The organism is Streptomyces vietnamensis (genome assembly GCF_000830005.1).
In the GTDB taxonomy this organism is placed as follows: Bacteria; Actinomycetota; Actinomycetes; order Streptomycetales; family Streptomycetaceae; genus Streptomyces; species Streptomyces vietnamensis.
Genome location: NZ_CP010407.1, coordinates 5,651,194 through 5,708,864, shown reverse-complemented (window position 1 = coordinate 5,708,864; position 57,671 = coordinate 5,651,194). Strand labels below are relative to the sequence as shown.

The 57,671-nt window shown below is 72.9% G+C and carries 42 protein-coding genes, 1 tRNA gene and 2 pseudogenes (2 of these 45 only partly in view); 24 read left to right on the top strand and 21 right to left on the bottom strand.

Annotation, left to right across the window (positions count from 1 at the left end; translation table 11 throughout):
• From lysA to SVTN_RS25790, 3 genes and pseudogenes are all read right to left on the bottom strand, one after another.
• Positions 1-143 carry the 5' end (the start) of a diaminopimelate decarboxylase gene (lysA, locus tag SVTN_RS25800; RefSeq protein WP_041131240.1) on the bottom strand. The gene continues 1,249 nt to the left of window position 1, outside the view, so the window shows 143 of its 1,392 coding nt (coding positions 1-143); its start codon is at positions 141-143; its stop codon lies beyond the left edge, outside the window.
• Between the two features lie 12 nt (positions 144-155).
• The gene (nrtL, locus tag SVTN_RS25795) at positions 156-1,118 is read right to left on the bottom strand and encodes an ArgS-related anticodon-binding protein NrtL (protein WP_041131239.1); all 963 of its coding nucleotides are present in this window, start codon (positions 1,116-1,118) and stop codon (positions 156-158) included.
• A gap of 161 nt (positions 1,119-1,279) precedes the next feature.
• A pseudogene (locus SVTN_RS25790) lies at positions 1,280-1,778 on the bottom strand (response regulator transcription factor).
• A 181-nt stretch (positions 1,779-1,959) separates the two neighbouring features.
• Here SVTN_RS25790 and SVTN_RS25785 point away from each other — a divergent pair.
• From SVTN_RS25785 to SVTN_RS25770, 3 genes are all read left to right on the top strand, one after another.
• Positions 1,960-2,031 (top strand) — tRNA-Arg (locus SVTN_RS25785).
• Positions 2,032-3,245: 1,214 nt separating this feature from the next.
• The gene (locus SVTN_RS25775; RefSeq protein ID WP_245727634.1) at positions 3,246-3,860 is read left to right on the top strand and encodes a hypothetical protein; all 615 of its coding nucleotides are present in this window, start codon (positions 3,246-3,248) and stop codon (positions 3,858-3,860) included.
• A 625-nt stretch (positions 3,861-4,485) separates the two neighbouring features.
• The gene (locus tag SVTN_RS25770) at positions 4,486-5,100 is read left to right on the top strand and encodes a hypothetical protein (protein WP_159026501.1); all 615 of its coding nucleotides are present in this window, start codon (positions 4,486-4,488) and stop codon (positions 5,098-5,100) included.
• 393 nt (positions 5,101-5,493) lie between these two features.
• Here the strand turns inward: SVTN_RS25770 and SVTN_RS25765 are convergent, their stop codons facing one another.
• The gene (locus tag SVTN_RS25765; protein WP_245727952.1) at positions 5,494-7,035 is read right to left on the bottom strand and encodes a M4 family metallopeptidase; all 1,542 of its coding nucleotides are present in this window, start codon (positions 7,033-7,035) and stop codon (positions 5,494-5,496) included.
• A 963-nt stretch (positions 7,036-7,998) separates the two neighbouring features.
• On the opposite strand from SVTN_RS25765, the gene SVTN_RS25760 reads away from it, so the two are divergent.
• From SVTN_RS25760 to SVTN_RS25740, 5 genes are all read left to right on the top strand, one after another.
• The gene (locus SVTN_RS25760) at positions 7,999-10,197 is read left to right on the top strand and encodes a hypothetical protein (RefSeq protein WP_041131236.1); all 2,199 of its coding nucleotides are present in this window, start codon (positions 7,999-8,001) and stop codon (positions 10,195-10,197) included.
• A 99-nt stretch (positions 10,198-10,296) separates the two neighbouring features.
• Positions 10,297-11,070: an NADH-quinone oxidoreductase subunit E gene (locus tag SVTN_RS25755; protein WP_041131235.1), complete on the top strand. Its 774-nt coding sequence runs from the start codon at positions 10,297-10,299 to the stop codon at positions 11,068-11,070.
• A gap of 25 nt (positions 11,071-11,095) precedes the next feature.
• Positions 11,096-12,547 carry a sensor histidine kinase gene (locus SVTN_RS41475; protein WP_041131234.1) on the top strand — a complete coding sequence of 484 codons (1,452 nt, stop codon included), beginning with the start codon at positions 11,096-11,098 and terminating at the stop codon, positions 12,545-12,547.
• A 91-nt stretch (positions 12,548-12,638) separates the two neighbouring features.
• Positions 12,639-14,018 (top strand): FtsW/RodA/SpoVE family cell cycle protein, encoded by a 1,380-nt coding sequence (locus tag SVTN_RS25745; protein WP_041131233.1) that lies wholly within the window; start codon positions 12,639-12,641, stop codon positions 14,016-14,018.
• A 31-nt stretch (positions 14,019-14,049) separates the two neighbouring features.
• Entirely contained in the window at positions 14,050-15,525 is a 1,476-nt protein-coding gene (locus SVTN_RS25740; RefSeq protein WP_041131232.1) for a penicillin-binding transpeptidase domain-containing protein, read from the top strand.
• A 5-nt stretch (positions 15,526-15,530) separates the two neighbouring features.
• Here SVTN_RS25740 and SVTN_RS25735 read toward each other — a convergent pair whose 3' ends face one another.
• Entirely contained in the window at positions 15,531-16,637 is a 1,107-nt protein-coding gene (locus tag SVTN_RS25735; protein WP_041131231.1) for a ferritin-like domain-containing protein, read from the bottom strand.
• Positions 16,638-16,815: 178 nt separating this feature from the next.
• On the opposite strand from SVTN_RS25735, the gene SVTN_RS25730 reads away from it, so the two are divergent.
• The 4 genes and pseudogenes from SVTN_RS25730 to SVTN_RS25715 all read left to right on the top strand — a co-directional run.
• Positions 16,816-17,538, top strand: a complete 723-nt coding sequence (locus SVTN_RS25730; RefSeq protein ID WP_041131230.1) for a TetR/AcrR family transcriptional regulator — start codon at positions 16,816-16,818, stop codon at positions 17,536-17,538.
• A gap of 27 nt (positions 17,539-17,565) precedes the next feature.
• A complete protein-coding gene (locus tag SVTN_RS25725) occupies positions 17,566-17,847 on the top strand; it encodes a hypothetical protein (RefSeq protein ID WP_041131229.1) in 282 nt (93 codons plus the stop codon).
• A 74-nt stretch (positions 17,848-17,921) separates the two neighbouring features.
• Positions 17,922-19,268 carry a C40 family peptidase gene (locus SVTN_RS25720; RefSeq protein WP_041131228.1) on the top strand — a complete coding sequence of 449 codons (1,347 nt, stop codon included), beginning with the start codon at positions 17,922-17,924 and terminating at the stop codon, positions 19,266-19,268.
• Between the two features lie 102 nt (positions 19,269-19,370).
• A pseudogene (locus SVTN_RS25715) lies at positions 19,371-20,297 on the top strand (MFS transporter); the annotation flags it as partial.
• A gap of 426 nt (positions 20,298-20,723) precedes the next feature.
• Here the strand turns inward: SVTN_RS25715 and SVTN_RS25710 are convergent.
• From SVTN_RS25710 to SVTN_RS25690, 5 genes are read right to left on the bottom strand one after another with little or no spacing between them, the layout of a single operon-like run.
• Positions 20,724-21,959, bottom strand: a complete 1,236-nt coding sequence (locus tag SVTN_RS25710; RefSeq protein WP_041131227.1) for a styrene monooxygenase/indole monooxygenase family protein — start codon at positions 21,957-21,959, stop codon at positions 20,724-20,726.
• A gap of 48 nt (positions 21,960-22,007) precedes the next feature.
• Positions 22,008-22,691: a GTP-binding protein gene (locus SVTN_RS25705; protein WP_041131226.1), complete on the bottom strand. Its 684-nt coding sequence runs from the start codon at positions 22,689-22,691 to the stop codon at positions 22,008-22,010.
• Positions 22,672-23,085, bottom strand: coding sequence for a DUF742 domain-containing protein (locus tag SVTN_RS25700; RefSeq protein WP_041134250.1), 414 nt, complete (start codon positions 23,083-23,085; stop codon positions 22,672-22,674). Before SVTN_RS25700 ends, SVTN_RS25705 begins: the two co-directional genes overlap by 20 nt.
• 5 nt (positions 23,086-23,090) lie before the next feature.
• Positions 23,091-23,582 carry a roadblock/LC7 domain-containing protein gene (locus SVTN_RS25695; RefSeq protein ID WP_041131225.1) on the bottom strand — a complete coding sequence of 164 codons (492 nt, stop codon included), beginning with the start codon at positions 23,580-23,582 and terminating at the stop codon, positions 23,091-23,093.
• On the bottom strand, positions 23,579-26,479 hold the full coding sequence (locus SVTN_RS25690; RefSeq protein WP_245727631.1) for a sensor histidine kinase: 2,901 nt from the start codon (positions 26,477-26,479) through the stop codon (positions 23,579-23,581). The genes SVTN_RS25695 and SVTN_RS25690 overlap by 4 nt, the downstream gene beginning before the upstream one ends.
• Positions 26,480-26,851: 372 nt before the next feature.
• Between SVTN_RS25690 and SVTN_RS25685 the strand changes: the two genes are divergently transcribed.
• Entirely contained in the window at positions 26,852-27,643 is a 792-nt protein-coding gene (locus SVTN_RS25685) for a protein phosphatase 2C domain-containing protein (protein WP_041134249.1), read from the top strand.
• Positions 27,644-27,657: 14 nt separating this feature from the next.
• On the opposite strand, the gene SVTN_RS25680 is transcribed toward SVTN_RS25685, so the two are convergent.
• Positions 27,658-28,089 carry a MarR family winged helix-turn-helix transcriptional regulator gene (locus SVTN_RS25680; protein ID WP_425429018.1) on the bottom strand — a complete coding sequence of 144 codons (432 nt, stop codon included), beginning with the start codon at positions 28,087-28,089 and terminating at the stop codon, positions 27,658-27,660.
• Positions 28,090-28,376: 287 nt separating this feature from the next.
• Here SVTN_RS25680 and SVTN_RS25675 point away from each other — a divergent pair, with 287 nt between their 5' ends.
• Both SVTN_RS25675 and SVTN_RS25670 read left to right on the top strand, forming a co-directional pair.
• A complete protein-coding gene (locus SVTN_RS25675) occupies positions 28,377-29,216 on the top strand; it encodes a lysozyme (RefSeq protein ID WP_041131222.1) in 840 nt (279 codons plus the stop codon).
• 193 nt (positions 29,217-29,409) lie between these two features.
• Positions 29,410-30,285 (top strand): lytic polysaccharide monooxygenase auxiliary activity family 9 protein, encoded by an 876-nt coding sequence (locus SVTN_RS25670; RefSeq protein ID WP_041131221.1) that lies wholly within the window; start codon positions 29,410-29,412, stop codon positions 30,283-30,285.
• A 57-nt stretch (positions 30,286-30,342) separates the two neighbouring features.
• Here the strand turns inward: SVTN_RS25670 and SVTN_RS25665 are convergent, their stop codons facing one another.
• Together SVTN_RS25665 and lon are read right to left on the bottom strand one after the other, a co-directional pair.
• Positions 30,343-30,936, bottom strand: a complete 594-nt coding sequence (locus tag SVTN_RS25665; RefSeq protein WP_041134248.1) for a DUF4240 domain-containing protein — start codon at positions 30,934-30,936, stop codon at positions 30,343-30,345.
• Between the two features lie 101 nt (positions 30,937-31,037).
• Positions 31,038-33,449 carry an endopeptidase La gene (gene lon / locus SVTN_RS25660; protein WP_041131220.1) on the bottom strand — a complete coding sequence of 804 codons (2,412 nt, stop codon included), beginning with the start codon at positions 33,447-33,449 and terminating at the stop codon, positions 31,038-31,040.
• Between the two features lie 131 nt (positions 33,450-33,580).
• Here lon and SVTN_RS25655 point away from each other — a divergent pair, with 131 nt between their 5' ends.
• The 6 genes from SVTN_RS25655 (at position 33,581) to SVTN_RS25630 (ending at position 42,142) form a co-directional block, all read left to right on the top strand.
• Positions 33,581-34,228 (top strand): GNAT family N-acetyltransferase, encoded by a 648-nt coding sequence (locus SVTN_RS25655; RefSeq protein ID WP_041131219.1) that lies wholly within the window; start codon positions 33,581-33,583, stop codon positions 34,226-34,228.
• Positions 34,229-34,296: 68 nt separating this feature from the next.
• Positions 34,297-34,830: a hypothetical protein gene (locus SVTN_RS25650; RefSeq protein ID WP_041131218.1), complete on the top strand. Its 534-nt coding sequence runs from the start codon at positions 34,297-34,299 to the stop codon at positions 34,828-34,830.
• A 580-nt stretch (positions 34,831-35,410) separates the two neighbouring features.
• Positions 35,411-36,082 (top strand): spermidine synthase family protein, encoded by a 672-nt coding sequence (locus tag SVTN_RS25645; RefSeq protein ID WP_041131217.1) that lies wholly within the window; start codon positions 35,411-35,413, stop codon positions 36,080-36,082.
• Between the two features lie 71 nt (positions 36,083-36,153).
• Complete coding sequence (locus SVTN_RS25640; RefSeq protein WP_030688813.1) at positions 36,154-36,891, top strand: response regulator transcription factor; 738 nt, start codon at positions 36,154-36,156, stop codon at positions 36,889-36,891.
• Complete coding sequence (locus SVTN_RS25635; RefSeq protein ID WP_425429017.1) at positions 36,888-38,000, top strand: sensor histidine kinase; 1,113 nt, start codon at positions 36,888-36,890, stop codon at positions 37,998-38,000. Before SVTN_RS25640 ends, SVTN_RS25635 begins: the two co-directional genes overlap by 4 nt.
• 332 nt (positions 38,001-38,332) lie before the next feature.
• Positions 38,333-42,142, top strand: a complete 3,810-nt coding sequence (locus SVTN_RS25630) for a multifunctional oxoglutarate decarboxylase/oxoglutarate dehydrogenase thiamine pyrophosphate-binding subunit/dihydrolipoyllysine-residue succinyltransferase subunit (protein WP_041131216.1) — start codon at positions 38,333-38,335, stop codon at positions 42,140-42,142.
• 67 nt (positions 42,143-42,209) lie between these two features.
• Here SVTN_RS25630 and fxsT read toward each other — a convergent pair whose 3' ends face one another.
• The 6 genes from fxsT to SVTN_RS25595 all read right to left on the bottom strand — a co-directional run bounded on the left by fxsT (position 42,210) and on the right by SVTN_RS25595 (position 53,875).
• Positions 42,210-45,233, bottom strand: a complete 3,024-nt coding sequence (gene fxsT, locus SVTN_RS25625; protein ID WP_041131215.1) for an FxSxx-COOH system tetratricopeptide repeat protein — start codon at positions 45,231-45,233, stop codon at positions 42,210-42,212.
• A gap of 58 nt (positions 45,234-45,291) precedes the next feature.
• Positions 45,292-46,590: an HEXXH motif domain-containing protein gene (locus SVTN_RS25620; RefSeq protein ID WP_052499300.1), complete on the bottom strand. Its 1,299-nt coding sequence runs from the start codon at positions 46,588-46,590 to the stop codon at positions 45,292-45,294.
• 492 nt (positions 46,591-47,082) lie between these two features.
• Entirely contained in the window at positions 47,083-50,199 is a 3,117-nt protein-coding gene (locus tag SVTN_RS25610; protein WP_052499299.1) for an SAV_2336 N-terminal domain-related protein, read from the bottom strand.
• Between the two features lie 7 nt (positions 50,200-50,206).
• Positions 50,207-51,217, bottom strand: coding sequence for an AAA family ATPase (locus SVTN_RS25605; RefSeq protein WP_041131213.1), 1,011 nt, complete (start codon positions 51,215-51,217; stop codon positions 50,207-50,209).
• Between the two features lie 121 nt (positions 51,218-51,338).
• The gene (locus tag SVTN_RS25600) at positions 51,339-53,390 is read right to left on the bottom strand and encodes a VMAP-C domain-containing protein (protein ID WP_041131212.1); all 2,052 of its coding nucleotides are present in this window, start codon (positions 53,388-53,390) and stop codon (positions 51,339-51,341) included.
• Positions 53,387-53,875, bottom strand: coding sequence for a CU044_2847 family protein (locus tag SVTN_RS25595; protein WP_063782280.1), 489 nt, complete (start codon positions 53,873-53,875; stop codon positions 53,387-53,389). The genes SVTN_RS25600 and SVTN_RS25595 overlap by 4 nt, the downstream gene beginning before the upstream one ends.
• 100 nt (positions 53,876-53,975) lie before the next feature.
• On the opposite strand from SVTN_RS25595, the gene SVTN_RS25590 reads away from it, so the two are divergent.
• Positions 53,976-54,161, top strand: coding sequence for a DUF6104 family protein (locus SVTN_RS25590; RefSeq protein ID WP_030207192.1), 186 nt, complete (start codon positions 53,976-53,978; stop codon positions 54,159-54,161).
• Between the two features lie 21 nt (positions 54,162-54,182).
• Here the strand turns inward: SVTN_RS25590 and SVTN_RS25585 are convergent, their stop codons facing one another.
• Complete coding sequence (locus tag SVTN_RS25585) at positions 54,183-54,998, bottom strand: hypothetical protein (protein ID WP_041131211.1); 816 nt, start codon at positions 54,996-54,998, stop codon at positions 54,183-54,185.
• A 160-nt stretch (positions 54,999-55,158) separates the two neighbouring features.
• Here SVTN_RS25585 and SVTN_RS25580 point away from each other — a divergent pair, with 160 nt between their 5' ends.
• Positions 55,159-56,067 (top strand): DUF4097 family beta strand repeat-containing protein, encoded by a 909-nt coding sequence (locus tag SVTN_RS25580; protein ID WP_041131210.1) that lies wholly within the window; start codon positions 55,159-55,161, stop codon positions 56,065-56,067.
• Between the two features lies 1 nt (position 56,068).
• Complete coding sequence (locus SVTN_RS25575) at positions 56,069-56,956, top strand: PadR family transcriptional regulator (RefSeq protein WP_041131209.1); 888 nt, start codon at positions 56,069-56,071, stop codon at positions 56,954-56,956.
• Between the two features lie 355 nt (positions 56,957-57,311).
• Here SVTN_RS25575 and SVTN_RS25570 read toward each other — a convergent pair whose 3' ends face one another.
• Positions 57,312-57,671, bottom strand: partial view of a cellulase family glycosylhydrolase gene (locus tag SVTN_RS25570; RefSeq protein ID WP_041131208.1) — the end only. 1,062 nt of this gene lie beyond the right edge of the window; the window shows 360 of its 1,422 coding nt (coding positions 1,063-1,422); its start codon lies beyond the right edge, outside the window — the gene reads right to left on this strand; the stop codon is at positions 57,312-57,314.

Genomic DNA, 57,671 nt, shown 5'->3' with positions numbered 1-57,671 from the left:
ACGACCCCGCGCTCGTCGCGCCCGACGGTCCGGGCCCACACCTTCGGATCGAGGGTGTTGAGGTCGGCGGGCGGAGCGGAGTAGTGCCCCTCGGGAAGAACATCGGCGTGGCGGGGCCCGGCGGGGTGGGCGGAACGGCTCATGGTCTGCGTCTTTCAGATCTGGTCGGGTGCGCTGATGCCGAGCAGGGAGAGGCCACCGGCGAGCACCGTCCCGGCGGCTTCGGCGAGCGCGAGCCGGGAACGGTGGGCGGCCGAGGGTTTCTCGTCGCCGAGCGGCAGAACGGTGTGCTGGAACGCGAGCAGCGCGTCGGCGGTGGCTTCCAGGTGCCGGGCGACCCGGTCGGGGGCGCGGTGGCGGGCGGCGGCGAGGAGGACGAGGGGGTGGTCGCCGAGGACGCCGAGAAGCTCGGGAGCGTGGAGGTCGGTCTCGTACGAGGGGCTGAAGCCGAGCTGCGCCGCGTTGACGAGCAGCCTGCGCACCCGCGCGTGGGCGTACCGGACACGGAAGAGGGAGTTGCGCTCGTGCTGGACGAGGAGGGGCGCCCCGTCGAGGGCCCGGTCCTGGGGCGCGGCGCGCAGGAGGGACCAGCGGGCGGCGTCGACGCCGAGGAGGTGGGGCGCGTACGGGGCGGGCCGTACGTGGATCCGCTCGTCCCCACCGAACCCGGCATCGGCCCCTTGCGTGCGCAGCAACCGGAGAACGACATCGGTGACGACGACGGCACGGGACTCCGTCACCTCGCCGAACCGGACGACGGTCCCGGCGAGGGCGGTGCCGTGCCCGTACGCGGATCCGGCGGCACGGATCGCCCGTACGAGATCACCGCCGGCGTCGCGGCGGAGGGTGAAGTTCAGGAACCCGGGCCCGGTGATGTCGACGGCGAGGATCCCGGGGGCTCCCTGGAGCCGCTCCTTCAGAACCCCGGCGACGTCGAGGGCGCTGCGGCCGGCGGGCCGGGCGAGACTGAGCGCGACGCTGCTGGCGTACTCCCCGGTGCCCCCGGGCCGGGCCCGCTCGACCTTGACGCACGGGGGGACGTCGACCCGCAGCGCACCGTCGTCGACCGCACGGCGCACGGCGTGCTGCACGGTGAGGGAGAGGTCCGCGGGGGTCACGGGACAAGCCTAGGGGAGGAGGGGGGTCAGAACGCGAACCGGTTTCGCCATGCGGGCACCTTGGCGTGCGGGCACTTTGCCGTGCGGGCACCTTTGCGGCGACGCCGAACGCACCGACGCACCGACGCACCGACGCACCGACGCACCGACCTCACATCACCTCACCCCGCACACACTCCCGGCACGCCGGGCGTCCTGCTGCCGGGCGGATCCTGCTGCCGGGCGTCCTGCTCGCGCCGTCCGGGTCCGTCGACTGCGGCCGGCTCCTCTCCCCCGTCCTGCCCGCCCGCGTCCGGACGCTCCCGCCGCTCGCGGTGCATCAACTGCCGGACCACACGCACGAGCTCCGAGGGCTCGAAGGGCTTGGCGAGGAAGGCGTCGACACCGGAGGAGACCCCACCGACCTCGTGCTCACCGCAGGCGCTGATGATCGCCACCGGCAGATGACTGGTCCGCGGGTCGGATCGCAACCGCTCGGCCGTCTTGTATCCCGTCCAAGCGGGGCATGACGACGTCCAGGGTGACGACATCAGGACAGACCTGATGTACGACATCCAGACACTCGGCACCATCGGCCGCGGTCACGACCTCGAACCCCTCGAGTTCGAGATTGACCCTGATCAACTGCCGGATCACCTTGTTGTCATCGACAACGAGCACCCGACCGGACACGCCTGACACACGAACGAGAGTAGGCCGCCCAGAACGGCCGCGTCCGGGTTTTGCCCACTTCTGACCCGTGCGGGGGACCCGCCCCTTGGTGACGCCCCGGAAATACCTGTTCACAGGCACCCCCGGAGAGCTGGTAGGGTTCTACCCGTCGCCGCAGAACGCGGCGGACGCCCCCGTAGCTCAGGGGATAGAGCAACGGCCTCCGGAGCCGTGTGCGCAGGTTCGAATCCTGCCGGGGGCACTTCGCAGAAGTGCCACACAGACCCCGTGATCAGCAGAAACGCTGAGGACGGGGTCTTGTTGTATGTGCAGGCGCGCGCGGCGCCGAGCGGCCGTATGACAGGGTCTGTGGACTATTCATGGACAGGCTCTCGGGGCATCGGCGCAGGTCAGCTTGGGGAACGACGAGGCCTCCTGGGGCGAGCGTCAGTGCCGGCAGATAGCGTCCCTCGCGGATCTCGGCTGGGGAGTGCCATGAGCTGGGACGTTCTTCTGCTGCCGCTACCTGCGGACATCGCGTCGATCGAGGACCTTCCCGCCGATCACGAACCGCCTCCCATCGGCAGCCGGTCCAACATCCACAAGGCACTCAGGTCAGCCGCAGGCGATGTCGACCTGACCGATCCCACATGGGGCGAGTTGCTCGGTCCGACCTGGGTGATCGAAGTCGGTATAGGGGAGCGCGACCCCGTCGAGTCGGTCATGCTCCACGTCCGGGGCGGGGAGACGAGGTGCTCCCCGTAATCTTCCACATTTCCCGAGCCCTTGGCTGCCGCCCCTTCGACTGCTCGGCCGGCGAACTACTCACGGACGGCGCCTCCGCCAACTGGTCCGCCTTCCAAGGCTTTCGGGACAGGGCGATCGCGGCTGACCCGCTGAACGGTCCTAACTAGGCACTCGCCGCACACGGCGCGGTGGGTGCGGCCCGTCGCCCGGGCCTGCGCTCCTGTCTACGCCCCGCTCCAGCCGGCCGCCGGCCGCACGCCTGACAGCTCGGGTTGATGGGCAACCAAAGCAGACCTCCAAGCACGGCAACCGTCACATGGCATGCGTAGCCACGAACGCTGCCGACTGCGGCCGGACGGGCGTCCAAAAAATCGGCTAACAGCGAGGAGAGGGATGGCCTCTTGCCCAGCGTCGGCTGACTGCCGGGCCCGAGTAGGGCCGGGCGACGTACCCCCGCCGCCACGGATGGCAGGAGCGCAAGGCGGCCGCACCACCGGGAATGGGCGGGCGGGGAGCAGCTGCTGCCGCGATGTGGCGAGGGTCTGTGTGGTCGCTCCGCCTCGGTACCGCTATAGAAGTCTGGTCTAGGTTGGGCCTGTGAACCACAACCGTTCCAATGCCGGGGTGCCCCACGAGGCTGACTTGCCGCCTCACCAGGTAGTCCTGGCGGAGACTGATTGGGGTTCGCTCCAGACAGCTTTCGGGAACGGTGAGGATCTTCCCAGGGTCTTGGCGCGGCTGTTGGAGCCCGATCCCAAGGTTCAGGTCACCGCTTTGTCGGAGCTGGGTGAGCTGGTCGGCCACCAGAACACCGTCTACGAAGCCACCGCCCCCGTCGCCATGTATGTCGCCGGCATCCTCACCCACCCGGCGGCCATGACCCTACGGCCCTATCGCAACGTCCCCATCCGCGCGACGCTGCTGAACTGGCTGGCTTACACGGCCTACGACGCCTCCGACGAGATTGCTGGCCGCATCGAGCAGTATTTTCCCGGCTTCCTCACCCACGGCACCGCCGTGGCGGCCTTCCGGGACCTGCGCACCATGCTTTATCGGGCCGTCGCGCCCTTCCTGCAGGACAGCCACGAGGATGTGCGCGAAGCCGCCGTCGTCGCCGCGCTCATCCTCGCCGAGCACCCCGCGCTCACCGAGCACCGCGATCATCTCGCCGTGCACGCGCGCCACATCCTGGACACCAGCAGTAACCGCCGCAACCGGCGCGTTGCCCGGAAGGCACTCAAAGCATGGGGCCACGACGTCCCCGACCCTGAACCTTTCCGGGAGGAGCCCTGGGACTGGGGGCCACACAGCGATGGCCGCGGCGATCTCGAAGCTCCCTTCTGACCGATACGCGCACGGCCCACTGGCGGGCCACTGACCTCGCAAGGGGTGGATGCGCGGCCGGCGCTGGCAGGTGATCTCCTGGCCATCGACGAAGCCCGACCGTCGGTTAGGTCCCGGACGAGTCTCCGGGCCGCCCCCAGACAGGCCGGGGATGCAACCATTCCCTTCAGAGCTGGAACCCCCGGAAGCCGACCGCGCGCTTGCGACCATAGAGGTCGGCACTGACAACGGCCCCACCCGTGAGGGGTCGTTGAGCGGTGAGTGTCTGACCGCGTGACAACGCCGACGAACAGCGGCGGACGAGCGCGAACGTCTGCGCCCCATCAGCGCAGGTGAGAGGCGTAGCAGCCCGAGGGAGCACCTTCACCCGAGTTACTTCGGGACGAAGAAGGCATTACCCAAGGGCATACCACCACGCATCCGCCATCGCGACCCGCTCTGGTCGACGGCACCGGCAGAATGGTTGGGCCATGGGGTGCAATGAGATACAGGGGCATTCAGTCAGTTGGCGAAAACGAGCTCTCTACAGCACCGAAGTGGCTCCGTACCATGCGATCCGCACACATGGGACCGTAGGGCAACTGGAGCAAGAGCTGTGACAGCCGTTCAACTTGCATCTGAAGGCATGAACGTGGCTTTCATCGCTGCCCTTGCTGCTCTGGGTGGCGCCGTTGTGGGAGGCATAGCCACCGTTGCCGCCGCTCGTCTCTCCAGCCGAGGAACCGTGGGTGCTGCCGCGAAATCGGGTGCTGACGCCTACGGCATGTCCGTTCGGCAGACGCGGATGGACGCGTACCAGGAATTCGCCAAAGCGGCTCGCCTGGCGGTGAGTCAGATACAGGACGCTGCCAATTCGGTGGGGATGTACAGCTCAAGCATCGGGGAGGATGAACGGCGTGGCGAGATTCCGTCCCTGCAGGACCTGCTCACTCGGCTCGACCCGCTGGGCGATGCCGCGATTCGTGTCAGGCTCGCCGGCCCGAAGGTCGTGGCCGAGGAAGCGTACGCCGTTCTTGAAACATGCAGTGATGCGCTGGGGAACCTGGAGAGCTACATCGGATTGGTCAGAAGCAGCCCTTTCATGTCGGTAGACAGTGAAGATCTAACGATCATTACGGAGGGACCGCTGATTCGATACCGAGAGGTAGCAGCCACCATCGGAAGTGCGTCAAACACGGTCGCAAAGTTCCTTGATGTGGCACGTGATCATCTCGACGACTGGAACGGAAGTCCCGCGTAGTGCGCTACAGCGTCCGCGAGATCCTTCCGCCGGCAGTAAGCCTCGACTACCTGAGGGATGGGGCATCCGTCTAGGCGGCCAGCAGCCCAGGCGTCACACGGTTGTGGCCCATTCGTGGACAGCGAGGCCCGCCATGGCGGTCAATAACAGGCTGACCTGGTGAAACGCGTGAGACTCACGGGGCCTCCGGGGCCGTGTGCGCAGGTTCGAATCCTGCCGGGGGCACTTCGCAGGAAGTGCCGAAAGACCCCGTGATCAGCGGAAACGCTGAGCGCGGGGTCTTGTTGTTTGTGCGGCCGCCGGGCGGCGGTGTCGTGGGGAACGCGGGAGACCCCGCCCGCAGTGGGAGCACTGTGGGCGGGGTCTTCCTTTTGCTTGCGTGGGCCTGGGGGGTTACTTGACGTTGATCGCCGTCCAGGCCGCGGCGACCGCGTTGTACTGGGTGCTGCCGGTGCCGTAGAGGTCCGCGGCGGCCGAGAGGGTGGCCGTGCGGGCGCCCGAGTAGCCGGTGGTGGAGGTCATGTAGGTGGTGAGGGCCTTGTACCAGATCTTGTACGCGGCCTGGCGGCCGATGCCGGTGACCGTGGAGCCGTTGTAGGTCGGCGAGTTGTAGGTGACGCCGTTGATGGTCTTCGTGCCGCTGCCCTCGGACAGCAGGTAGAAGAAGTGGTTGGCCGGGCCCGAGGAGTAGTGGACGTTCAGGCGGCCGACCGTCTTCGACCAGTAGTCGGCCGAGCTGCCGTCCTTGCTGGGCTTGTCCATGTAACGGAGCGGCGTGCCGTTGCCGTTGATGTCGATCTTCTCGCCGATGAGGTAGTCACCGGTGTCGGAGGCGTTGTTGGCGTACCACTCGACCGAGGTGCCGAGGATGTCGGACGTCGCCTCGTTCAGGCCGCCGGACTCGCCGCTGTAGCGGAGGTTCGCGGTGGAGGCGGTCAGGCCGTGGGACATCTCGTGGCCGGCCACGTCGAGGGACGTGAGCGGGTGGGTGTTGCCGATGCCGTCGCCGTACGTCATGCAGAAGCAGGAGTCGTCCCAGAAGGCGTTGACGTACGCGCTGCCGTAGTGGACGCGGGAGTAGGCGGCGACGCCGTCGCCGCGGATGCCGCTGCGGCCCAGCTCGTTCTTGTAGAAGTCCCACGTCACCGCCGCGCCGTAGTGGGCGTCGGCCGCGGCCGTCTCGCGGTTCGAGGCGAGGCCGTTGCCCCACGTGTCCGTGGAGTTGGTGAAGAGCGTGCCCTGGCCGGACGTGCCGCCGTTCAGGTCGTACGTCTTGTGGCCGCCGCGGGCGGTGTCCGTGAGGCTGTACGAGGGGGCCGTGCCGAGGGTGACCTGGCCGCTGTACATGGTGTTGCCGACGCCGGTCTCGATCGTCTCGACGGAGGAGAGCTCCTTGCCGGTGGTGGCGTCGGTGACGACCTGGCGGCGGCTCGGGGTGCCGTCCTTCTGGACGCCGGTGACGTAGGTCTCCCAGGCGAGGACCGGCTTGCCGGTGGCCGCCCAGATCACCTTGCGGGCGGAGGCGACCTTCTCGTCCGCGTTGGCGGCGGAGGCGAGGGCGGACTTGCCCGCGGCGGCGGAGGAGACGGCGGGCGTCGTGGTGGCCACGGATATACGGGCCGAGGTCGCCTTGGTGGTGGAGCGGGCGCCCGACTTCTTCTGGTGGACGACCAGGTCGCCGCCGATGACCGGAAGGCCCTCGTAGGTGCGCTCGTAGCGCGTGTGGACGGTGCCGTCCGCGTCCTTGACGACGTCCCGGACGACCAGCTTCTCCTGGGCCGGCAGACCGATGGCCTGGGCGGTGGCGGCGGCCTCGCCCTGGGCCTCGTGGATGGCGGCGGCGCGCTGGGTGCCGGTCAGCTTGATCGCCGTGGCACCGGCCTCGCGCTGGGCGTCGGCGTTGGCGGATCCGGTCTGGACGCCGACGACGACCATGGCGGCCGAGGCGATCAGGGCGGCGGCGCGGGCGGTGGTGCGGCGGTGCGAGGACTGCTGGCGGGTCACGCGGGCTCCTTCGCTGAAAAGCGTGGGGATTGTGGGGGTGGGTGTTGCGGGTGTGAGCGTGCCAGCGAAGTCGCCCGTTTGACAGGTCTGCAACAAGGATTTGACCATGTGTTGTCCGAAGGACAGATAACTGTGTTCGCTATGCGGGGAGTTCGGACTGCACCGCGACCCTCTCTGCCCAGATTCGGGCAGCATCAAGCCTCCTGGAGGGATCACCGAGGGGCTTGTCGCGTTTGGGAGATTTGGTGCGCTTTTAGGGGAGTTGGGGCTTCGGGGTGTGCGCTTGCGGGTGATCCCGGACAGCCCCTCCTCCTTATGGGCGACATCGCGCCACGTCTGGAGCGGTACGGAGAGCTCCTGGCGCCGCTCTACGCGGCCGGGCGGGCGGGGGCCGTACCGGGAGCTTCCGTACCCCCTCGAACCGGACCCCCTCGAGCCGGTCGCGTTCCGCGCCCCGGCCTTCTTCCTCGACGGCGGGAAGGTCGCCCTCCGGTCCCGCTCCCGCCGGGGCGGGCGGCCGGGCCTCTCGGGCCTGCTCCGTCCGCATGGCGACCGGGTACGGGTCGGGGTGTCCGTCTTGTACGGCTCCCCGACCGCCTCACCCCGGCCGCCTAGCCGAGGGGGCGGAGTGCGGGCCGTGCGGCGGGTACATCCGCCGCCCCCCGTCGAACCGCGCCGGGTCGCCGGGCGGCCCGGGACGACCGCCTTCGGCCCCGTCGGCGTGTCGCCCGCTCCGACACCGAGCGCAACTGCCTTGCTCCGCACCGTACATGGCGGAAAGAGACCGCAACAGGCGCTCCGCGCGCGGTAGGTGTCGCCGGTTCGGCCTTGTTGTCCGTCATGTGGTGCACACTTGCTGCCTGGCACAGCGCTCACGGGGAAGGCGGCCTGGCAATGCTGACGGGGATCGAGGAGGTCGACTGGGCCTCGCTGGGGCACGCGTACGGCCCCGCGGACGACGTGCCGGAGCTGCTCCGCGGACTCGCCTCCGCCGACCCCGCGGAGCGCGAGACCGCCCTCGACGGCATGTACGGCGCCGTGCACCACCAGGGCGACGTCTACGACTCGACGCTCGCCTGCATCCCCTTCCTCCTCGAACTCGTCGCCGACCCCGACGTCCAGGACCGGGGCTGCATCGTCGAGCTGCTCACCAGCATCGGCGGGATCGAACTCGACGACGACGACGAGGAACTGGACGAACTCGGCTCCGACGACGAGGAGTTCATCCCCGCCGCCAACTACGCGATGGCCGCCGCCGCCATCGCCGCCGGGGCCGACGTCTTCCTCGGGCTCGTCTCGGACCCCGACCCCGAGGTGCGGCTCGCCGCGCCGTGCGCACTCGCCTCGCTGCACCCCGAGCCCGCCCGGGTGCTGAGCCTGCTGCGGGAGCGGCTCACCGTCGAACGGGACACCGAGGTGCGGCTCGCCCTGGTGGCCTCCGTCGGGCGGATCGCCCTGCGGCACGCCTCGCTGCGCACCGAGACCGTCGACTGGCTCGGCTGGCTCGCCCGCGCCGCCCACGACCCCGGGCTCCGGCTCGCGGCGCTCGCCCAGCGGGCGCGCTGCGCGCCCGCCGACATCCCGGACGACGTGGTGCCGTGGGTGACGGGGCTCCTGGAGGAGATCAGGACCTCGGCGAACCGGCCGGCCGCCCCCGGCGCGGAGCGGGCCGCGACGCCGACCCTCATCGGGCAGGTCCGCGAGCTCCTGGAGGAGCACGCCGCCGGCCGGCCCGCCCCGTGGACCGAGGAGCTGCTGCGGACCCTGCACGCCGCGCTCGACGACCGCGTCGACGACCGGATCGCGCTGATCGTCGCGCAGCTGCGCAGCCCGGACTGGGGGCAGCGTTCGGACGCGATCTGGTTGTGCGGCGGTTTGATACGGGTCTGGCGCGGGCGGTACGAGGAGGTCGTCCGGCTCGTCGGCGCGCAGCTCCAGGACCCCGAGCCCCGGCTCCGCGAGGCGGCCACGTCCTTCCTGGAGCGGCTCTTCGAGCTGGGCGCGCCCGCCGCCGACGCGCTCGCGTCCCGGCTCTCCGGGGGGCCGGGTGCCGGGACCCCGGGCATCACCGCAGGACCGGGCGCCGTGGGGCCGGGAGCCGGGTCGGGGCCGGGCGTCGGGTCGGGGCCCGCCTCCGGATCAGACCCCGCAGCCCCGAACCCCGGGCACGCGTTCGTCGGGCGGTCCGGGCGGGACGGGGCGCTGCTCGCGCTCGCCCGCGCCGGGGACACCCGCGCCGTCCCGCTGCTCGCCCGCGCCCTGGAGGAGCCCGAGGTGCGGCGCGAGCTGCTGTACGCCATGGACGGGCTCGGGCCCTCCGCGGCGATGCTCGCCCCGCTGCTCCGGCGCCGGCTCGCCGAGGTCGAGCTCGACGAGTGGCTGTACGACCGGGCGGCGCCGCTGCTGTACGCCCTGGCGGCCGTACGGGGCGGCCAGGCGCTGCCGGAGGTGCTGCGGGTGCTGCGCGGGGCGCCGGCGAACCGGCGCGACTGGGTGCGGGAGGCCGCCCTGCGGACCCTGGCGGCCTTCGGGCCCGCCGCCCGGGAGGCCGTACCGGACATGCGAAGACTCCTGGCCGCCGAGTCGGCCGCCGTCGCCACGACGGCGGCGAAGGCCCTGTGGGCGGCCGAGGGCGACCGGGGGGACGTGCTGCCGGCCCTGGAGCGGTGGCTGCGGCCGGGCGCGTCGGGTTCGGACTGGTGCGCCGCCGCGCAGGCCCTCGGTGAGATCGGCCCGGCGGCGGCCGGGGCGGCCCCGGCCCTCCGGCCCGGTCTGGTCTCGCGGGACCTGTGGGTGCGGGTCCGCAGCGCCGCCGCGCTGTGGCGGGTGTCCGGCGAGGCCTCGGCGTCGCTCCCGGTGCTGCTCGCGGCCTGGGAGGAGAACCGGCACGCGCGCGTGGACATCGCGGAGTGCCTGGCGGAGATGGGTCCCGCGGCCTCGGGCGCACAGCTGGTCATCCTCACGGAGCTGACCCGCAGGCGCCGTCACAACGCCCGCGAGGACGGCTCCGGCAGCCATGACATCCACCTCGACGAGAAGCTGCTGACCCTGTGCCGGGCGGCGCTGGCCCGGATGGAACGGGGGGCGTTCTAGATCCCCCGCTGGAGGGTGACAACCCGATGATGAGACAAAAAGGACTTCACTCCGCATAAGGTCTACAGGGAGCCCGCCCCCTACCGACCGAGGAGCCCTGTGAGACCGCGCGGAGTGCGCAGCGCCGCCGGCGTCGCCCTGTGCGCCCTCGGTCTCGCCCTCGTGCTCACCGGCTGCCACGGCCGCGAGGGCGGGCTCAAGAGTGCCGGACCCACGCCCACCGCCGTGGGACCCGTACGGCTCTGGCCCGATCTGCCGCCCGCCACGAACCCGCCGATCGACTACGGCGAGTCCGACACCCAGCGCGTCCCCGGCATCGAGGCCCCCGACAACGACGTCCACGCCGTCGACGCGGTGGCGGTCGTCCAGGCCGAGGTGCGCGCCCACCCCGACACGCACACCGGCACGGACGGCCTGTACGAGCAGACCGCCCGGGCGATCGAGGCCTGCGGCACGGCGCCGGCCGCCTGTCCGATCCTGCGGCCGTACTACCACGACCTCACCGGCAACGGCCGGGACGAGCTGATCGTCGGGATCCGGATGCCCGACCAGCAGGTCGGCGTGCGGGTCTACCTCGCCGAGAACGGCGGCCTGACCCGGATCATGTCCACCGTCGACCAGGTCATCAGCGTCGAGCTGGCGGGCCGGGACCTGATCCTGCGGGTCGGTTCGGCCGGCATCCCCGGGTACGAGTACCGGACCGCCTGGACCTGGGACGAGCAGCAGGGCAGCATGCTGCCCACCCGCGACGAGATCGTCCGGGTGAAGCCGCCCGGCACCGGCCCCTCGACGGTGCCCGCGCCCCACCTGGTGAGCCCCACGCCGACACCGACCGACGGGCCCGCGCCCGTACCCCCGGAGGCGACACCGTGAGGACCGCACCCCCGGAGGCGACCCCGTGAGGGCGCCGCGGCTGCCCGCCTGGACGGCGACCCTCACCTGGAAGGCCGCCGTCTTCATCGCGGTGATGTGCTGCGCCCTCGCCGCGCTGCTCGGCGTCCTCGTCCACGTCTCGGTGGCCGGGCAGACCGTGAGCGACGCCCGCGACAAGGCCCTGACGCAGCTCACCGAGGTCAGCGTGCTGTACGAGGCGGGCGAGCCGCTCCCCCGGTTCGCCGGTGTGGATCCGCCCGGACTCCCCGCCTCGCTGCGGGCGCTCGCCGCGCGCGGGGAGCGCGGCACGATGGTCGCGGAGTACAAGGGCCGACCGACGATGTGGGCGGCGGGCCCGGCGAACAGTCCTGCGGCCGGCCCGACGGACGGCTCGACCAACGGCCCGACAGACGGCCTGGCAGGCGGCCTGGCAGGCGGCCTGGCAGGCGGCTCGGCCAATGGCCCGACGGACAGCTCGACCAACGGCCCGGCAGACAGCCCGGCCAGCGGCTCGACCGACAGCCCGACCGCCCGCCCCGCCGGCGGCCGTGCCCTCGCCGTACGCCTCGACTACACCCAGAGCGCCGAGACCATCGACGCGCTCGACCGCTCGATCCTCGGCTCCTCCGTGCTCGCCATCGGGGCGACCCTGCTGGTGGGCGTCTTCGCCGTCACCCGGGTCACCCGCCGGCTGCACCTCACCGCGCAGGTGGCCCGCCGGATCAGCGCCGGCGACCTCGACGCGCGCGTGGACGATCCCCGTACGAAGGACCCCTCGCGCCCGCAGGACGAGGTGGCCACGGTCTCCGGGGCGCTCGACACGATGGCCTCCTCGCTCCAGCGCAAGCTGCAGACCGAGCAGCGGTTCACCGCCGATGTGGCGCACGAGCTGCGGACGCCGCTGACGGGCCTCTCGGCCGCGGCCGAACTGCTGCCGGAGGGGCGGCCCGCGGAGCTCGTACGCGATCGCGTGCGGGCGATGCGCGGGCTCACCGAGGACCTCCTGGAGATCTCGCGGCTCGACGCCCGCACCGAGACCGTGGACCTGGCGGTGCACGAGCTCGGGCCGCTCGCCGAGCGGGTGGTGCGCGCCTCGGGCACGGCCACGGAGGTGCGGATCGTCCGGGACGCGACGGTGGAGACGGACCGGCGGCGCGTGGAGCGGGTCCTGGGCAATCTGGTGGCCAACGCGCACAAGCACGGGGCGCCGCCGGTGGTGGTGACGGTGGACGGTCCCGTGGTGTCCGTGCGGGACCACGGGCCGGGCTATCCCGCGTACCTCCTGGAGTCGGGGCCGCAGCGGTTCCGTACCGAGAGCGGGGGCAAGGGGCACGGCCTCGGGCTGACGATCGCGGTGGGGCAGGCGGAGGTGATCGGCGCCGAACTGGTCTTCGCCGCCGCCCCGGACGGGGGCGCCGAGGCCCGGCTGCGGCTGCCGGAGTACGTGCGGTTCGCCTCTTCCGACGCGGAGGAGTGACGGCCCTCCGAATCCCCCTCCGAATCCGAGGACTCACGGCACACCGTCACACAAAAGGGACATAGGGCATACCGCTTGCTACGTTGCGGCCATGACCGCACCACGGCGCCCGGACGCACCCCCGCCCGGCATCCGTGTCCCGAAGCGGCGCGGCGTGGAACTGTCGCTCCTGATCGGCGCGGTCCTGATCTCCGTCCTCGGGTACGCGGAGGTCGGCCTCGCCCGCAGCGGCGCCGTGCCGCCCGACGCCGCCCGCTACGGGGCCGGACTCGGGGGGCTCGCGCTCGTCGCCCACCTCGCGGTCCGCTTCCGCGCCCCGTACGCCGATCCCCTGCTGCTGCCGATCGCGGTCCTGCTCAACGGCCTCGGCCTGGTGCTGATCTACCGCCTCGACCTGGAGACGCCGAAGGACCAGGCGGCGGCGACGCAGTTGGTCTGGTCGACGCTCGGGGTGGCCCTGTTCATCGTGGTCGTCCTGCTCCTGCGCGACCACCGGGCGCTCCAGGGGTACGCGTACGTGTCGGTGGCCGCCGCCCTCGGCCTGATGATCCTGCCGATCTTCTTCCCGGCGGTGAACGGCGCCAAGATCTGGATCAGGATCGGCGGTCTCTCCTTCCAGCCGGGCGAGTTCGCCAAGATCCTGCTCGCGGTCTTCTTCGCGGCGTACCTCGCCGCCAACCGCAACGCGCTCGCGTACACCGGCCGCCGCATCTGGAAGTTCCAGTTCCCGACGGGCCGGGTCCTCGGGCCGATCGTCGCGATCTGGCTGCTGAGCGTCGGCGTCCTCGTCCTGGAACGGGACCTGGGCACCTCGCTGCTCTTCTTCGGCCTCTTCGTGATCATGCTGTACGTGGCGACCGGCCGGACCGGCTGGATCGCGGTCGGTCTCGTCCTGGCCTCCGCGGGCGCCTTCCTCGTCGGCTCGCTCGAACCCCACGTCCACAGCCGGGTGCAGGACTGGCTCGACCCCTTCGCCTCGATCCGCGCGGGCGAGGGGCCGGGGCAGCTCGCCCAGTCGCTGTTCGCCTTCGCCGCCGGCGGGATGCTCGGCACCGGGCTCGGTCTCGGCCATTCCGTCCTCATCGGCTTCGCCACCAAGTCCGACTTCATCCTGGCGACGGCCGGCGAGGAGCTGGGACTCGTCGGCCTCACCGCGCTCTTCCTGCTGTACGCGCTGCTCGTCGCCCGCGGCTACCGCGCCGGCCTCTCGCTGCGCGACCCCTTCGGGCGGCTGCTCGCGATCGGCCTCGCCTCGATCGTGGCCCTCCAGGTCTTCGTGATCGCGGGCGGGGTGATGGGGCTCATCCCGCTGACCGGCATGGCGATGCCGTTCCTCGCGCAGGGAGGTTCGTCCGTGGTGACCAACTGGGTGATCGTCGCGCTCCTCATCCGGGTCAGCGACTCGGCCCGCGCGCCCCAGCCGGACGGCGCGGACACCGGGGAGCTCGCGAAGGTCGGGGGGACGCGGTGACGGGGTCCGACGGCGGGGCGGGAGGCGCACGGTGATCCGGTACATCCGGAGGGCCGCCGCCCTCTGTCTGATCCTTCTCGTCGCGCTGCTCGTCAACGCCGCCCGCGTGATGGTCCTCGAGGCCGAGTCCCTCGACGACAACCCGGCCAACCGGCGGATCGCGATCGACCGGTACGCGAAGCCGCGCGGCGAGATCGTCGTCGACGGGAAGCCGGTGACCGGCTCCCGGGACAGCGGGCAGCAGCTGCGCTGGGAACGGACCTACCGGCAGGGGCCGTTGTACGCGCCGGTGACCGGCTACGCCTCCCAGACGTACGGCACGACGCTCGTCGAGCACGCCGAGGACGACGTCCTCGCCGGCACCGACCCGATGCTGGCGCCGCTGCCCCTCTGGAACGACCTCACCCGGGGCCGGCAGCCCGGCGGCGACGTGGTGACCACCATCCGCGCCTCCATGCAGGAGGCGGCCTTCCGGGGGCTCGACGGGAAGCGGGGCGCGGTCGTGGCGATCGAGCCGTCCAGCGGCCGGATCCTGGCGCTCGTCAGCTCGCCCTCGTACGACCCGGGGGTCCTCTCCGGGACGGGACAGGAGGTCAAGGACGCGTGGCGGCGCCTCAACGCCTCACCGAACCAGCCGATGCTGAACCGGGCGCTGCGGCAGACGTACCCGCCGGGCTCCACCTTCAAGATCGTGACGGCCGCGGCGGCCCTGGACGCGGGGGCGGTGCGGGACGTGGAGGAGCCGACGGACACCCCGGACCCGTACGTGCTGCCCGGCACCCGGCAGGTGCTGCCGAACGAGGCGAGGGGCTGCGGCGGCGCCTCCCTCGCGGCCGCGATCCAGTGGTCCTGCAACACGGTGATGGCCGCACTCGGGGTGAAGGTGGGCCTCACGGGGATGGTCGACGCGGCGGAACGGTTCGGCTTCAACGACACGAGGCTCCGGGTGCCGTCCTGGGTGGCGAAGTCCAACTTCGACCGGCGGATGAGCCCGGACCAGCTGGCCCTTTCGTCGATCGGTCAGTTCGACACGACGGCGACCCCGCTCCAGATGGCGATGGTGGCGGCGGCCGTCGCCAACAACGGGGAGATCGCCCACCCGTACCTCGTCGACCGCACCACCACCTCCGGCGGCACGACCGTGGACCGCACCGGCCGCCGCAGCTACCGGCAGGCGATGAACCCCGCGACGGCGATGCAGCTCCAGCGACTGATGGTGCGGGCCGTGGAGGAGGGCACGGGGACGAACGCGGCGATCCCCGGGGCCCAGGTCGGCGGCAAGACGGGCACCGCCCAGCACGGCTTCGGCAACACGGGCACCCCGTACGCCTGGTTCATCGCCTGGGCCCAGGCCGACGACGCCGCCCAGCCCGCGGTCGCGGTGGCGGTCGTCGTCGAGGACGCGGAGGCCTCCCGTACGGACATCAGCGGGGGCGGCAGCGCGGCGCCGATCGCCAGGGCGGTGATGGAGGAGGCGCTGCGCCTGGAGGCGGAGGCGCGGGGGTAGACGCCCTACCGCTGCGCGCCGTCCGCGATCGCGGACTCCACCTCCGCGACCCGCTCGGCCTCCTCCGCCGCGAAGCGCTCGCGGTCCAGCGCCTCCGCGATCTCCTCGTCCTGGGTCATCAGCAGGTCCAGGTTGGAGTCGCCGAGGTCGAAGACGCCCATGTCGAGGTAGGCCTTCTGGAGGCGTTCGCCCCAGAGGCCGATGTCCTTGACGCAGGGGACGATCCGGCTGAAGAGGAGCTTGCGGAAGAGGTGCAGGAACTCGCTCTGCTCGCTGAGCTCCTCGGCCTCCTTCTTCGGGATGCCGAAGTTCTCCAGGACCTCGACCCCGCGCAGCCGGTCGCGCATCAGATAGCAGCCTTCGATGACGAACTCCTCGCGCTCGCGGAGTTCGGCGTCGGAGAGCTGCTTGTAGTAGTCGCGCAGCGCCATGCGGCCGAAGGCGACGTGCCGGGCCTCGTCCTGCATGACGTACGCGAGGATCTGCTTGGGCAGCGGCTTGTCGGTGGTGTCGCGGATCATGCCGAAGGCGGCGAGGGCGAGGCCTTCGATGAGGACCTGCATGCCGAGGTAGGGCATGTCCCAGCGGGAGTCGCGCAGGGTGTCGTCGAGGAGGCCCTTGAGGTTGTCGTTGATCGGGTAGAGCATGCCGATCTTCTCGTGGAGGAAGCGGCCGTAGATCTCGGCGTGCCGGGCCTCGTCCATGGTCTGGGTGGCCGAGTAGAACTTGGCGTCCAGGTCGGGGACGGACTCGACGATCCGGGCGGCGCAGATCATCGCGCCCTGCTCGCCGTGGAGGAACTGGCTGAACTGCCAGGAGGCGTAGTGCCGGCGCAGCTCGCCCTTGTCCTTCTCGGTCATCTTCGCCCAGTGGCGGGTGCCGTGGAGGGTGAGGACCTCGTCGGGGGTGCCGAGCGGGTCGTACGGGTCGACCTCGATGCCCCAGTCGATGCGGGTGGCGCCGTCCCACTGCTTGTCCTTGCCCTTCTGGTAGAGGGCGAGGAGGCGCTCGCGGCCGTCGTCGTAGTCCCAGGAGAAGCGGGCGGCGCCGGTGGCGGGCACCTGCCAGCCGCGCGCGGCGGGGGCGTTCACGTACAGGTCGTGCGTCGACACCGACGACTCCTTCCGTCCGTTTCCAGCAGGCTCACACGGTGGTAGACGGATCGTCAACAAGTCGTACGGGAGAGATTGGCGGCATCGCCGAAGGGGGCGCCCCGGAGTCGACCCGGCGGGGTCACGTCCTCCGGGACCGTTCACCCGACGGCCCCGCTCCGCGGCTACGCTGCGGTCCATGACGAGCGCCGCCACCCCCGCGTACCGCAGGCTCAGCGTCGAGGAGCGGCGCGGGCAGCTGCTCGGCGTCGCCCTGGAGCTCTTCGCCCACCGGGCGCCCGAGGACGTCTCGCTCGACGACGTCGCCGAGGCGGCCGGCGTCTCGCGGCCCCTCGTCTACCGCTACTTCCCCGGCGGCAAGCAGCAGTTGTACGAGGCCGCCCTGCGCTCCAACGCCGACGCCCTGAACCGCTGCTTCACCGAGCCGCCGGCCGGACCGCCCACCGAGCGGCTCGGCCGGGTGCTCGACCGCTACCTGGCCTTCGTCGACAAGCACGACGCCGGGTTCAGCGCCCTGCTGCGGGGCGGCAGCGTCGCCGAGACCTCCCGGACCTCCGCGATCGTGGACGAGGTGCGGCGGGCCGCCGCCGAGCAGATCCTCGTCCACCTCGGGGTGGAGCGGCCGGGCCCCCGGTTCGGCATGCTCGTCCGGACGTGGATCGCCGCCGTCGAGGCGGCCTCGCTCATCTGGCTCGACGAGGGGAAGCAGCCGCCCGCGCGGGAGCTGCGGGACTGGCTCGTCGACCATCTCGTCGCCCTGCTCGCGGCGACCGCGGCGAGCGACGAGGAGACGGCGGAGGTCGTGAAGCGGCTCCTCGCGCAGGAGACCCCCGAGGGGCCGGTGGCGTCACTGGTCCGCCGGGTGATCCCGGTGGCGGGCGAGGCGGCGCACCTGCTGTGAGGCGGCGGGCCGGGAGAGACTGTGGGGGTGAGAAGCGAGAACACCCCCTTCCGCGGCGGCCCCCTCGACGGACGGGCCCTGCCGATCCTCGTCGGTCCGACCGGCCACCCTCCGAAGTGGTACGAGATCCCGGTCCCGGCGCACGACGGGCACCCGCCGACCCTGCACACGTACCGGCGCGAGCCCTCGGGCTACACGAAGCGGCTCGGGCTCCAGCGCGGCTGGGTGTACGTGTACGCCCCCGAGGGGCGGGAGCGGCGCGAGCTGAAGTGGCCGTGGTCGAAGCCGACACAGAAGCCGAACGGGTGACATGGTGAGGCTCGCCCCGATTCATGCATTAATCAGATGAACTGACCCGTCATCATCCCCTTGGAGGTGGTGACGTGTCGCGAAGGCTGCTGCGCACGGTCTGCACGGGGGCCCTCGCCGCGGCGACGGCGCTCGCGGGGGTGGTCCCGGCGGCGGGCGCCGCCCCGGACCCGCCCGCGGACCCTCCGGCGAAGGCCCCGATCGCCCGGGCGGACCCGGCGGCGGAACCGGTGGACCCGGTGGACCCGGTGGACCCGACCACCGGACCGGGCGATCCGGCGGCCCCGCCGGCAACCCCGTCGGCGGCCGCCGGCCCGGCCGACCCCGCCCTCCCGAAAGCTCCGTCCGCTCCCCCCGTCGAGGACGACGCCGCCGCGCTCCCGCCCCCCGGCGGGGACTCCGTCGGCGCGCTGCTCACCCGGCTGCGGACGCTCTACCAGCAGGCCGAGGAGGCGACCGAGCGGTACAACGCCGCCGAGGAGAAGCTGAAGCTCCAGGCCGCCGACACCAAGAAGGTCACCGCCCGGCTCACCGCCGCCCGGACCGCCCTGGCGCAGGGCCGTGCCGCGGCCGGCCGGATCGCCCGGGACCAGTACCAGGGCAGGGCCGAGCTCTCCCCGTTCCCCTCGTACCTGCGGCTGCTCTTCGCGCCGGACCCCCAGTCGGCCCTGGACGAGGGGCACCTGATGGAACGCGCGGCCCGCGAACGGGCCGACGCCGTCTCCCGGCTCGCGAAGGCCGAGCGGCAGGCCGGCGGTCTCGCGAGCGCCTCCCGCAAGGCCCTGGACCGGCAGCAGGGGCTCGCCGCCGCGCAGCGCAAGCGGCGCGACGAGGTGCGGGCCAAGCTGGCCGAGGTCGAGAAGCTGCTCGCCGCGCTGTCGCCGGACCAGTTGTCCCGGCTGACCGCGCTCGAGCACGTCCAGACCGCCGGCGCGCAGCGCGAGCTGCTCGACTCCGGCACCCTGGCCGGCACGCGCACCCCCTCCCGGGCGGGCGCGGAGGCCCTGCGCTTCGCGGTGGACCAGATCGGCAAGCCGTACGAGTGGGGGGCGGAGGGCCCGGAGGCCTACGACTGCTCGGGGCTCACGCAGCAGGCGTGGGCGGCGGCCGGCCGGGAGCTGCCGAGGACCAGCCAGGAGCAGTGGGCGACCCTGCCCCGGGTGTCGCTCGCCGAGCTCCGCCCCGGCGACCTGGTGGTCTACTTCCCGGGCGCGACCCACGTGGCCCTCTACCTCGGGGACGGCCTGGTGGTGCAGGCCCCGCGCCCCGGCGGGAAGGTGAAGGTCTCGCCGCTCGCGGCGAACCCGCTGCTCGGTGCCGTACGGCCCGATCCGGGAGGGACGGCCCTGAAGGCGTACACCCCGCCCGTGCTGCCGGCGGGGGCGAAGGACGGCTCGGACGAGGGCTACGACAAGAGCTGAACTCCCGCTCCCCGTCTACCCCTTGCCCTCCCGCGTAATATCCCACAAGCTTGAGGGGTCCTTACCGATGGCCGACCGCCGATCCCGGACACGGAGCCCGTCATGCCCAGCCCCGTCATGCCCAGACTCTTACCGGACACCCGCCCCCGGCGCGCGCTCGCCGCCTCGAACTTCGTCAACGCCGTCGGCAGCGGGCTCTTCCTGACCGCCGGCGTCCTGTACTTCACCCAGGCCGTGCGCCTCCCGGCCGCCACCGTGGGACTCGGCCTCGGCATCGCCGGGCTCCTCTCGCTCGCCGTGGGCATCGCCGTCGGCCACCTCGCGGACCGGCGCGGGGCGCGCGGGGTCTACGTGACCACCCTGGCCGTGCAGGCGCTCGCCACGGCGGCCTTCGTGTTCGCCGACAGCTTCTGGCCGTTCGTCCTCGCCGTCTCCACGGCCACCGGCGCCAAGGCGGCCGGTCTCGCCGCCCGGGCGCCGCTCATCCGGCACCACGGAGGGGACAGGCCGCAGGAGTTCCGCGCCTATCTGCGGGCCGTGACCAACGTCGGCATCTCCCTCGGCGCGCTCCTCGCGGGGTGGGCCGTCCAGGTCGGCACCCTCGGCGCGTACCAGGTCCTCGTCGCCGGGAACGCGTGCGCGTTCGCGGCCTCGGCCGCCGTCCTGTTCCTGCTGCCGCCCACCGCCCCCGCGCCCGCCGCCCGCGGCCCCCGGTGGATCGCGCTGCGGGACCGGCCGTACCTGGCGCTCACCGCGCTCGACGGCGTGATGGCGATCCAGTTCAAGGTGCTCACCGTCGCGATCCCGCTCTGGCTCGTGGGATCCACCACCGCCCCGCACTGGCTCGTCTCCGGCACCATGCTCGCCAACACCGTCCTGGTCGTCGGCCTCCAGGTGCGGGCGAGCCGCGGCGTCGACTCGCCCCGGGCCGGCGGCCGCGCCTACCGGCGCGCCGGGGCGGCCTTCCTCGTCTCCTGCGCCCTCGTGTCGCTCTCCGCCGGGACGCCCGTCGTGGTGGCGGTCGTGCTGCTCCTGACCGCCGTGGTCGTCCACACGGTCGGCGAACTGTGGCACGCGGCGGGCGGCTTCGAGGTGTCGTACGCGCTCGCGCCGCCCCACGCCACCGGCCAGTACCTGGGCGTCTTCGGCCTGGGCGCGGGTCTCTCCGAGGCCCTGGGCCCCGGCCTCCTCATCGCGCTCTGCATCGGCTGGGGCCGCCCCGGCTGGTTCGCCGTGGGCGCCCTCTTCGCCCTGACGGGCCTCCTGACCCCGCTCGCCGTCCGACGCGCGGAGGAGGGCCGTCAGTCACTGAAGAGGGAGACGACCCCGAGCACCCGGACGTGTCCGAACACGGCCGGCGGCCAGGTCCGCGTCCACGCGGGCGAGGGTCTGTGACAGGGGCATGCCCCCATGATCGAGCACGGGGGCATGCCACATCGACCGGATTCGGCCTGGTCAGCCGCCCGTGACCTCGGCCAGGTAGGCCGACGTCCTCTCCGGGTCGAAGAAGAAGTTCTCGAAGTCGGCCGGGTCGTCGAAGCCGTTGGCGAAGCGGTCGGCGACGGGCTGGAGCCGGCCGGCCGCGCCGAGCAGGTTCAGGACGTGCTCCGGCGGGGGCGCCAGCATCGCGTTCGTCCACTTGGTGACGTGCTGGGCCGTCTTCCAGTAGCGGTCGAAGGCGCCCTGCATCCACTCCTCGTCGAAGGGCTTGTCGCCCTGCTCGACGATGGCGGCGAGGTACGCGGCGGCGCACTTGGACGCCGAGTTGGAACCCTGGCCGGTGATCGGGTCGTTGGCGACGACGACGTCGGCGACGCCGAGGACCAGGCCGCCGCCGGGGAGCCGGCCGATGGGGTTGCGGACGGTCGGCGCGTACCGGCCGGCGAGGGTGCCGCCCGCGTCGGTCAGCTCGACCTTGGTGGCGCGCGCGTACTCCCAGGGCAGGAACTTCTCCATGAGCTCCAGCGTCAGCGCCAGGTGCTCGGAGGGGTCCTTGACGCCCTGGAAGGCGTCGACGGGACCGCCGGGGACGCCCTCCCAGAAGAGGATGTCGGCGCGGCCGCCGGTGGTGAGGGTCGGCATGACGAAGAGCTCGCCGACGCCGGGCACGATGTTGCAGCGGACCGCGTCGAACTCGGGGTGCTCGGGGCGCGGGCCGAGGCCGTGGACGTACGCGACGGCCAGGGCGCGCTGCGGCTCGCTGTACGGGGAACGGGCGGCGTCCCGGCCGAACATGGAGACCAGCTCGCCCTTTCCGGCCGCGACGAGCACCAGGTCGTAGCTGCGGGAGAAGTAGTCCAGGTCGCCGACGGCCGCGCCGTGGATGACCAGCTGGCCACCGCGCTGGGCGAAGGTGTCCATCCAGCCGGCCATCTTCACGCGCTGGTCGACGGACTGGGCGTAGCCGTCGAGCTTCCCCACCCAGTCGATCAGGCGGGCGGAGTCGGGGCCGGCGACGGAGACGCCGAGGCCCTCGATCTTCGGAGCCTGGGACTCCCAGAAGTTGAGCCCGAGGTCCCGCTCGTGCTGGAGGGCGGTGTCGAACATGCACTGGGTGGACATGACCCGGCCGGTGCGGATCTCGTCCGCCGTCCGGTTCGACATGAGGGTGACCTCGTACCCCTGCGACTGGAGTCCGAGGGCGAGCTGCAGGCCGGACTGGCCGGCGCCGACTATGAGTATCTTCCGCATGGGCGGGGCTCCTGGCGTGACGGGACGAACTGTTCGGGGGGCGGCGGGCTATTCGGGCGTGGCTTCGAGCGCGTGCGCGACCATCGCGAGCAGGGTCTCGACGACGCTGTACCGCTTGCGCGCGTCCATGATCACCACGGGCACGTGCGCGGGCACGGTCAGGGCCTCCCTTATGTCGCCCTCCTCGAACAGCTCCGTGCCCTCGAAGTGGTTGACGGCCACGATGTACGGCAGCCCGCAGCTCTCGAAGTAGTCGAGTGCCGGGAAGCAGTCGGTGAGCCGGCGGGTGTCGGCGAGCACGATCGCCCCGATCGCGCCGCGCACCAGGTCGTCCCACATGAACCAGAAGCGCTGCTGTCCCGGCGTGCCGAAGACGTACAGCACCAGGTCGTTGTCGAGGGTGATCCGGCCGAAGTCCATCGCCACCGTGGTGGTGAGCTTGTCCGGCGTGGCGGTGAGGTCGTCGGTGTCCTCGCTCGCCCGGGTCATCAGCGCCTCGGTCTGGAGCGGGGTGATCTCCGAGACGGCGCGGACGAAGGTGGTCTTGCCGACGCCGAAGCCGCCCGCGACGACGATCTTCGTCGCGATCGGGGCACGGGAGTGGTCGAGCTGCCAGTCCTGCGCGCCCTCTTCGGTATCCGGTTCGCGCGATTCGGCCCCCGGCTGGGCGGGGATGCCGGCGACCACCGGCGTTTCGGAGACGGCGGTGGCGTCAGAGACGACGGAGTCCACTCAGCACCCTTTCGAGGAGCGCGCGGTCGGGCTGGCCGGTGCCGTGACCGGTCCCGTACACACGGATCTTTCCCTGGTCGGCCAGGTCGCTGAGCAGCACCCGGACGACCCCCAACGGCATCTTGAGAAGCGCCGAGATCTCCGCGACCGTCCGCATCCGGCGGCAGATCTCGACGATGGCCCGCATCTCCGGCATCAGCCCGCGGGCGGCCGGTCCGCCGTCCGTCAGGACCTTGCGGGCGGCGGGCGCTTCGAGCGCGGCCACGAAGGTCTCGACGAGCAGGATGTGACCGAAGCGGGTACGGCCACCGGTCAGCGAGTACGGGCGCACGCGCGCGGGGCGGCGTCCCTCTCCGCGTACCGGCAGCTTGAAGGCGTGATGAGCCGAGGACATGGCCGTCACTGGGTGCTCTCCATCGATTTGCGCAGTTCGCTGCGGACTTCGGGGGTGAGTACGTGACCGGCGCGGCCCACGAAGAGCGCCATGTGGTACGCCACGACGCTCATGTCGCAGTCGGGCGTGGCGTGCACGCCGAGCAGCGAACCGTCGCTGATCGACATGACGAAGACGCTGCCCTCGTCCATGGCCACCATCGTCTGCTTGACCCCGCCGCCGTCCATCAGCCGGGCGGCGCCGATGGTGAGGCTGCCGATGCCGGAGACGATGGTGGCCAGGTCGGCGCTGGAGCCGCGCGGCCCGCCGGGACGGCCGGCGTCGGCGGCGGCCGTCGTGGCCTGCTGGGTGGCAGGGTCCGACGAGAGCAGCATCAGGCCGTCGGAGGAGACCACGGCCACCGAGCGGACGCCCGGGACCTCCTCCACCAGGTTCCCCAGCAGCCATTGCAGGTTGCGGGCTTCCGTACTCAGTCCGAACGTTCCCGTCGCAGTCAACTGCGTGCCTCCTCGACTGTGTCCCCCGTCATCTCCTCTGTACGTGCAGTCCTCGCGGCGTCTATGCGCGCCGTGTCCAACTCCGCCTCCACGTCCCGGCGCCCGGCCTTGGCGCCCTGGTGGAAGCCGCCGAGACGGCGGCGCAGGGCCTCCGCGTCCACTCCGCCCCGACGGGGCGTGGTGGGGGCGCCCGCCTGCTTGACCACCTGCGGGGTGCGCTTGGGCAGGCCCTTGTCGGTGACCCGCTCCCACTGCGCGGGGCGCGGTCCGGGGACTTCGGCGGTGGACGTCTCGGCGTGTGCCGTCCCCTCCGCGTCGGCGGCGCGCTCGTGGGTGTCCGGCTCCGGCGGCGGGTCGGGCAGCCGGACCTGGAGCGTGGTCTCGGAGACGGATGCGTACGGGGCCGCTTCGGGCTCGGGCTCGTAGGTCGGTTCCGGCTCGTACGCCGTGTCGGGCGCCGCTTCGTACGACGCTTCCGGCTCGTACGCCTCTGCCGGCTCGGGCGCGGGCTCGGGCTCCGGGGCGTACTCCTGGGCCGGTTCCGGCTCGGGGGCGTACTCCTGAGACGGCTCCGGCTCGGGGGCGTGCTCCGGCTCCTGCGTCTGCGCCGGGCCCGTCTCCGCCGCCAGGAACGCGGCCTCCGCCGCCTCCACGAGCGGGTCGCGGGTCCGGGACGGCAGGGTGTTGGAGTTGGCCTCCGCGGCCGAGCCGGGCAGCTGGATGGCGGGCGCGGCGCCCGCGACCCGTACCGGCTCCGTCACGGCCGTCGGCGGGGCGGTGGGCAGCAGGGGCAGCGGCAGGACCACGACGGCCGCCGTGCCGCCCGGCTTCTGCTCGCGCAGCTCGACGCGCACCCCGTGGCGGGCGGCGAGGAGGGCGATGACCCGCATGCCGAGCCCCTCGCCCTCGAAGGCCTCCGGGTCGGCCTCGGCGAGGCGGGCGTTGAGCTCGGCGAACCGGCCGGCGGTCATGCCGATGCCCGCGTCCTGCACGGAGAGCATCACCTCGCCGCTCTCCAGGAGCCAGCCGGAGAGCTGGACCTCGGCGTCGGGCGGCGAGAAGGAGGTGGCGTTCTCCAGGAGTTCCGCGACCAGGTGGCTCAGGTCGTCCGCGGCGAAGCCGGCGACCTGGGCGTGCGGCGGCAGGGACTGGATGGTGACCCGCTCGTACCGCTCGATCTCGCTGACGGCGGCGCGCAGCACGTCGACGAGCGGGACGGGCCCGGCGTGGCCGTGGACATGCTCGTGGCCGGCGAGGACGAGGAGGTTCTCGCTGTGGCGGCGCATGACGGTCGCCATGTGGTCGAGCTTGAAGAGGGTCGCGAGGCGGTCCGGGTCCTGCTCGCGCTCCTCCAGCTTCTCGATGACGCCGAGCTGCCGCTCGACGAGCCCGAGGCTGCGCAGCGAGAGGTTGACGAAGGTGTGGTGGACGCTGTTCCTGAGCCGTTCGAGCTCGGCGGTGAGGAGGGCGACCCGGCCCTGGAGGTCGGCGCGCTGGGCGGCGAGTTCGGCGCCGACGGCCTCCTTCGCGGCGGTCAGGTCGGCGCGCTCGTCGGTGAGCCGCTCGGTCTGCGCGGCGAGGCCGGCGAGCTTGCCCTGGAGGGCGTTGAGCGAGCGGACGACCTGGGCGAACTCGTCGTTGCGGCCGGTGAAGCGGATCGCTTCCTCGGCGTGCGGTTCGGGGGCGGCGGCGAGCCGGGCGGCGCCGAGGCGGAGCACGGCGAGCGGCCGGGTCAGGGTGCGGGCGACGTAGGTGGAGATGCCGATCGCGACGAGGAGGCAGCCGCCGAGGAAGGCGATGCGCAGTTCGAGGGCCTCGACGTCGTCGTCGCGGAGCGCGGAGAGGCGGTCGACCCGCTCGGTGGCGAGGGCGGACTCGACGCCGCGCATCTGCTCGATGCGGGCGGAGAGGGCGGCCTCCAGGGCGGTCGGGTCCGTGCCGCGCTCGGCCTCGGTCAGCTTGGGCTGGTCGGTGAGGGAGGCGAGCGCGAGTTCGGCGCTCTTGACGTCGGGGCCGGTGACGGTGGCCGCGAGGGAGTCGCGGGCGGTGGCGCCGGCGGCCTGGTCGAAGTCGCCGAGGGCGGCGAGTTCGCGGACGCGGGCCTGCTGGGCGGCGGCGGTGAGGCCGTCGCGGGCCCGGTCGGCCTCGGCGGCGCCCTCGGGCTCGTCGGCGACGTAGGTGTTGGTCTGGGGGTCGTAGTGGACGCCCCCGGTGGGCTCGGGCTGCGGGACGGAGAGCGCGGCGACGAGCAGGCCGCGGGTGACGGAGGCCTGTTCGACGGCGCGGCCGAGGGCGGCGGGGGCGCGGGTGGCCTCGGTCAGGGCGGCGTCGGAGGCGCGGGCCGGGGTCTTGTCGGCGAGTTCGTCGGCGAGGGCCTGGAGCTTGGCGATGACGTCCGAGTACGCCTTGTGGGCCTCCAGGGCCGTGCCCTTGCCGGTGAGGGCGGTGCGGCGGACGGAGGGGACGCCGGCGAGTTCGCGGCGGAGTTCGGCGGGGGCGGCGGGCCGGATCTCGTCGATCTGGCGGTCGACCCGGGTGGAACGCGCGTCGGTGATCTGCCGCTTGTGCTTGGCGTCGCCGCTCTGGCCGTCGCGTCCCGCGGCGATGTACGCGACGACCTCGTCGCGCTCGTCGGCGAGGGAGTGCGCGAGGGTGACGGCCTGCCGGTCGAGTTCGGCGAGGGTGACCAGGCGCTGGGACTCGGTGAGCTCGGCGGAGGCGGCGAGGATCGCGGGGGCTCCGGCGGCGAGGACGGTGACGCCGACGAGGGCGACGCCGGCGACCAGCCGGTTGCGGACGCGCTTGGACCGGCCGGCGGGGGCCTGCGGCTCACCGGGGGTCTGGCTCTGCGTGCCGTTCTTGCTCCGAGGCCGCTTCTTCTGCACCGGTGCTCGCATTCTTGATTCGTCCGCCGATGAAGCAGAGGTGACGACCGGTCGCATGGAGCGCCCCCCACCCCTGGTACGGCTTCCGACCATTCCAGCGCTTCCGGCAAGGGGACGGGCATCGGCCGCTCCGCCACCCGAACGAGTGAACAACACTCAGTAGTTGGCTAACAACTTCCGGCGGCGTTTGCCGGGGGCCCGTGCGGGGCGCCGGTTGGATCTTCCGGGCAGGCTTTGGCAGGATGCGCGCCCGCAGCTCCCCGGAGGTGGCCGTTCCGTCTCTCGCGCCGCTTCTTCCGGGTTGGTACAGGCCATTTCCGGTCATTTGCAGGTCCGGTGAAGGATTTCTCGGGGAATTGCGCGGGGGTGGGCACACTGGATGCCATGCACAGTGGAGTCGCCTCCCTTCCCGGCAGTCCCGAACGCCCCAACGAGGACTGGGTGGCCGCAGCTCTGCCCGCCTCGGGGAGCGGGGGGACGGTCGTCCTGCTCGACGGCGTCACGCCTCCCGCCGGCGATGACGGTTGTGTGCACACGGTCCCGTGGTTCACCGCGCGGCTGGGCGGGGCTTTGACCGAACTGTCCGGTTCCCGCCGGGACATGCCCCTGTCCGAGATCCTGTCGCGGGCAATCCGGCGCACCGCGGACGCCCACCGCGACACCTGTGACCTTTCTCACGTGCGAACGCCCCAGGCGACCGTGGTCCTTGCCCGCTGGGACGAGGCGTCGGTCGAGCATCTCGTCCTCTCCGACTCCGTACTCCTCCTGCAGTCCCCGGACGGGGCGGTACGGGCCGTGCTCGACGACCGGCTCGACCGGGTGCCGGACGAGGTGCTGCGCTCCCTGGAGGCGACGGACCGGCTGCGGAACCGGGAGGGCGGCTTCTTCACGGCGGCGGCGGACCCGGCGGTCGCGGAGCGGGCGGTGACCGGGACGACCCCGCGCGCGGAGGTGCGGGCCCTGGCGGCGCTCACCGACGGGGCGAGCCGCTGGGTGGAGCTGTTCGGCGAGGGCGACTGGGCGGACTGCTTCGGCGTGCTGCGCGAGGAGGGTCCGGCCGGCCTGCTCCGCCGGGTGCGGGTCCTGGAGACGGCCGACTCGCGGGCGGGCGGGGTGCGCCGCTGGAAGCTCCACGACGACGCGACGGCGGTGTACGCGGAGCTGCGGGACCTCTGATCCGGGTCTGCCGCTCAGCCCTCCGAGCGGACGTTGAAGTGGTGCAGGAGGCGGGCGAGTTCGGCGACCTCGGCACGGTCCCAGTCGGCGAGTTTGCGGACGTAGCGTTCGCGCCGGGCGTCGCGGACGCTGCGGAAGCGGCTGCGGCCCTCCTCGGTGAGGCGGACGAGCGAGGCGCGGCCGTCGGCGGGGTCGGGGTCGCGGGCGACGAGCCCGAGGTCCTCCAGGGCGCGGAGCTGGCGGCTCATGGTGGCCTTGCCGACGCCGAAGTACCCGGCGAGCTCGGTGGCCCGCTGGGGTCCGGCCTCGTCGAGGCGCACGAAGAGGCCGTAGGCGGCGGGCTCCAGTTCGGGATGGACCTCGCGGGCCATCTCGCCGGACTGGGCGCGGGCGCGGCGCAGGAAGACCGCCAGCTCCCGTTCGAGGGCGAGGAATTCCTGGTCCACACCACCTCCGGTGGTGGCCCGGCCTTCGTCTCCCGTACTGCTTCCGTGCACGTCAGCACCTCCCGCGCGCTTTCCGGTCGCTGAAAGTTTCTTGCCGGGGCGTCCATCGCCGCAGCTCCTTCAGTATTTCGCAGGCGTAGACCAACGGCGGCAACCAGGCCCCCTTCCGCCGGGCGGGTCTACGTGCGTAGCGTCTTTCCCGGCAGCCCTGAATGACATGTCCATTCCAGGATTTGTCGTGACGCCTGCCGCCACCGCTCCCCCACCGAGCCTTTCGGAGGCACGCAATGCGTGTGCACAGATCCGGAACCACCCTCGCCGGCGCCGCCCTCGCGGCCCTCACCCTCCTCCTCCCCCTCGGCCTCTCCGGCACCGCCACCGCCGCCCAGGACCCCGGCGCGAAGAAGGCGACCCCCGCGCGCGGCTCCGCCTACATGGGCATGGGCGTGATCGCGCACGACGGCCGGGGCCCCGTCACCGGCGGCGCCCCGACCCTGACCGCGGCGACGGAAGGCGTGGACGTCTCCAGCCACAACGGCAACGTGGCCTGGTCCACGCTGTGGAACAGCGGGGTCAAGTGGGCCTACGTCAAGGCGACGGAAGGCACGTACTACAAGAACACCTACTTCACCCAGCAGTACAACGGCTCCTACAACGTCGGCATGATCCGCGGCACGTACCACTTCGCCACCCCGGACACGACGACCGGAGCCGCCCAGGCCGACTACTTCGTCAACAACGGCGGCGGCTGGTCGGCGGACGGGAGGACCCTGCCGGGCGTGCTCGACATCGAGTGGAACCCGTACGGCGCGACCTGCTACGGCAAGACCGCGTCCGGGATGGTCGCGTGGATCCAGGACTTCGTGAGCCGGTACAAGTACCGGACGGGCCGAGACCCGGTGATCTACACGGCCACGAGCTGGTGGAAGCAGTGCACCGGCAACTCCGCGGCCTTCTCCACCACCAACCCGCTGTGGATCGCGCGGTACGCCACCGACGTCGGCGAGCTCCCGGCCGGCTGGCCGTACTACACGATCTGGCAGTACACCTCCTCCGGCCCGACGGTCGGCGACCACAACCACTTCAACGGGGACTACTCGCGCGTGCAGGCGCTCGCGAACGGCTGACCCCTCCTCCGCTCCGCGGCAGCGGCCTCCCGGGTGTGCGGCACCCCGGGGGCCGCTTTTTCCGTCCGCCCCCTTGCCCATTGGTATGGACCAATGCGAGGCTTCCTCCGCCGGTCGCCCGGAAGCCAACTTCCGTGCGCCCAGTGCGCGTTGCTCGTCCCGTACTCCCCCACGCACGAGAGAGAGCCCCCGCATGCCCTCCTACCGCCGCACCGCCGCCGGCGTCGCCGCCCTGTCCGCCGCGGCCGCCCTGGTCGGCCTCGCCCCCGCCACCGCGAGCGCCCACGGAGCCGTCTTCAACCCCGTCAGCCGGGTGGCGGCCTGCTACGCCGAGGGCCCCGAGACGCCCAAGTCGCAGGTGTGCAAGGACCTCGTCGCCGACTCCGGCACCCAGCCGCTCTACGACTGGAACGAGGTCAACATCGCCAACGCCGCCGGGCAGCACCAGGCACTGATCCCGGACGGCAAGCTCTGCTCGGCCAACCGCGAGAAGTACCGGGCCCTGGACTGGGCGCGCACCGACTGGCCGTCGACGGCCGTCGCCGCCGGCCCCTTCGGCTTCAAGGTCCGGGTCACGGCCCCGCACTCGGGCACGATGACCCTCTACATCACCAAGGCGGGCTTCGACCCGACCCGGCCCCTGAAGTGGTCGGACCTGGACCCGACCCCCGTCGCCGTCTACGAGACCACCCGCACCTCGACCGACGGCTACTACAACTTCACGGGCAACCTGCCGGCCCGCACCGGCCGCCACATCGTCTACAAGGTGTGGCAGCGCAGCGACAGCCCCGAGGCCTTCTACAGCTGCTCGGACGTCACCTTCGGCGGTGCGGCCACGACCGCGAAGGCCCAGGCCCCGACGGAGGCGAAGATCGCGGCGGGCGCCTCGCTCTCCACCGTGAGCCACGCGGGCCACGGCGGCGACGAGCAGCCCCCCGCCCTCTCCGCCGAGACCGCCGAGGCCTCCTCCTCGCCGCTCCCGGCGGCCCTCACGGGCGCGGGCGCCCTCGCCGTCTTCGCGGCGGGCAGCCTGCTCCTGGGCCGCCGCCGCAACTCCTCCGCCTCCTAGGAATCCTCCTGGGAGGGGCTTCCCGAGAGGGTTCCGGGAGGATTCCCGGAACCCTTCCTAGGAGCCGGAGGCTCCGGGCGGGAAGAGGGCGGTGAGCCGGGGTATCGCCGACCCCTCCGGACGAGCGCCCCGGGGCCTCGCGTCCTCTTCCCACTCCCCCGCCGCCTCCGCGGCGTCCTCCGCCTCCTCGACGGCGTCGAGGAACTCCTCGCCGTCGTCGCCCTCCTGGCCCGTCAGCTCGTCCCACGCGTCCTGGGCGACGTAGTCGAGCTCCTCCCACTCGGGCCACTCGTCGTCGTCCCAGTCGTCGTGGTGCCGGCCCACGAGCGCGCGCACCCCGGGGACGTCGGCCAGCGCGTCCGGGTCGGCGAGGACCGACTCGTACACCTTCCGTCCCTGGCCGACCAGCCAGAGCGTGAAGTAGTGGAAGCCGTCGTCCGTGCAGTCGCCGCCCTCGATGCGGTTCGCCGCCGTCCACAGCGCGCGCGTGTCGGCGCTCTCGGTCGCCCTCTCCAGACGCACCTGGAACTCCACGCTCTCGGCCGCCGGACGCCGCATCAGCTCCGTCCGCAGCCACTCGAGGCGTTCGTCCCGGTCACCGGGCCGGCGGCTCAACTCGTCGATGAGAGCCCAGAAGGCGTCGTCGTTCATGCGTACGAGCATGCCAGCCCCGTCTGACATCCAGGTAACGAGTTCCGGACGCGCCGGAGCGGGGTGCCCGTCATGGGCACCCCGCTCCGGCGCGTGGGGAGTTACGCGGCCACGTCCACCGGCACCACCGCCGGGGCGAGGGCGATCTCCAGGACCTGACGGACGTCCGTCACCGGGTGGACCTCCAGCTTCTCCAGGATCTCGGCCGGGACGTCGTCCAGGTCGGCCTCGTTCCGCTTGGGGATCACGACCGTCGTGATGCCCGCCCGGTGCGCGGCGAGGAGCTTCTGCTTCAGGCCGCCGATCGGCAGCACCCGGCCGGTGAGGGAGACCTCGCCGGTCATGGCCACGTCCGTACGGACCAGCCGGCCGCTCAGCAGGGAGGCGAGGGCGGTCGTCATGGTGATGCCCGCGCTCGGCCCGTCCTTGGGCACCGCGCCCGCCGGGAAGTGGACGTGCACGCCCCGGTCCTTGAGGCCGGTGACGGGCAGCTCCAGCTCCGCGCCGTGCGAGCGGAGGAAGGAGAGCGCGATCTGCGCCGACTCCTTCATCACGTCGCCCAGCTGACCGGTGAGGGTCAGCCCGGCGGCGCCCGTCTCCGGGTCGGCGAGGGAGGCCTCCACGAAGAGGACGTCACCGCCCGCGCCGGTCACGGCGAGGCCGGTGGCGACACCGGGCACGGCCGTCCGCCGCTCCGCCGGGTCCTGGGCCGACTCCGGGACGTGGTGCGGCCGTCCGATGAGCTCCCGCAGGCCCTCGGGGCCGACGGTGAACGGCAGCTCGCGGTCGCCCAGTTCGTGCTGGGCCGCGACCTTCCGCAGCAGCCGGGCGATCGAGCGCTCCAGGTTGCGGACGCCCGCCTCCCGGGTGTACTCGCCGGCCAGCTTCCGCAGCGCGGACTCCTCCAGGACGACCTCGCCGGCCTCCAGACCGGCCCGCTCCAGCTGGCGCGGGAGCAGGTGGTCGCGGGCGATGACGACCTTCTCGTCCTCCGTGTAGCCGTCGAGTCGCACCAGCTCCATGCGGTCGAGGAGCGCCTCGGGGATGGCTTCGAGGACGTTGGCCGTGGCCAGGAAGACGACGTCGGAGAGGTCGAGTTCGACCTCCAGGTAGTGGTCGCGGAAGGTGTGGTTCTGCGCGGGGTCGAGGACTTCGAGGAGCGCAGCCGCGGGGTCGCCGCGGTAGTCGGAGCCGACCTTGTCGATCTCGTCGAGCAGGACCACCGGGTTCATCGACCCGGCCTCCTTGATCGCGCGGACGATCCGGCCGGGCAGGGCGCCGACGTACGTCCGCCGGTGGCCGCGGATCTCCGCCTCGTCGCGTACGCCGCCGAGGGCGACCCGGACGAACTTCCGGCCCATGGCGTGCGCCACGGATTCGGCGATCGACGTCTTTCCGACGCCCGGAGGGCCGACGAGGGCGAGGACGGCTCCGCCACGGCGGCCGCCGACGACGCCGAGGCCGCGCTCGGCGCGCCGCTTGCGCACGGCCAGGTACTCGGTGATGCGCTCCTTCACGTCCTCCAGGCCCGCGTGCTCGGCGTCCAGGATCGCCTTGGCGCCCAGGATGTCGTACGCGTCCTCGGTCCGCTCGTTCCACGGCAGTTCGAGGACGGTGTCGAGCCAGGTCCGGATCCAGGAGCCCTCGGGCGACTGGTCGCTCGCCCGCTCCAGCTTCTCGACCTCCTTGAGGGCGGCCTCCCGCACCTTCTCGGGCAGGTCGGCGGCCTCCACGCGGGCGCGGTAGTCGTCGGACTCGTCGCCCTCGGTCTCGCCGTTGAGGTCGCGGAGTTCCTTGCGGACGGCTTCGAGCTGGCGGCGGAGCAGGAACTCGCGCTGCTGCTTGTCGACGCCCTCCTGGACGTCCTTGGCGATGGTCTCGGCGACGTCCTGCTCGGCGAGGTGCTCGCGGAGCTGGGCGGTGGCGAGCTTGAGGCGGGCGACCGGGTCGGCGGTCTCCAGGAGTTCGACCTTCTGCTCGACGCTGAGGAAGGGCGAGTAGCCGGAGTTGTCGGCGAGGGCGCCGACGCCGTCGATCTGCTGGACGCGGTCGACGACCTGCCAGGCGCCGCGCTTCTTGAGCCAGCTGGTGGCCAGCGCCTTGTACTCCTTGACCAGTTCGGTCACGGAGCCGGGCAGCGGGTCGGGCAGGGTCTCCTCGACGGTGCTGCCCTCGACCCACAGGGCGGCGCCGGGGCCGGTGGTGCCGGCGCCGATGCGGACACGGCCGAGGCCACGGATGAGGGCGCCGGGGTCGCCGTCGGACAGGCGCCCGACCTGCTCGACGATGCCCAGGACGCCGGTGCCGGCGTAGGTTCCGTCGACCCGCGGCACGAGCAGCACACGGGGCTTGCCCGCTCCGGTGCGGGCGGCGACCTGGGCGGCCTCGACGGCGGCCCGTACGTCGTTGTCGGACAGGTCCAGCGGCACCACCATTCCGGGCAGCACGACCTCGTCGTCGAGCGGCAGCACAGGCAGAGTGAGCGGCACAGACGCCATGGACTCAGAAGCCATGATCTCCCCTTCGGCAGTCAAGTTGAGCTATACGCACTCAATGCTTGTGAGCTCGGAGATGTTCCCGGACGTTCGTTCGCTCTGAGCGATCACCCCCACACGCGTCCGCGTGGAGCCGATGTAATCCCTAGATGGATATTGCAGCCATTACATCGGCCTGGGTGGCGGGCTGGACCGTCTCCCGGGGCACCCCGGCCGCCGTCGCCGAACCCTGGGGCCACCGGATCGACGTCGGCCTGCCCCGGCACGTCGTGCGGCACGTCCTGCCCGCCCCCGACGCGGCCTCCGTCGGCGCGCTCTGCACCCGCCTGACCGCGCCGTACAGCTGGCTCAAGGTGATGGCGGGACCCGAGGAGGTGGCGCCGTGGATCACCGAGGGATGGACGATCCCCGACGACCCGGGCTTCATGATGGTCAAGCCGCTGGACCCCGGCGCCCGCCCCGCGCCGCCCGAGGGATACGCCCGGACCACCGAGGTCGAGGACGGCGTCGTCCGGGTCCGAATCCTCGCCCCCGACGGCACCCTCGCCGCGCGCGGCCAGATCGCGCCGACCGGCTCCACCGCCGTCGCCGACCAGATCGAGACCGACCCCGCGCACCGGCGCCGGGGCCTCGGCGCGAACGTCATGCGCACCCTGGAGGCCGCCGCCGCCCAGGCGGGCGCCGGGACCGGAGTCCTCGCCGCGACCACGGACGGCCTCGCGCTGTACGACTCGCTGGGCTGGATCCACCGGGGACCGCTCACCGGAATCGTCCGCACGGGCCCCGAAGGCGACTGAGGTCCCCGCCGGGTGGAATCCCGGCCGTCCGGCTGCGCACGGGGCCCCGGACCGTGCATGCTCGATCCATGGTGCGAGGCGTACGGACGACGTGGACGTGGTGCGGGACCCTGCTGCTCGCGGGGGCCCTGGCGGGCGGCCTGAGCGGCTGCGGCCCCGGCGTGCCGACCGCGCCCGGCGGATCGCCGTCGAGCACGAGCGCACCGGCCCTGCCGAGCCCCACGACGGAGCCCGGCACTCCAGCCTCGAATCCCCAGCCGGGCGAGGTCCTCGTCGAGGTGGTCGTCAACGGCGGCCTCGCCGGCGTCCGCAACCAGCTCGTCGTCCACTACGACGGCAGCTGGACCAGCCGCTCCGGCACCAAGCCGCCCCGGACCGGCAGGCAGACCCCCGCCGAGGCCGCCGAGCTGCGGGCGGCCCTGGAGGACCCCGCGTTCGCCCTCGTCCCGGAGCGCCCGACGGGCAGCCCGATCCCCGACGGCTTCCAGTACTACGTGACCTACCGCCATCGCCTGGTCGTCGCGGACGACGGCGCACGCCCGCCCGCCCTCCAGCGCGTCTTCGCCGCCCTCCCGGAGGGCGGCCCGCCGACGAACCCCTGAGCGCGTGGACCGGGGGACGGCCGCCCGGCGACAGAGAGGGCGTGAGGCCGTTGCGCCCCGCAGCCGACGCCGGACGACCACGGCCCCGACCCGGCCACCGCCCGGCCCTGCATCGACCGGCTGCACGCCAAGTCCCCCGCCGCCCGGCGCGACCACCCGACCCGCTACCTGGCGGCGAGGCCGGACGAGGCGCCGATCCCGTGAGCCCGCTGCGCCTGTACGCGCGTGGTGGCCCCGCCGGCCGGTCCACCTCCTGGCCGCGACCGTACTCGCCACGGCCCTGCTCGCCCTCGCGGTGCCGGGGCGTCCCGAGGAGTTCGGCGCGCCCGCCGCCGTACGCAACACGCTGGGGCTCGTGGGCATGGTGGCCGGGCCCTGAGGGCGGGGCGTGGGCGGTGGCGGCGGTCGCCTTCACGGCCGGTGCGGCGCTGTACGCGTGGCGGGGCGCGCGCCGTACGACCGCCGGGTCCCGACGCGCGAAGCCCCGCGCGCGTACGGCCCGTTAAGTGTTTGTCCCGGCCGTCGCCGCCCCGCGAGGATGGCCGGGACGAACCGTACGCACACGAGCCACGGAGTGATCATGACCAGCCCCGTCACCCTCGACCGCCGCGAAGGGCCGTACGGAGAAGTTGTCCTCCGCCGCCGTGCCGAGCACTACGAGATCATCGCCAACGGCACCTTCCTGATGGACACCTCCGACGGGCGCTCCGAGCGGCTCCTGATCGACGCGGCCCTGGCCGCGCTCCCCGAGGAGTCCCGTCCCGGCGCGTCCGTCCTCATCGGCGGCCTCGGCGTCGGTTTCTCCCTCGCCCACGCCGCCGCCGACCCCCGCTGGGGCCGGATCGTGGTCGCGGAGCGTGAGGAGGCGATCATCGACTGGCATCGCCAGGGGCCCCTCGCCGCGATCTCCGGGGCCGCGCTCGCCGATCCGCGGACCGTGATCCTGCACACGGACCTGGTGGCCTACCTCCGTGCCACCACGGACACCTACGACGCCCTCTGTCTGGACATCGACAACGGCCCGGACTGGACGGTCACCGAGGACAACGAATCCCTGTATTCGGCCGAGGGATTGGCGTCCTGCGCGGCCCGGCTGAACCCCGGCGGGATCCTCGCCGTGTGGTCCGCGCAGCCGTCCGCCGATTTCGAAGAGTCGTTGCGGAATGCCGGATTCAGCGGGGTACGGACGGAAGAGATCCCCGTTGCCCGGGGCGTCCCCGACGTGGTCCACCTCGCCGTCCGTCCCGGGTAGCTCCTGGATAGCCTGGACGCCGCCGGTACCTCTAGGCTGCTGCACCGACATCGGCGACGCGAGGCGGGGCAATGGAGCAGACACACACCACTCACCACGGTGCGGCGGCCACTCCGGGGGCCCAGCGGCGCGTCCTGGTGGTCGAGGACGACGCCACGATCGTGGAGGCGATCTCCGCGCGGCTGCGCGCCGAGGGCTTCCTCGTCCAGACCGCGACCGACGGCCCCGCGGCCGTCGACGCGGCCGAGGCCTGGCAGCCCGACCTGATGGTCCTGGACGTGATGCTGCCCGGTTTCGACGGCCTGGAGGTGTGCCGCAGGGTCCAGGCCCAGCGTCCCGTCCCGGTCCTCATGCTGACCGCCCGCGACGACGAGACCGACATGCTGGTCGGGCTCGGCGTCGGCGCGGACGACTACATGACGAAGCCGTTCTCGATGCGCGAGCTGGCCGCCCGGGTGCACGTGCTGCTGCGCCGGGTGGAGCGGGCCGCGCTCGCGGCGGTCACCCCGCGCAGCGGGATCCTGCGCCTGGGCGAGCTGGAGATCGACCACGCGCAGCGCCGGGTCCGGGTCCGCGCGGAGGACGTGCACCTGACGCCGACCGAGTTCGACCTGCTCGTCTGCCTGGCGAGCACCCCCCGCGCGGTCCTCTCCCGCGAGCAGCTGCTCGCCGAGGTGTGGGACTGGGCGGACGCCTCGGGCACCCGGACCGTGGACAGCCACATCAAGGCGCTGCGCCGGAAGATCGGGGCCGAGCGGATCCGTACGGTCCACGGCGTCGGATACGCGCTGGAGACCCCGGCGCCGTGAACCGGCCGGGGCCCGGGAGGCCGCACGTGGGACAGGAACCGCACCGGCCCCGCCGGATCGTGATCTCGATCAAGACCAAGCTGGGCGCGCTGGTCGTCGGGGCGGTCCTGCTGACCTCCGGCCTGGCCCTGGTGGCGATCCGCACGTCCACGGAGTTCCGGTACATCACGATCTTCGCGATGATCGCGACCCTGCTGATCACCCAGTTCGTGGCGCAGTCCCTGACGGCGCCGCTCGACGAGATGAACACGGTGGCCGGGTCGATCTCGCGCGGGGACTTCAGCCGCCGGGTGCGGGGCGCGGACCGGCGGGACGAGCTGGGCGACCTCGCCCTGACGATCAACCGCATGGCGGACGACCTGGAGGCCGTCGACCGGCACCGCAAGGAGCTGGTGGCCAATGTCTCGCACGAGCTGCGCACGCCGATCGCCGCGCTCCGGGCCGTCCTGGAGAACGTGGTGGACGGGGTGTCCGAGGCCGATCCGGAGACCATGCGCTCGGCGCTGAAGCAGACGGAGCGGCTCGGCCGGCTGGTGGAGACGCTGCTCGACCTGTCACGCCTTGACAACGGTGTCGTCGCGCTCAGGGCGGGCCGTTTCGAGGTCTGGCCGTATCTGTCGGGGGTGCTGCGCGAGGCGAACCTGGCGGCGTCCCAGCGCGGCCTGTCGTCCACCTCGGGCCTTCACCGCCGTACGGACGTGCATCTGCATCTGGACGTGTCGCCGCCCGAGCTGGTCGCGCACGCGGACGCGGAGCGGCTGCACCAGGTGATGGCGAACCTGATCGACAACGCGGTGAAGCACTCCCCGCCGCACGGCCGTGTCACGGTCCGGGCCCGGCGCGGCCCGTATCCGGACTCGCTGGAGCTGGAGGTCGAGGACGAAGGTCCCGGCATCCCGGAGTCGGAACGGCACAAGGTCTTCGAGCGGTTCAACCGGGGCTCGACCCCGGACCGGCCGGGCCCCGGCAGCGACGGCGGCACGGGGCTCGGGCTCGCGATCGCCCGCTGGGCGGTGGATCTGCACGGCGGCGGGATCGGAGTGGCCGAATCGTCACGTGGCTGCCGCATCAGAGTCACTCTTCCGGGCAGCCTTCCCCCGAGAGATTGACGTAGGGTTCGAACCGGAAGCGCACGTTCTGCGTGTACGTGAGCAGGACATGCGTCTACGTGAACGAGACCTGTGTCTACGTGAACGAGACCTGCGTTCACGTGAGCGGGACGCGATCAGGGGTGCGGCCGAACAGGGCCGTGCTCGCGCTTTTCCGTACCCTCACACATGTGGAACCCCGCTTGTTTCCCGCCATTCATGGGGTCGAAACACCCTGTCAAGTGTGACTTGCGCAACGTTGGACTGCCTGGCCTGCACCTCTCGGCCGGACAGGCGTAGCCTTTATTTCCGCTGTCCATCACCTTGCGAAGCGGAAGAGGGCGGTTGCCGCCGTGTCGTCTCAGTCCCCCAGTACCCCGAGCTCCCCGGCCGACCAAGACGGGCAGGGCGTGAGCCCCGCAGCCGCCTTCGGTGCCAATGAGTGGCTCGTCGACGAGATCTACCAGCAGTACCTCCAGGACCCGAATTCGGTCGATCGTGCCTGGTGGGACTTCTTCGCCGACTACAAGCCCGGAGCGTCGGAGACCCCGGCCGCCCCGGCCCCCACCACCACTCAGAGCGCGCCGGTCGCGCCGCAGGCGGGCCCCGCACAGGCCGCGCCTTCGGCTCCCGCGGCCGTTCCGGCCCCCGCGCCCGCCCCGGTCGCGGCCCCGGCTCCTGCTCCGGCTCCCGTGAAGCCGGCCGCGGCCCCCGCGCCGGTCGCCGCGAAGCCGGCCGCCGCCGCTCCGGCCGCCGTCAAGGCCGCCCCGGCCGCCCCGGCGAAGGAGGCCCCCGCCGGCCCCGAGCTGATCACGCTGCGCGGCCCCGCCGCCGCGGTCGCGAAGAACATGAACGCCTCCCTGGAGGTGCCGACGGCCACGTCCGTCCGCGCCGTCCCGGTGAAGCTGCTCTTCGACAACCGGATCGTGATCAACAACCACCTGAAGCGCGCCCGGGGCGGGAAGATCTCCTTCACGCACCTCATCGGCTACGCGATGGTGCAGGCGATCAAGGCCATGCCGTCGATGAACTACTCCTTCGCGGAGAAGGACGGCAAGCCGACCCTGGTCAAGCCGGAGCACGTGAACTTCGGCCTCGCGATCGACCTGGTCAAGCCCAACGGCGACCGCCAGCTCGTCGTCGCGGGCATCAAGAAGGCCGAGACGCTCAACTTCTTCGAGTTCTGGCAGGCCTACGAGGACATCGTCAAGCGCGCCCGCGTGGGCAAGCTGACGATGGAGGACTTCTCCGGCGTCACGGTCTCCCTGACCAACCCCGGCGGCCTCGGCACCGTCCACTCCGTGCCGCGTCTGATGCCCGGTCAGTCCGTCATCATGGGCGTCGGCTCGATGGACTACCCGGCCGAGTTCCAGGGCACCTCCCAGGACACCCTGAACAAGCTGGGCATCTCGAAGGTCATGACCCTGACCTCGACGTACGACCACCGCGTCATCCAGGGCGCCGCCTCCGGCGAGTTCCTGCGCGTCGTCGCCAACTTCCTCCTCGGCGAGGAGGGCTTCTACGACGAGATCTTCAAGGCCCTGCGCATCCCCTACGAGCCGGTCCGCTGGCTCAAGGACATCGACGCCTCGCACGACGACGACGTCACCAAGGCCGCGCGCGTCTTCGAGCTCATCCACTCCTACCGGGTCCGCGGCCACGTCATGGCCGACACCGACCCGCTGGAGTACAAGCAGCGCAAGCACCCCGACCTGGACATCACCGAGCACGGCCTCACCCTGTGGGACCTGGAGCGGGAGTTCGCGGTCGGCGGCTTCGCCGGCAAGTCGATGATGAAGCTCCGCGACATCCTCGGCGTGCTCCGCGACTCGTACTGCCGCACCACCGGCGTCGAGTTCATGCACATCCAGGACCCGAAGCAGCGCAAGTGGATCCAGGACCGCGTCGAGCGCCCGCACTCCCGCGTGGAGCGCGAGGAGCAGCTGCGGATCCTGCGCCGGCTGAACGCGGCGGAGGCCTTCGAGACCTTCCTGCAGACGAAGTATGTCGGCCAGAAGCGCTTCTCCCTTGAGGGCGGCGAGTCCGTCATCCCGCTGCTCGACGCGGTCATCGACTCGGCCGCCGAGTCGCGCCTCGACGAGGTCGTCATCGGCATGGCCCACCGCGGCCGCCTGAACGTCCTGGCGAACATCGTCGGCAAGTCGTACGCGCAGATCTTCCGCGAGTTCGAGGGCAACCTCGACCCGAAGTCGATGCACGGCTCCGGCGACGTCAAGTACCACCTGGGCGCCGAGGGCACCTTCACCGGCCTGGACGGCGAGCAGATCAAGGTCTCGCTCACCGCCAACCCCTCGCACCTGGAGGCGGTCGACCCGGTCCTGGAGGGTGTCGTCCGCGCCAAGCAGGACGTCATCAACAAGGGCGGCACGGACTTCACCGTCCTGCCCGTCGCCCTCCACGGCGACGCGGCCTTCGCCGGCCAGGGCGTCGTCGCCGAGACGCTGAACATGTCGCAGCTGCGGGGCTACCGCACCGGCGGCACGGTCCACATCGTCATCAACAACCAGGTCGGCTTCACCGCCGCCCCGGAGTCCTCGCGTTCCTCGATGTACGCGACCGACGTGGCCCGCATGATCGAGGCGCCGATCTTCCACGTGAACGGCGACGACCCGGAGGCCGTGGTCCGCGTCGCGCGGCTCGCCTTCGAGTTCCGCCAGACGTTCAACAAGGACGTCGTGATCGACCTCATCTGCTACCGCCGCCGCGGTCACAACGAGGGCGACAACCCGCAGTTCACCAACCCGCAGATGTACAACCTGATCGACAAGAAGCGTTCGGTGCGCAAGCTGTACACCGAGTCGCTCATCGGTCGCGGCGACATCACCCTCGAAGAGGCGGAGCAGGCGCTCCAGGACTTCCAGGGCCAGCTGGAGAAGGTGTTCGCGGAGGTCCGCGAGGCCACCGCCGCCCCGGCGTCGGCCACCGTGCCGGACGCGCAGGCCGAGTTCCCGGTCGCCGTCACCACCGCGGTCTCCCAGGAGGTCGTGAAGCGGATCGCCGAGTCGCAGGTCAACGTCCCGGAGCGGATCACGGTCCACCCGCGTCTGATGCCGCAGATGCAGCGCCGCGCCGCCTCCATCGACGACGGCACCATCGACTGGGGCTTCGGCGAGACCCTCGCCATCGGCTCCCTGCTGATGGAGGGCACCCCGGTCCGCCTGTCGGGCCAGGACTCCCGCCGCGGCACCTTCGGCCAGCGCCACGCGGTCCTGGTCGACCAGGAGACCGGCGAGGACTACACCCCGCTGCTCTACCTGACCGAGGACCAGGCCCACTACAACGTCTACGACTCGCTGCTCAGCGAGTACGCGGCGATGGGCTTCGAGTACGGCTACTCGCTGGCCCGCCCGGACTCCCTGGTCATCTGGGAGGCCCAGTTCGGTGACTTCGTCAACGGCGCGCAGACCGTCGTCGACGAGTTCATCTCCTCGGCCGAGCAGAAGTGGGGCCAGACCTCCGGCGTCACGCTGCTCCTGCCGCACGGCTACGAGGGCCAGGGCCCGGACCACTCGTCCGCGCGCCCGGAGCGCTTCCTCCAGATGTGCGCCCAGGACAACATGACGGTCGCCATGCCGACGCTGCCGTCGAACTACTTCCACCTCCTGCGCTGGCAGGTCCACAACCCGCACCACAAGCCGCTCATCGTCTTCACCCCGAAGTCGATGCTGCGTCTGAAGGCCGCGGCGTCCAAGGTGGAGGAGTTCACCACCGGCGGCTTCCGCCCGGTGATCGGCGACACGACGGTCAACCCGGCCGACGTCCGCAAGGTCGTCTTCTGCGCCGGCAAGGTCTACTACGACCTGGAGGCCGAGCGTCAGAAGCGCGGTGACACGGAGACCGCGATCATCCGTCTGGAGCGCCTGTACCCGCTGCCGGGTGCCGAGCTGCAGGCCGAGATCGCCAAGTACCCGAACGCCGCGAAGTACATCTGGGCGCAGGAGGAGCCGGCGAACCAGGGTGCCTGGCCGTTCATCGCGCTCAACCTGATCGACCACCTGGACCTGGCGGTCGGCGCGGACATCCCGGCGGGCGAGCGCCTGCGCCGGATCTCGCGTCCGCACTCCTCCTCCCCGGCGGTCGGCTCGGCCAAGCGCCACCAGGCGGAGCAGCAGCAGCTGGTCAACGAGGTCTTCGACGCCTGATCTCGTACCGCACGAGGAGGCCCGGCACCCCGATGGGGTGCGGGGCCTCCGGCGTGTCCGGGGTCGGTCAGAGGTTGGCCTCGAAGTCCCAGTAGGGGCGGTTGCGCTGACGTGCCGACAGGGTGTGCGGGTGTTGGGCGCCGAGGGTCCGGGTGAGGGTGAGGAGGGCGTCCTCCTCCAGCTTCCCGGCCTCCTCGATCTCGCGGAGGCCGCGCAGGTCGGTGGCGAGCGCGACCTGGCAGGACATGGTCAGGGGGTGCTCGGGGCCCATGACGTGCCGGGCCCGGCGCAGGGTGTCCCGGCTGAGTTCGGCGGCGTCGGACACGCGCCCGTTGAAGTTGCGGGCGGCGGTGGCGTTGAGGGCGCAGCCGAGGACCCAGGGGTGGTCGGGGCCGAGGGCGGCGGTGAGTCCGGCGAGCGCGGATTCCAGCATGGTCATGGCCTCGGTGCGCTCGCCGGCCGCCTGCATGACGAGGGCGGTGTTGGCGAGGACGCCGGTGGAGACGGGGTGGGCGGGTCCGAGCAGGGCGCGGTAGCCGGCCTCGGCCTCGCTGATGAGTTCGCGGGCCCGGTCGAGGTCGCCGTGCTCGCGGAGGTAGTTGGCGTAGTTGGTGACCGCGGAGAGCGTGAGGTAGTGGCCGCGTCCCTGGGCCTGTTCGAGGTGGTCGAGGACCCCGGCCATGACGGCGCCGATGTCGTCCTTGAAGCCGCCTTCGCGGCGTCGGCAGAGGGCGAGCTGGCTGCGTGCGTAGAGGGTCTGGAGGTGCTGTGCGCCGAGGATCTTCACGTGGAGGCGGACGTTGGCCTCCTGGCGGCCGAGCGCCTCGCGGTAGCGGCCGAGCAGCCGGAGGTCCTGGGCGACGGCGTTGTTGGAGTTGAGGGTGGAGGGGTGGTGGGGGCGCAGGATGTTCTCGCAGCGGGAGAGGGTGTCGGCGTCCTGCTCGTACGCCTCCGCGTAGCGGCCGAGCATCCGCAGGACGACGCCGACGTTGTGGCGGGCGGCGAGGGTGAGCTGCTGGGTCTCGCCGAGGAGGTTCTGTGCCTCGGCGAGGACCTCGCGCTGGAGGCGTTCGGATTCCTTGTACTGGCCGAGGAAGCGCAGGTCGCGGGCGATGCAGATCTTGGACTTGAGGTCGCCGAGCTCGTCGGGGTGGTCGGCCGCGGCGAGCAGGGTGCGGCGGGCGAGGTCGAGTTCGTACGCCTCGCGGAAGCCGCCGCTGCGGCGCAGGATGTCGCCTTCCACGGTGGTGAGTTCCTGCATGTGCGGGGAGAGCGGGTCCATGAAGCCGCTCCAGCTGCCGCGGATGCGTTCGGCGAGGCGGGTGCCCGCCTTGTACTCGCCGCTGCGGTCGCAGTAGCGCAGGCAGTTGAGGACGGTGGTCTGGATGCGCGCGTCGGTGCTGCGCAGCGCCCCGGAGGGCTCCAGGTGGGGCAGGAGCTCGGAGTAGCGGGGCCAGTTCCGGCTGTCCGTCGGGTTCCCGGGGTCGGCCTCGGCGAGCAGCGTGCGGACGGCCTTGCGGTGGGCGTCGCGGTGCTCGCCGTCGGTGAGCCGGGAGACGATGTCGTGCACCAGCCGGTGCATGTGGATCGACTCCTGCTGCGGTGCGGCCTCCTCGCTGGTGACGGGGCCGCGGGTCTCCCGGGTGAGCACCGAGTAGTTGACGAGGGTGTCGAGGGCCCGGGTCCAGGCCGGCAGGTCGGTGGCCATCCACCGCAGGTCCTCCGGGAGGGAGGCCTGGGGGTAGGCGCGGACGATGCCGAGGGGGATGCGGCCCGGGGCGAAGGAGGCGCAGAGGCTGAGGATGTCGATGGCCTGGGGCTGGGAGCGTCGGAGCCGGTTGATCAGTATCGACCAGGAGGTGAGGGAGGTGTTGGGCATGCCCTCGCCGGTGCTCGGCTCGTCGACGGTGGAGAGCCGTCCCTCGCGGACCATGCGCAGGTACTCGGAGGCCTCCATGCCGGACTCGCCGAGCCAGGCGGCCGCCTGGACGAGGGGCAGGGGTACGTCTCCGAACTCGGCGGCGACCTCGTCGGCCTCGGCGGCGCTGATGTGCGGGGCCCGGCGCATGAGGTAGCCGGTGGATTCGGCGCGGTCGAAGTTGCGGACGGGGAGTACGTCGGTGTGCTCGCGCCAGCCGAGGTTGCGGGAGGTGATGAGGACGTGTCCGGGTCCCTGCGGGACCATGACGTCGACGTCCCTGATGTCGTCCCAGCCGTCGAAGACGACGAGCCAGCGGCCGTGCGGGGCGCCGCGGCGGAGGGCTTCGCGGACGGCGCGGATGCGTTCGCCCGGCTCGCTGCCGGTGGGCAGTTCGAGGGCGACGGCGAGTTCGCCGAGGCGGTCGCGCTGGACGTTCCGGTCGTCGGAGCTGACCCACCAGATGACGTCGTAGTCGGAGCTGAAGCGGTGGGCGTACTCGGCGGCGATCTGGGTCTTGCCGATGCCGGACATGCCGAGCAGGGTGCAGGCGGCGTTGCCGCGCTCGGCGTCCATGAGCCGTTCCTGGAGCTCGGTGAGGAGGTCGTCGCGGCCGGTGAAGCGCGGGTTGCGGCGGGGTACCTCGCCCCAGATGTCCGGCGGGGTCTCGGGGTAGCGGACGAGGGCGCCCGGCGCGATCCGCCGGACGGGGGAACGGCGCGGTTCGATGCCCAGCCTGCTGAGGAGCCGGGCTTCGGCCTCCTCCTCGCCGACGCCCCAGAGGCTGACCGGTTCGAGGACGGCCGTGGAGGGGAGGAGGGTGCGGTTGGTGAGGTTGACGGCGGCGAAGCGGTCGGCCTGGCTCGCGACGAAGCCGCGCAGGACGTCGTTCCACTCGCCCGCGGGGCGGGGTCCGAGCTCGAAGAACCAGTCGTCGAGGACGAGGAGGACCTGGCCGCGGGCGAGGAGCAGGTCGCCGAGGGAGTCCTCCAGGGGGACTTCGCGGGGCGGGTCCCAGCGCTGCAGGGTGGCGCGGACGCCGTGGGTGTCGAGGCGCTGGTTGATCCAGGCCGCCCACGGCCGGTGGTAGCCGGGGAAGACGACGAGGACGTGTTCGGGGGCGGCTCTGCCACCGTGGTCCGCCGAAGCGCCGCCCGACCGCTGTTCCGCCATGTGTGCATCTCCCGTCCCGCTCACGCGCAACGCAGTGTCATGTGCTCTTGGCACAGTGTTACCCAAGGGCTCGCCGGCCGGAGCCGAGGCTCGCATGGTGCTGCCTCATTTGCCGGACGAACTCCCTTCCCTCGTTGGTCAGTTCATCGGATTCAAGCAGTACCGCAAGGGCTTCGGCCACCTGATCGTGGACATGGTCGAACTGTTGCGCGGACCGTACGCGCCACTGCCCGGGTACGCCGGAGGCGCGGGGGGCCCGGGCGGCCCGGTGCCACAGGTCGGCGAGCGCCAGGTGGGCGTAGGCGCCCTGGAGGACTCCGCCGACCGGCCGGGGGTCCCTGCGCCAGCCGACGCGGTAGGCGGGGGCGGGCCGGTCGGGCGAGTGGGACCGGTGGAGCGGGACCAGCTCGTGGAGCATGGCGAGCTTGCTGTGCTGCAGTTCGTGGACGAGGGTCTCGGCCATGTCCACGGCACCGGCTGCGGGCGTCATGAGGATGGCCCCGGGCGCGGCGCTCAGGGTGACCCCGATGGACCTCGTCCCGCGCGGGACGAGCGGCACGACGACGTCCACCGAGCGGCCCACCTCGACCGCGCGGGCCCGGTCCGTCCCGCGCAGCAGACCGCGGGCCGCGGTCCAGCGGGCGGCCCAGCCGGCGTGGTCGGTGTCGGCGCGGTCGGCCGCGGCCCGGGGCGGCATGCCCATGTCCGGCGGCAGCCGGTACGGGTCGAGGTCCTCCAACCGGGTCGCGCCGCCGGGCAGGGCGCACAGCCCGCGCCAGCCGGGACCGCTGCCCGTCAGCCTCCCCCCGGGGCCGTGCGCGTGGCGGCGGAGCACGGCGCGGGAGCCCGTACCGTCCCCGCCCCCGATCCGCACCGAGCGGGATCGGGCGTCGATCCGGAGCCGCCCCGGGCCGCCCGCCTCGACCCGCCCCACGCCGGGGAGCGGGAGCACCCCGCCGGGGGCCTCGACGACCAGGTCCACCGACAGCCCGGCGCGCAGGGCGGCGGTGACGGCGAGCGGTTCGAGATGGGCGAGGTGGCGGTCGAAGGCGGCTCCGGGCGGTGCGGTGAGCGCGGCGGCGAGCCAGGCCCCGGTGGTCGGGTAGTCCAGGACGGCGCGGACGACGTCCGGGTGGGCGCGCTCGGCCCGTTCGAGCAGGAGCCAGCCCGCCTCGAAGGCGCGCAGCGCCCCAGACGCCACCGTCTCGCGGTGGCGCTGGACCCGCACCAGGAGGGTCTTGAGCAGGAGCAGTCGGCGGGCGTGCAGCCCGGCTCGCAGAAAGGACGCCCCGGCCGGTCCGGGGCGCGTGGTGGCGAGACCTGCGAGAACTGCCGGGTCCGGCGGGGCGGCGATCACCCCCGGCTCCGGACACCCGGGCGGCCGCCGGGCGGACCGGACGAGCGACCGAGACCGAGGGGCGAGCGGCCGAGGGGCGAGCGACCGAGGGGCGAGCGACCGCCGGACGACCGGCCGCCGGACGTGGATACGGCCGAAATCGATCGCCCCGTACGGACGTCTCGCGGGTGAACCCGGCCGTCAGCCGACGAACTCGTCCTCCTGCCAGGACTCGACGAGATCCGAGGGGCGGAGCAGTACTCTCTCCACCGCCGCCCCGAGAGCGGCGTCATCCATGACCCGCAAGGTCCGCAGGTCGACGGCCGCGAGATCGGACAGTCGCGAAGACCTGACGGCGTCCCGGCCGACACCGGTCGCCCACCCCGTGCGCTCGCACACTCTCGGCTCCTCCTCACCGAAGCTGTCCCCCACGGTCGTAGCGGTGCGGCGGTTCTTCCCGACGCCATGAGACCGGAAACCCATTCGATTCAACTGCCCCCATGTACGCCCCCGTTATCCAGCCGTCCAGGGCCACCACGGCGGTGCGACACTGCGGCGCTCGTCGGGCGTGAGCGGCACACCCGCCTGCCCCCTGGCGCTCTCGAGACCGGCGAGCAGCGCCCGGGTCCGTTCGACGTCGCCCCAGTCGACCTCCACCAACTCCCCCGTGAGACGGCGCCACTGCGCGGTCGCGGTGAGCAGCACCGTCCGGGCCCGCCCCGGGCGGCCCATGAGGCAGAGCACCGCTCCCTGGGCGTGCAACGCGCGGGCGCCCGTGACCGTGCCCGGGGTGTCGCCGTGGGCGGTACGGGAGTCCTCGGCGGCGTTCCGGTAGGCGGTGAGGGCGTCGCCGAGTACGCCGTCCCGTGCGGTTTCGGCCAACTCCAGGCGCACCCGTCCCAGTTGCAGCCAGATCTCGGCACGCTCCCCCGGGTCGTCGGTGCCCCTGAGGGCCTGTTCCAGGAGGTGGCGGCTCTCGAAGAGGTCGGGCAGGAAGCCGGCGCGGTGGAAGCGGAGCGCGAGGACGCTGCCGATCAGGGTCCGCGCCGTGGCCCGCTCGGGCGCGCCGGCGGGCAGCCGGGTGAGTGCCTCGCGCAGCACCCCCTCGGCCCGGTCGACGGGGCCGGTGCCGGTGCCGGCTGCGGCACGCCGCAGCAGCGATTCGCCCCAGGTCAGCAGGGTCCGGCCGCGCTGTTCGCTGTCGGCGGGGGCGAGCAGGGTGGCCTCCTCGTAGGCGGCGTCGGCGGCGGTGCCGTCCCCGGCCGCGTCGTAGAGGCGGGCGCGGGCGGTGGTGAAGCGGAGCCGCAGGGCGCGGCCGTCGCCGAGGAGCGGTTCCGCGCGGTCGAGCACGGGCGCGATGCGGTCGGGTCCTGCCTCGGCGAGGTGCAGGGCGTCGGCGAGGTCGAGGAGGGCGGCGGCGCTCTCCTGGAGGGTGAGGGCGGCGGTGAGCTCCCCGGCGGCCGCGGCGCCGTCACCGCGCGCGAGGAGCAGCCGGCCGCGGCGCAGGTGGAGGACGTGGCGGGTGGTCTCGGGCCAGCGGTCGGCGTCCTCGGCGAGGGCGGCGAGGGCCGCGTCGAGGTGTTCGGGCTCGTCGGTGTCGCGCCACAGCGCGTGGTGGACGACGGCGAGTTCGAGCCGTGCCTCGGCCCATGCCTCGTCGCCCGGACGCGCCAGTTCCCCGGCGCGCGCCAGGGTGTCGGCGGCCTCGGCGAGGAGTTCGCGGCGCCGCTCGGAGCGGCGGGCGGCGGCGGTGCCGGCCTCGGCCTGGAGAGCGCGGCCGAGGACGATCCGGGCCTCGACGGGTTCGTCGGCGAGCGCCGCCTCGGCGCGCTCGCGTGCGCCGGCGAGGAGGGCCGGGTCGGACTGGCCGCGGCCCTGTTCGAGGAGGCGGCGGGCCTCGGTGAGCGGGTCGGGGGTGACGAGGTCGGGGTGGTAGAAGCGGAGCACGCGCGCGGGGATGCGCGCGAACAGCTCGGTCTCGGCGCCCTCGGGCCCGAGGGGTTCGTCGGTGTCGTCGGGCGTCCTGGCGCTCCCCGTACCCCGGCCGCCCAGGTCGACGCCCGGGGCCGTGTCGGCTTCCGTACCCGTGTCGGTGCCGGCCAGGCGGGCGGCGGCGAGCGCCGGGAAGTTCCGCATGCCCTGGCCGAAATTGCGCTCCACATAGGCGGAGCAGTGTTTGAGGACGAGGGCGGCGGCGCCGGGGTCGAGCGAGCCGAGGAGGTGCTGCTGGATGCCGGGCGGATAGCTGAAGCAGGGGTACGGGGTGGGGCCCGGCAGCCGCCGCAGGAGCCCGCTGAGCAGGACCTCGGCCAGCTCCATGGGGCCGGTGTCGGGCAGCATCGCGCGCTGGACGAGCTGCATGACGGGCAGGGTCAGCGGGGCCGCCGCGAGGTGGACGGCGAGCCGCAGCGCCCCCGGGGAGGCGCCCGCCCGGAAGGCGCGCAGGAGCTCCTCGTCGCCGCGGGGCGCGCGGGGGGTGCCGGGCGTGCGCGGCCCGGCCGGTTCGGGGTGGAGCCAGGCGGCCCAGCCGCGGACGGTGTTGCCGCCGTGGCCGGTGTGCAGCCGGGACCAGGAGGCGAAGGCCTCGGGGGTGGGGGTGAGCACGGGGACGGCGCGGCGGCCGGAGGCGGGCGCTGCCCAGGGCTCGTCGTCGGAGCGGAAGACGGCGTGGCCGCCGGGGGCGGCGGAGCGCTGGAAGACGCCGGGGGCGGCGGGGAGCGCGGTGCGCGGCCAGAGGCGCGGCGGCAGCGGCTGGACGAGGGCGAGCGGGGAGTGCCGGGGCCACTGGCGCAGGAAGCTCTGGGCGGCGCCGCGCTGCCAGAGGGGGCCGACGCAGTCGCTGACGACGAGGGTGAGCCGGCGTCCGGTGGGGTCGTGGAGCTGGTCGACGGGGCGGAGCCGGGGCCGGCCGTCGGCGCCGGAGGTGGTGGTGACGAGCGGGGGGCCTTCGCCGGTGTCGTACAGCCGGTGCACCTGGACGTCGCGGAAGGCGCCGGACTGCTGGCAGGCCTGGCGGAGCTCCTCGACCATGCGGTCCCAGACGACCATGGCGGGGCCGGTGTCCATGAGGAGCTGGATGTCGGGGTGGCGGCCGGTGACGGGGCGCAGGACGGGCGTCAGGATGCCCGCGGCGGCGCTGCGTTCGGCGGTGGCCTCCTCGTCGAGGGTGCCCTCGCCGGGGCGGGGCGGGGCGAGGGCGTAGTCGCGCAGCGGGCGCAGCGCCTTCTGCAGGCCGAGGAGTCCCGGCAGGGCGTTCGCGCCGGGGGCGCGCACGGGCAGGGTGGCGCCCCGCTCCGTACGCCCCGCGCCGCCGCGTGGTCCGCCGGGTCCGCCCTTCATGTGGAGCGAGACGGACTCGCGGGCCGCGTCCTCGGACGCGGCCGGCCGGCCCGCCCCTCCCCGTGCGGCCTCGTCCTCGGGGCGGGCCGGGTCCCGGCTCTCGGCGGGGCGCGCCTCGGTGTCGGGGGCGTCCCCGGCCGTGTCCGGCGGCGGGTCGGCCCCCGGCCCTTCCAGGGAGGGGCCGGGGAGCCACCGGGACAGCCAGAGGGCGTCCGCGATGTCCTCGGCGGTCGGGTCCTGTCCGCCGGCCCGCAGTCTGCGGGTGAGCTCTTCCAGATGCATCCGGTGCATCCGATCGTCACCTCGGCTGATCGAGAGGTTGCATGAGCATGTCGGCGATGCGTTCCCTGGTCACCCGTTCGGCACGGGAGGCGTGCTGGGTCAGATAGAGGGCGTTGAGGAGCTGGTCGGTGGCGATCACCTCGCCGGGCTCGCGGTTCAGGAAGCGCTGGACGAGGCCCTGTTCGCCGTCGCCCGCGGCGGCGTCGGTCCCGAGGTGGGCCTCGATCATGGCGCCGAGCTGCTCCTCGCCGGGCGGTTCGAGCTCCAGGCGGATGCAGCGGCGCAACAGGGCGGCGGGGAAGTCCCGTTCGCCGTTGGAGGTGAGCACGATGAAGGGGAAGGTGGTGCAGCGGATCCGGCCGCCGTACACCGGCACCTTGCGGCCGTCGTCGCTGAGCACCTCGACGACGGGCTCCCGGTCGGCGAGCCGCTCCAGCTCGGGGATGGCGAACTCGCCCTCCTCCAGGGCGTTCAGGAGGTCGTTGGGCAGGTCGAGGTCGCTCTTGTCGAGCTCGTCGATGAGCAGCACGCGGGGCTGCTCGGAGGGGAGCAGCGCGGTGCCGAGCGGTCCGAGCCGGATGTACGAGCCGATGCCGGCCGGGGCCGCGGCGGCGGGCGCTCCGGCCTGGGCGCGCTCCAGCTGGACGTCCTGGAGGCGGCCGATGGCGTCGTACCGGTAGAGGCCGTCCTGGAGGGTGGAGCGGCTGACGATGGGCCAGCGCAGCACCCGGCCGAGGCGGAGTTCGTGGGCGACGGCGTGCGCGAGGGTGGACTTGCCGGTGCCGGGGTTGCCGGTGACGAGGAGCGGCCGCCGCAGGTACAGGGCGGCATTGACGGCGTCGGTCTCCTCGGGCCGGGGATGGTGGTTCTGGACGAGTCTGCGTTTGACTCCGAGCCGCCGGTCGGAGCCGGCGAGGGTGTCGTCGGCACCGCCCGTCGAGAAGTCCCGCCAGGGCGGCGGGGCGGGCAGGCGCCGTATCTCGTCGTGCGGAAGACCGGCACCACGGTAGATCCGCCAATCGTTCACGATGGACTCCTCCTGGCTGTGGTGTCGGGGTCGGCTCCGTCGACGGTCTCGCTCGGGGGCGGGGCCTGTCGATGGCCTAATCGGACGGATCTCGGGCACGGCGTCCCGGTGGTCGCTCCGGTCACTGGTCCCCCTCCCCCAACAGCGGCGGGGCCTCCAGACGCCCCGCGTGCGGTGGGCGGTCCGGCGGGTCCAGGAGGACGGCGATGGACTCGGCCCAGGCGTAGGCGGCGCGCGCCTCGGGGCCGGCCGCCCGGTCCTGGGCGCGGGTGCGCAGGGAGCGGACCGGGCCGCGTATGTCCCAGGCGGTGACGGCGCCGGCGAGCAGCCGCTCGGCGCGCTCGTGGAACTCCGCGCAGTCGGTGTGGTCGTGGGCGCCGGTCCGCCAGAGGGCCATCGGGTGGCCGGCGGCGAGTGCCGCGTTCATCGCCATGAGGCCGTCGCCGCTGCCGACCGGACCGCAGTAGACGGGGACGGTGCCGCCCTCGGCCTCGCGCAGCCGGTCGTACGTCTCCGCCCAGGTCTCCCGGCGTACGCGCGGGGTGTGGGCGTCCGGGCCCGCGCCGGGCACCTCGGCGCGCAGCGGGGCCGCGTGCAGGGGCCCGCGCTCCCCGGCCTCCCAGCGCTCGCGCCATTCGGGAGCCGGTTCCAGGTCGTGGCGGCGGGCGTCGCGGATGACCACGATCCTGCGCTGGCCGAGGGTGGTCGTCCAGGCGTCGTCGGGGCCGTGGGGCGGTTCGAGCCGCCAGGTGTCGAGGGGTTCGTCGAAGAGCTCGCGCGGCAGCACCGCCTCCACGGCGGCGAGATGGGCTCCGCTGTCGCCGCGCCGCAGGGCGTCCGCGAGCGGCTCGCGCAGGGTCTCCTTGAGCCGGGCCCGCTCGACGCCCCGGTCGTCGCAGTGGAGCGGGGTGACGGTCTGCCCGTCCAGGAGGAGCTTGACCCGCCAGGGGTACCGCCGGTCGTAGCGGGGGGTGTCGATCTCCAGGAGGACGTCGGCACGCGCGCGGGGTTCGCGTACGGAGAGGGACGGGGACCGGCCGGGGGTGACGAGCCGGTCGATCTCGCGCCGGAGGTGGCGGTCGGCGTCGCCCGACTCGTCGACGATCCAGCGGGTGAGGCCGGTGGTGTCCGCCCGCTCGCCGTACCGCCCGGAGACCTGCCGGGCGACGTGCGCCGCGTACAGCAGGAGGGCGTCCCGTTCGAGATCGTGGACGTCCCTGTGGGGCGCGCGCAGTCCGCGGAGGACTCCGGCGCCCTCGCTCCAGGTGCGCGGATCGTCCTCCAGGGCGTCCGGCAGGTCGTCGTCCCTGATCCAGGCCTTGACCTGGTCGATCAGGTCCAGGATCTCGCCGGGCGCGGTGGGCGCGGGCAGTTCGGCGAAGTGCCCGTACAGCTGGGTGCGAAGCCCGGGGCTGACGCCGCTCGCTCCGGGCAGCCGGCCCTGGGCGCGGGTCCAGTCGGGCCGGTCGTCCAGGGAGCGGTAGCGGACGAGGTGGTGGCGGTCGTGGGCGCGCAGCGCCTCGGCCATCTTCTCCCCGCCCGGGAGGTCGTGCAGCCGGCGCAGGGCGGTGACGGGGACGACGGCGCCGCCGTCGCGGCCGCGTCCCTTGTTGATGCCGACGACGGCGCCCTGGTCGCGGTCGACGACCGGGCCGCCGGAGCAGCCCTCGACGGGCATGACGTCGGTGACGAGCGCCTGTCCGTCGCTGCCGTTCATCTCGCCGTGGACGGTGCGCACTCCGAGCTCGCCGGTCTCCCGGGACCAGCCGTGCAGGCTGACGCGGACCGGCCGGGCGGTGGGCCGGACGGTGGGGCGTTCGCTGAGGCGCACGCAGGACGCCTTCCCCGTGCCGGGCACGCTGATGAGCGCGATGTCGGGGAAGGCCCATCGGTCGGGCGGGTCCTCGGGCCGGTCGGGGAGCGGCAGCGCGAGCACGACGGTGCCCGTGGTCTCGCGGGTGGTCTTGCCGTCCTCCCAGGTGATGCCGACGACCGGCTTCCTCTTCCACACCGCGCTTCCCCCCTCGGCCACCACATGGGCGCAGGTCAGCACCCAGCCGGGGGCGATGAAGAAGCCGGTGCCCCAGTACCGGTCGCCGTGCGGGTCATACCCGCAGCCGGGGGCTGCGATGCGTACCAGTGCGGGGCGCACGAGAGCGTCGAAGTCGCTCATGCGACCTCGTCGGCCGCCGGGCGTGCGCTGGGCAGTGGGGGCGCGGGTGCGGGGTCCGGTCCGGCTGTCGGGCCCGGGGCTGTCGCGGGCGCCCGGGTCGCCGTCGGGCCCGGCTCGGCGGCCGGGCTCGACCCGGCGGCCGGGGCGGGGGCCGCCGGGCCCGGTTCGGTCCAGGTGAGGGAGACGTTCACGGAGGCCTTGCCCGCGCCGTCCGCGAGGACGCCGATCACCTTGCCCGACTGCGCCGACAGTTCGATGCCGAAGCTGACGGCGACCTCCACCGGCCCCTGCGGGTCGAGGCCGGCGCGCAGGGAGCCGACGACCCCGCGCACCACGTCCGTGAGCCCGCCGGCCATCGAGACCACCCGGTCCCTGACGCCGGTGTCCTGGAAGCCGCCGCCTCTGTTGAGTTCCTCCGCGTCGCTGACCCGTGCCCAGACGGGCGTGCCGTCGTCCAGTCGAATCCGAGCGATCCCCAGTGCCACAGCGGCCCCCCGCTCCCCGAAGCGATGTTGGATCCAGAAGGCTAATCGGTGGGACTGACGGGCGACAGGGGACGGGAGGGGTACGGCCTATCCTGATCGCATGTACTTCACCGACCGTGGCATCGAGGAACTGGAGAAGCGGCGCGGCGAGGAGGAGGTCACCTTCGAGTGGCTCGCCGAGCAGCTGCGGACGTTCGTCGACCTCAACCCCGACTTCGAGGTGCCGGTCGAGCGCCTCGCGACCTGGCTGGCCCGTCTGGACGACGACGAGGACGACGAGGAGTAGGAACCCCCTCCGGCTGCGGGGTCACCGCTCCCGCAGCCGGTCGTGGGCGAGCCCGAGCGCACCGTGCGCGACGAGCAGCGCCCCGGCCGTCGCCCAGCCGCCGCTGCGCCGGCCGGCGCCCCAGAACAGCAGCGGCACCCCCAGGAGGAGCTGCGCCCCGCCCAGTACGCGCGCGTGGGGGCCGCGCAGGTACGGGCCGAGGGGACCGGCCTCCACCGCATCCAGCTCCGTGCGTACGGCATGCGGCCGACCCGAGCCGTCGACCTGCTCGGCGCCCTGGGCGAGGGCGGCGGAGCGGAGCCGGTCGGCGGTCTCGCCGGGGACGATTCCGGTGGGCAGCGCGAGCCCGGCGCGGGCGAGGACCGCGACGACGCCGAGGAGCCGGGTGCGGGCGTCGGCGTCCGGGTCGGGCTCGGTGAGCGGTTCGAGGGCCTGCACGTCCAGGACGGGATCGAGGGCGAGCCGGTCGGCGAAGGTGCGCATGGCCTCGTCCTCGCCGACGGGGGTGCCGTCCGCGAGCCAGGTGTAGCCGACCGTACGGCGGAAGCCGGCGGCGAGCGTGAGACCGGCCCGGTCGCGGTCCCACCAGAGCGCGACGACGGGCCGTCCCGCGGCCGGGACGGCGAGGGCGGTGGCCCAGCCGGTGACGACCTGTTCGACGGGCTCCCCGCCGTGCAGCCAGGGCTTCCCCTCCGGTACGAGCACGCTCCATTCGGCTCCCGCGGGGGCGAGGAGCAGCCGTTCCCGTAGGAGTTGGGCGGGCGGCCGGACCGCGGAAGGTTCGGCGCGGCAGAGCAGCAGGGCTCCGGCGGAGTGCGGTCCGGATGTCGCGTTCATGGCCCCACGCTAGGCCAATTCGTCCACATACGACCCTTATCACCCCCTCCCTGTCAGGGTCGAGTCGGGGTTGGGTCGGGGTTGACTTCGCAAGACCGCGATATATCGTGTCTATCGAGAAACGCGATATGTTGCGTTGCCGATACGGGAGGTCAGCACCATGACAGAGTGGTCCGTCACCGAGCCGACGAAGCTGGCTCCGGCCGAGCCGGTGACACTTCTGCAGGTCCGCATCGTCAACGGCACGGTGAACGTGGTGGGGACGGACGAGAGTTCCACCCGGCTGGAGATCTCCGAGATCGAGGGTCCGCCGCTGATCGTGACGCAGGACGGCTCCACGCTGACCGTGACCTACGAGGACCTGCACTGGAAGAGCATCCTCAAGTGGTTCGAGCGCAAGGAGTACCGGCGCCGCCGGGCCGTCGTCTCCGTCGCCGTCCCCGCGGGCATCGACGTCGAGGTGGGCGTGGTCGGAGCCGAGGCGGTCGTCAGCGGGATCAGAGGGCGTACGGAGGTGCGCGGCGTCACGGGCGACACCACCCTCCTCGGGCTCTCCGGCCCGGTCCGCGCCGAGAGCGTCTCGGGGAACCTGGAGGCCCAGTCGGTCACCGGCGCGCTGCGCGTCAACTCCGTGACCGGCGACGTGACGGTGATCGAGGGCGCGGGCTCCTCCGTGAAGGCCGACACGGTCAGCGGCGACATGGTCATCGACCTCGACCCGGCCCGGCTCGACGGGCCGCCCGCCGACATCCGGCTCACCAGCGTCTCGGGCGAGGTCGCCATCCGCCTCCCGCACCCGGCCGACGCCCGGGTCGAGGCGAGCACCACGAGCGGCGCCGTGTCGAACGCCTTCGAGGACCTGCGGGTGGGAGGCCAGTGGGGCGCCAAGTCCATCACCGGCACCCTCGGTTCGGGCCGGGGCACGCTCAAGGCGACGACCGTCTCCGGCTCCATCGCCCTGCTCCGCCGCCCCGAGCCCGAGGAGGACGGCGAAGCCGCCTCCTCGTCCGCCGCCTCCTCGTCCACCGCCCCTTCGTCCGCTCCCTCCGCGACCGGAAAGGTGCTCTGACATGCCGCCCGTCTTCGCGCACGGACGCCTCCGCCTGTACCTCCTCAAGCTGCTCGACGAGGCCCCGCGCCACGGGTACGAGGTGATCAGGCTCCTCGAAGAGCGCTTCCAGGGGCTGTACGCACCCTCGGCGGGCACGGTCTACCCGCGCCTCTCCAAGCTGGAGGCCGAGGGTCTCGTCACGCACGCCAGCGAGGGGGGCCGCAAGGTCTACTCGATCACCGACGCCGGCCGCGCCGAGCTGGCCGGGCGCGGCGCCGAACTGGACGACCTGGAGCGGGAGATCCGCGAATCGGTCTCGGAGCTGGCGGCGGAGATCCGCGACGACGTGCGGGGCGCGGCCGGGCGGGTGCGCAGCGAGATGCGCGCGGCCGCGGGACAGAACCGCACGGTGGATCCTTCCTCGTTCGCCGAGGCCAAGGAGGAGATGCGCCGGTTCAAGCAGGAGTGGAAGCAGCAGGCCCGCGAGGCCCGCGAGGAGGCCCGGTCGGCGCGGCGCCAGGCGAAGGAGTTCCAGCGGATCGCCCAGCAGGTGCAGGACGAGGTCCAGGACCGGTTCTCGCGGGGCGACTGGCCCAAGGGGGTCTGGGAGGGGATCTCGGGCATCACGGCCCAGCTCGGTGACCTGGTGGCGGACACGACCCACCCGAAGGCCGCCTCGCAGGAGGCGCCGTTCTCCGCCGAGGCGCCGGAGTGGGCCCGGGACACGGCGGGCACGGGCGACCCGACCCGCGACCTCGACCGGCTCCTCGACCGCTTCCGCGACGAGATCCGCGACGCGGCCCGCGACCACGGGGTGACCCAGGACCAACTGACGGAGACCCGCCACCACTTGTCGACGGCGGCCCTCCGCATCACGGCCCTGCTGGACCCCGAGAGAAAAGCCTGACGGGCCGGACGGCGCAGACCCAGGAGGCGCGAGCACCCGGCGACGCAGACCCAGGAGGCGCGAGCACCCGGCGACGCAGGCCCGGGCGGGCCGCGCCGCCCGAGCCGATGCGCCCGGGCCGGGCGCGAATCCGGCCGAGCCCGGGGCCCGGCCGAGCGCAGGGCCCAAGCCAAGCGCAGACCCCGAACCGAGCACGGGGCCCCGGCCGAGGGCGGGCCCTTGGCCCAGCACAGGCCCCGGGCCAAGCGCAGAGCTCGGCCGAGCGCAGACCCCGGCCAAGCGCAGGCCCCGGCCAAGCGCAGACCCTGGCCAAGCGCAGGCCCCGGCCGGGCTCGGGCCCGGCCCGGTGGGGTCGTCAGCCTCGGGTTGCCGTGATCGTCACCCGGGTGTTCGGGGACGCGAGGATCCAGGCCCTGCCCCGGTCCTTGCGGAGGACCAGTGCGCCGCCGTGGGCGGTCACCCGCCAGTCGCCGGGCGGCAGGGAGAGCTCGGTGACGCGGGAGCCGCGCCGGCCGGCGGAGTCGTACGAGAGGCGGTAGGCCCCGGCCTCCGGGTCGTACGACGCGGAGCGGACCGTGCCCGCGACCGCCTCCGCGTACGGCTCGGCGGTCAGCTCCTTGTTCGCGCGGAAGGCCCCGGTGGCGTCCACGGCGCAGTAGCCGCCGCCGTAGCACCACTCCCAGCCCATCCAGCCGGAGCTGTACCGGCCGAGCGA

Excerpts from the sequence above, each read along its gene's own strand:
- SVTN_RS25770 (WP_159026501.1), top strand. The coding sequence starts at position 4,486 with ATGAACGTGGCTTTCATCGCTGCCCTTGCTGCTCTGGGTGGCGCCGTT.
- SVTN_RS25765 (WP_245727952.1), bottom strand. The coding sequence starts at position 7,035 with ATGGTCGTCGTCGGCGTCCAGACCGGATCCGCCAACGCCGACGCCCAG.
- SVTN_RS25760 (WP_041131236.1), top strand. The coding sequence starts at position 7,999 with ATGCTGACGGGGATCGAGGAGGTCGACTGGGCCTCGCTGGGGCACGCG.
- SVTN_RS25745 (WP_041131233.1), top strand. The coding sequence starts at position 12,639 with ATGACCGCACCACGGCGCCCGGACGCACCCCCGCCCGGCATCCGTGTC.
- SVTN_RS25730 (WP_041131230.1), top strand. The coding sequence starts at position 16,816 with ATGACGAGCGCCGCCACCCCCGCGTACCGCAGGCTCAGCGTCGAGGAG.
- SVTN_RS25710 (WP_041131227.1), bottom strand. The coding sequence starts at position 21,959 with ATGCGGAAGATACTCATAGTCGGCGCCGGCCAGTCCGGCCTGCAGCTC.
- SVTN_RS25700 (WP_041134250.1), bottom strand. The coding sequence starts at position 23,085 with ATGTCCTCGGCTCATCACGCCTTCAAGCTGCCGGTACGCGGAGAGGGA.
- SVTN_RS25690 (WP_245727631.1), bottom strand. The coding sequence starts at position 26,479 with ATGCGAGCACCGGTGCAGAAGAAGCGGCCTCGGAGCAAGAACGGCACG.
- SVTN_RS25685 (WP_041134249.1), top strand. The coding sequence starts at position 26,852 with ATGCACAGTGGAGTCGCCTCCCTTCCCGGCAGTCCCGAACGCCCCAAC.
- SVTN_RS25675 (WP_041131222.1), top strand. The coding sequence starts at position 28,377 with ATGCGTGTGCACAGATCCGGAACCACCCTCGCCGGCGCCGCCCTCGCG.
- SVTN_RS25670 (WP_041131221.1), top strand. The coding sequence starts at position 29,410 with ATGCCCTCCTACCGCCGCACCGCCGCCGGCGTCGCCGCCCTGTCCGCC.
- SVTN_RS25665 (WP_041134248.1), bottom strand. The coding sequence starts at position 30,936 with ATGAACGACGACGCCTTCTGGGCTCTCATCGACGAGTTGAGCCGCCGG.
- lon (WP_041131220.1), bottom strand. The coding sequence starts at position 33,449 with ATGGCTTCTGAGTCCATGGCGTCTGTGCCGCTCACTCTGCCTGTGCTG.
- SVTN_RS25655 (WP_041131219.1), top strand. The coding sequence starts at position 33,581 with ATGGATATTGCAGCCATTACATCGGCCTGGGTGGCGGGCTGGACCGTC.
- SVTN_RS25650 (WP_041131218.1), top strand. The coding sequence starts at position 34,297 with ATGGTGCGAGGCGTACGGACGACGTGGACGTGGTGCGGGACCCTGCTG.
- SVTN_RS25645 (WP_041131217.1), top strand. The coding sequence starts at position 35,411 with ATGACCAGCCCCGTCACCCTCGACCGCCGCGAAGGGCCGTACGGAGAA.
- SVTN_RS25640 (WP_030688813.1), top strand. The coding sequence starts at position 36,154 with ATGGAGCAGACACACACCACTCACCACGGTGCGGCGGCCACTCCGGGG.
- fxsT (WP_041131215.1), bottom strand. The coding sequence starts at position 45,233 with ATGGCGGAACAGCGGTCGGGCGGCGCTTCGGCGGACCACGGTGGCAGA.
- SVTN_RS25610 (WP_052499299.1), bottom strand. The coding sequence starts at position 50,199 with ATGCACCGGATGCATCTGGAAGAGCTCACCCGCAGACTGCGGGCCGGC.
- SVTN_RS25600 (WP_041131212.1), bottom strand. The coding sequence starts at position 53,390 with ATGAGCGACTTCGACGCTCTCGTGCGCCCCGCACTGGTACGCATCGCA.
- SVTN_RS25590 (WP_030207192.1), top strand. The coding sequence starts at position 53,976 with ATGTACTTCACCGACCGTGGCATCGAGGAACTGGAGAAGCGGCGCGGC.
- SVTN_RS25585 (WP_041131211.1), bottom strand. The coding sequence starts at position 54,998 with ATGAACGCGACATCCGGACCGCACTCCGCCGGAGCCCTGCTGCTCTGC.
- SVTN_RS25580 (WP_041131210.1), top strand. The coding sequence starts at position 55,159 with ATGACAGAGTGGTCCGTCACCGAGCCGACGAAGCTGGCTCCGGCCGAG.
- SVTN_RS25575 (WP_041131209.1), top strand. The coding sequence starts at position 56,069 with ATGCCGCCCGTCTTCGCGCACGGACGCCTCCGCCTGTACCTCCTCAAG.